General features: G+C 59.9%; 54 protein-coding genes (1 of these 54 running past the window's edge). 24 read left to right on the top strand and 30 right to left on the bottom strand.

The genetic code is table 11. From position 1 onward, the window contains the following. The 3 genes from cysN to R6W86_RS05300 form a co-directional block, all read right to left on the bottom strand. Positions 1–843: the 5' portion of a sulfate adenylyltransferase subunit CysN gene (cysN, locus tag R6W86_RS05310; protein ID WP_410328335.1), read on the bottom strand. Its footprint begins 816 nt before the window's first position; the window shows 843 of its 1,659 coding nt (coding positions 1–843); its start codon is at positions 841–843; its stop codon lies off the left edge, out of view. Next, positions 843–1,793, bottom strand: a complete 951-nt coding sequence (gene cysD / locus R6W86_RS05305; protein WP_410328334.1) for a sulfate adenylyltransferase subunit CysD — start codon at positions 1,791–1,793, stop codon at positions 843–845. The genes cysN and cysD overlap by 1 nt, the downstream gene beginning before the upstream one ends. Before the next feature lie 102 nt (positions 1,794–1,895). Continuing rightward, a complete protein-coding gene (locus R6W86_RS05300; RefSeq protein WP_410328351.1) occupies positions 1,896–2,312 on the bottom strand; it encodes a PilZ domain-containing protein in 417 nt (138 codons plus the stop codon). 296 nt (positions 2,313–2,608) lie between these two features. On the opposite strand from R6W86_RS05300, the gene rimO reads away from it, so the two are divergent. Continuing rightward, the gene (gene rimO / locus R6W86_RS05295) at positions 2,609–3,949 is read left to right on the top strand and encodes a 30S ribosomal protein S12 methylthiotransferase RimO (protein WP_410328333.1); all 1,341 of its coding nucleotides are present in this window, start codon (positions 2,609–2,611) and stop codon (positions 3,947–3,949) included. A 384-nt stretch (positions 3,950–4,333) separates the two neighbouring features. On the opposite strand, the gene gatB is transcribed toward rimO, so the two are convergent. The 3 genes from gatB to gatC are packed head-to-tail and all read right to left on the bottom strand — an operon-like array spanning position 4,334 to position 7,611. Continuing rightward, positions 4,334–5,785: an Asp-tRNA(Asn)/Glu-tRNA(Gln) amidotransferase subunit GatB gene (gene gatB / locus R6W86_RS05290; protein ID WP_410328332.1), complete on the bottom strand. Its 1,452-nt coding sequence runs from the start codon at positions 5,783–5,785 to the stop codon at positions 4,334–4,336. 22 nt (positions 5,786–5,807) lie between these two features. Continuing rightward, entirely contained in the window at positions 5,808–7,265 is a 1,458-nt protein-coding gene (gene gatA, locus R6W86_RS05285; protein WP_410328331.1) for an Asp-tRNA(Asn)/Glu-tRNA(Gln) amidotransferase subunit GatA, read from the bottom strand. 58 nt (positions 7,266–7,323) lie between these two features. Further along, a complete protein-coding gene (gene gatC / locus R6W86_RS05280; RefSeq protein WP_410328330.1) occupies positions 7,324–7,611 on the bottom strand; it encodes an Asp-tRNA(Asn)/Glu-tRNA(Gln) amidotransferase subunit GatC in 288 nt (95 codons plus the stop codon). Between the two features lie 412 nt (positions 7,612–8,023). Between gatC and R6W86_RS05275 the strand changes: the two genes are divergently transcribed. From R6W86_RS05275 to R6W86_RS05245, 7 genes are read left to right on the top strand one after another with little or no spacing between them, the layout of a single operon-like run. Further along, the gene (locus R6W86_RS05275) at positions 8,024–9,064 is read left to right on the top strand and encodes a rod shape-determining protein (RefSeq protein ID WP_410328350.1); all 1,041 of its coding nucleotides are present in this window, start codon (positions 8,024–8,026) and stop codon (positions 9,062–9,064) included. A 29-nt stretch (positions 9,065–9,093) separates the two neighbouring features. Further along, the gene (gene mreC, locus R6W86_RS05270; protein ID WP_410328349.1) at positions 9,094–9,960 is read left to right on the top strand and encodes a rod shape-determining protein MreC; all 867 of its coding nucleotides are present in this window, start codon (positions 9,094–9,096) and stop codon (positions 9,958–9,960) included. Continuing rightward, on the top strand, positions 9,960–10,439 hold the full coding sequence (gene mreD, locus R6W86_RS05265; RefSeq protein WP_410328329.1) for a rod shape-determining protein MreD: 480 nt from the start codon (positions 9,960–9,962) through the stop codon (positions 10,437–10,439). Before mreC ends, mreD begins: the two co-directional genes overlap by 1 nt. A 1-nt stretch (position 10,440) precedes the next feature. Further along, on the top strand, positions 10,441–11,043 hold the full coding sequence (locus tag R6W86_RS05260; RefSeq protein WP_410328328.1) for a Maf family protein: 603 nt from the start codon (positions 10,441–10,443) through the stop codon (positions 11,041–11,043). Then, on the top strand, positions 11,040–12,521 hold the full coding sequence (gene rng, locus R6W86_RS05255; protein WP_410328327.1) for a ribonuclease G: 1,482 nt from the start codon (positions 11,040–11,042) through the stop codon (positions 12,519–12,521). The genes R6W86_RS05260 and rng overlap by 4 nt, the downstream gene beginning before the upstream one ends. A gap of 39 nt (positions 12,522–12,560) precedes the next feature. After that, positions 12,561–16,295, top strand: a complete 3,735-nt coding sequence (locus R6W86_RS05250; RefSeq protein WP_410328326.1) for a YhdP family protein — start codon at positions 12,561–12,563, stop codon at positions 16,293–16,295. A 20-nt stretch (positions 16,296–16,315) separates the two neighbouring features. Further along, positions 16,316–17,161 carry a carbon-nitrogen hydrolase family protein gene (locus R6W86_RS05245; RefSeq protein ID WP_410328325.1) on the top strand — a complete coding sequence of 282 codons (846 nt, stop codon included), beginning with the start codon at positions 16,316–16,318 and terminating at the stop codon, positions 17,159–17,161. A gap of 259 nt (positions 17,162–17,420) precedes the next feature. Here R6W86_RS05245 and yjgA read toward each other — a convergent pair whose 3' ends face one another. The 12 genes from yjgA to R6W86_RS05185 form a co-directional block, all read right to left on the bottom strand. After that, positions 17,421–17,942: a ribosome biogenesis factor YjgA gene (gene yjgA / locus R6W86_RS05240; RefSeq protein ID WP_410328324.1), complete on the bottom strand. Its 522-nt coding sequence runs from the start codon at positions 17,940–17,942 to the stop codon at positions 17,421–17,423. Positions 17,943–18,141: 199 nt separating this feature from the next. Then, positions 18,142–19,503: a magnesium transporter gene (gene mgtE / locus R6W86_RS05235; protein ID WP_410328323.1), complete on the bottom strand. Its 1,362-nt coding sequence runs from the start codon at positions 19,501–19,503 to the stop codon at positions 18,142–18,144. 190 nt (positions 19,504–19,693) lie between these two features. Beyond that, positions 19,694–19,963, bottom strand: a complete 270-nt coding sequence (locus tag R6W86_RS05230) for an HPr family phosphocarrier protein (RefSeq protein ID WP_410328322.1) — start codon at positions 19,961–19,963, stop codon at positions 19,694–19,696. 6 nt (positions 19,964–19,969) lie between these two features. Beyond that, positions 19,970–20,854 (bottom strand): RNase adapter RapZ, encoded by an 885-nt coding sequence (gene rapZ / locus R6W86_RS05225; RefSeq protein WP_410328321.1) that lies wholly within the window; start codon positions 20,852–20,854, stop codon positions 19,970–19,972. Between the two features lie 28 nt (positions 20,855–20,882). Beyond that, the gene (ptsN, locus tag R6W86_RS05220; protein WP_410328320.1) at positions 20,883–21,353 is read right to left on the bottom strand and encodes a PTS IIA-like nitrogen regulatory protein PtsN; all 471 of its coding nucleotides are present in this window, start codon (positions 21,351–21,353) and stop codon (positions 20,883–20,885) included. A gap of 83 nt (positions 21,354–21,436) precedes the next feature. Beyond that, entirely contained in the window at positions 21,437–21,748 is a 312-nt protein-coding gene (hpf, locus tag R6W86_RS05215; RefSeq protein ID WP_410328319.1) for a ribosome hibernation promoting factor, read from the bottom strand. Between the two features lie 15 nt (positions 21,749–21,763). Then, positions 21,764–23,275 carry an RNA polymerase factor sigma-54 gene (locus R6W86_RS05210; protein ID WP_410328348.1) on the bottom strand — a complete coding sequence of 504 codons (1,512 nt, stop codon included), beginning with the start codon at positions 23,273–23,275 and terminating at the stop codon, positions 21,764–21,766. 269 nt (positions 23,276–23,544) lie between these two features. Continuing rightward, entirely contained in the window at positions 23,545–24,270 is a 726-nt protein-coding gene (gene lptB / locus R6W86_RS05205) for an LPS export ABC transporter ATP-binding protein (protein ID WP_410328318.1), read from the bottom strand. Beyond that, entirely contained in the window at positions 24,248–24,799 is a 552-nt protein-coding gene (gene lptA / locus R6W86_RS05200) for a lipopolysaccharide transport periplasmic protein LptA (RefSeq protein ID WP_410328317.1), read from the bottom strand. The genes lptB and lptA overlap by 23 nt, the downstream gene beginning before the upstream one ends. Beyond that, positions 24,783–25,388, bottom strand: coding sequence for an LPS export ABC transporter periplasmic protein LptC (gene lptC / locus R6W86_RS05195; RefSeq protein ID WP_410328316.1), 606 nt, complete (start codon positions 25,386–25,388; stop codon positions 24,783–24,785). The genes lptA and lptC overlap by 17 nt, the downstream gene beginning before the upstream one ends. Further along, entirely contained in the window at positions 25,385–25,954 is a 570-nt protein-coding gene (gene kdsC / locus R6W86_RS05190) for a 3-deoxy-manno-octulosonate-8-phosphatase KdsC (protein WP_410328315.1), read from the bottom strand. Before kdsC ends, lptC begins: the two co-directional genes overlap by 4 nt. Beyond that, on the bottom strand, positions 25,954–26,934 hold the full coding sequence (locus tag R6W86_RS05185) for a KpsF/GutQ family sugar-phosphate isomerase (protein ID WP_410328314.1): 981 nt from the start codon (positions 26,932–26,934) through the stop codon (positions 25,954–25,956). The genes kdsC and R6W86_RS05185 overlap by 1 nt, the downstream gene beginning before the upstream one ends. A 170-nt stretch (positions 26,935–27,104) precedes the next feature. Here R6W86_RS05185 and R6W86_RS05180 point away from each other — a divergent pair, with 170 nt between their 5' ends. The 11 genes from R6W86_RS05180 to R6W86_RS05130 all read left to right on the top strand — a co-directional run bounded on the left by R6W86_RS05180 (position 27,105) and on the right by R6W86_RS05130 (position 35,994). Further along, positions 27,105–27,914 (top strand): ATP-binding cassette domain-containing protein, encoded by an 810-nt coding sequence (locus R6W86_RS05180; RefSeq protein WP_410328313.1) that lies wholly within the window; start codon positions 27,105–27,107, stop codon positions 27,912–27,914. Beyond that, positions 27,914–28,696, top strand: coding sequence for a lipid asymmetry maintenance ABC transporter permease subunit MlaE (mlaE, locus tag R6W86_RS05175; RefSeq protein WP_410328312.1), 783 nt, complete (start codon positions 27,914–27,916; stop codon positions 28,694–28,696). The genes R6W86_RS05180 and mlaE overlap by 1 nt, the downstream gene beginning before the upstream one ends. A gap of 22 nt (positions 28,697–28,718) precedes the next feature. Next, a complete protein-coding gene (mlaD, locus tag R6W86_RS05170; protein WP_410328311.1) occupies positions 28,719–29,168 on the top strand; it encodes an outer membrane lipid asymmetry maintenance protein MlaD in 450 nt (149 codons plus the stop codon). A gap of 41 nt (positions 29,169–29,209) precedes the next feature. Next, complete coding sequence (locus tag R6W86_RS05165) at positions 29,210–29,863, top strand: phospholipid-binding protein MlaC (protein ID WP_410328310.1); 654 nt, start codon at positions 29,210–29,212, stop codon at positions 29,861–29,863. Further along, a complete protein-coding gene (locus R6W86_RS05160; RefSeq protein ID WP_410328309.1) occupies positions 29,860–30,168 on the top strand; it encodes a lipid asymmetry maintenance protein MlaB in 309 nt (102 codons plus the stop codon). The genes R6W86_RS05165 and R6W86_RS05160 overlap by 4 nt, the downstream gene beginning before the upstream one ends. A gap of 49 nt (positions 30,169–30,217) precedes the next feature. Then, entirely contained in the window at positions 30,218–30,460 is a 243-nt protein-coding gene (locus tag R6W86_RS05155; RefSeq protein ID WP_372987573.1) for a BolA/IbaG family iron-sulfur metabolism protein, read from the top strand. Between the two features lie 28 nt (positions 30,461–30,488). Continuing rightward, positions 30,489–31,751, top strand: coding sequence for a UDP-N-acetylglucosamine 1-carboxyvinyltransferase (murA, locus tag R6W86_RS05150; RefSeq protein WP_410328308.1), 1,263 nt, complete (start codon positions 30,489–30,491; stop codon positions 31,749–31,751). Positions 31,752–31,779: 28 nt separating this feature from the next. Further along, entirely contained in the window at positions 31,780–32,427 is a 648-nt protein-coding gene (gene hisG, locus R6W86_RS05145; RefSeq protein ID WP_410328307.1) for an ATP phosphoribosyltransferase, read from the top strand. Between the two features lie 160 nt (positions 32,428–32,587). Continuing rightward, positions 32,588–33,895, top strand: coding sequence for a histidinol dehydrogenase (gene hisD / locus R6W86_RS05140; RefSeq protein WP_410328306.1), 1,308 nt, complete (start codon positions 32,588–32,590; stop codon positions 33,893–33,895). 229 nt (positions 33,896–34,124) lie between these two features. Continuing rightward, positions 34,125–35,177: a histidinol-phosphate transaminase gene (gene hisC / locus R6W86_RS05135; protein ID WP_410328305.1), complete on the top strand. Its 1,053-nt coding sequence runs from the start codon at positions 34,125–34,127 to the stop codon at positions 35,175–35,177. Positions 35,178–35,250: 73 nt separating this feature from the next. Then, on the top strand, positions 35,251–35,994 hold the full coding sequence (locus R6W86_RS05130) for a Nif3-like dinuclear metal center hexameric protein (protein ID WP_410328304.1): 744 nt from the start codon (positions 35,251–35,253) through the stop codon (positions 35,992–35,994). A 63-nt stretch (positions 35,995–36,057) separates the two neighbouring features. Here R6W86_RS05130 and R6W86_RS05125 read toward each other — a convergent pair whose 3' ends face one another. Continuing rightward, positions 36,058–36,504 (bottom strand): YhcB family protein, encoded by a 447-nt coding sequence (locus R6W86_RS05125; RefSeq protein ID WP_410328303.1) that lies wholly within the window; start codon positions 36,502–36,504, stop codon positions 36,058–36,060. Between the two features lie 231 nt (positions 36,505–36,735). Between R6W86_RS05125 and zapE the strand changes: the two genes are divergently transcribed. From zapE to R6W86_RS05100, 5 genes are all read left to right on the top strand, one after another. Beyond that, the gene (gene zapE, locus R6W86_RS05120; RefSeq protein WP_410328347.1) at positions 36,736–37,833 is read left to right on the top strand and encodes a cell division protein ZapE; all 1,098 of its coding nucleotides are present in this window, start codon (positions 36,736–36,738) and stop codon (positions 37,831–37,833) included. Between the two features lie 150 nt (positions 37,834–37,983). Beyond that, entirely contained in the window at positions 37,984–39,168 is a 1,185-nt protein-coding gene (locus R6W86_RS05115; RefSeq protein ID WP_410328302.1) for a thiolase family protein, read from the top strand. A 377-nt stretch (positions 39,169–39,545) separates the two neighbouring features. Beyond that, positions 39,546–41,378, top strand: coding sequence for a DUF1302 domain-containing protein (locus tag R6W86_RS05110; RefSeq protein ID WP_410328301.1), 1,833 nt, complete (start codon positions 39,546–39,548; stop codon positions 41,376–41,378). A 33-nt stretch (positions 41,379–41,411) separates the two neighbouring features. Next, entirely contained in the window at positions 41,412–42,773 is a 1,362-nt protein-coding gene (locus tag R6W86_RS05105) for a DUF1329 domain-containing protein (protein WP_410328300.1), read from the top strand. Between the two features lie 576 nt (positions 42,774–43,349). Beyond that, on the top strand, positions 43,350–46,040 hold the full coding sequence (locus R6W86_RS05100) for a LuxR C-terminal-related transcriptional regulator (RefSeq protein ID WP_410328299.1): 2,691 nt from the start codon (positions 43,350–43,352) through the stop codon (positions 46,038–46,040). A 159-nt stretch (positions 46,041–46,199) separates the two neighbouring features. Here R6W86_RS05100 and R6W86_RS05095 read toward each other — a convergent pair whose 3' ends face one another. The 11 genes from R6W86_RS05095 to R6W86_RS05045 form a co-directional block, all read right to left on the bottom strand. Then, positions 46,200–47,093: an acyltransferase gene (locus tag R6W86_RS05095; protein ID WP_410328298.1), complete on the bottom strand. Its 894-nt coding sequence runs from the start codon at positions 47,091–47,093 to the stop codon at positions 46,200–46,202. A 40-nt stretch (positions 47,094–47,133) separates the two neighbouring features. Next, positions 47,134–48,063 (bottom strand): glucosaminidase domain-containing protein, encoded by a 930-nt coding sequence (locus R6W86_RS05090; RefSeq protein WP_410328297.1) that lies wholly within the window; start codon positions 48,061–48,063, stop codon positions 47,134–47,136. Positions 48,064–48,152: 89 nt separating this feature from the next. Next, positions 48,153–50,330 carry a hypothetical protein gene (locus R6W86_RS05085; protein WP_410328296.1) on the bottom strand — a complete coding sequence of 726 codons (2,178 nt, stop codon included), beginning with the start codon at positions 50,328–50,330 and terminating at the stop codon, positions 48,153–48,155. A gap of 119 nt (positions 50,331–50,449) precedes the next feature. Continuing rightward, on the bottom strand, positions 50,450–51,010 hold the full coding sequence (locus R6W86_RS05080) for a YfaZ family outer membrane protein (RefSeq protein WP_410328295.1): 561 nt from the start codon (positions 51,008–51,010) through the stop codon (positions 50,450–50,452). Beyond that, positions 51,007–51,204 carry a DNA gyrase inhibitor YacG gene (yacG, locus tag R6W86_RS05075; RefSeq protein ID WP_410328294.1) on the bottom strand — a complete coding sequence of 66 codons (198 nt, stop codon included), beginning with the start codon at positions 51,202–51,204 and terminating at the stop codon, positions 51,007–51,009. Before yacG ends, R6W86_RS05080 begins: the two co-directional genes overlap by 4 nt. A gap of 44 nt (positions 51,205–51,248) precedes the next feature. Beyond that, the gene (locus tag R6W86_RS05070) at positions 51,249–53,486 is read right to left on the bottom strand and encodes a response regulator (protein WP_410328346.1); all 2,238 of its coding nucleotides are present in this window, start codon (positions 53,484–53,486) and stop codon (positions 51,249–51,251) included. A gap of 157 nt (positions 53,487–53,643) precedes the next feature. Next, positions 53,644–54,336: a tRNA (N6-threonylcarbamoyladenosine(37)-N6)-methyltransferase TrmO gene (gene tsaA / locus R6W86_RS05065; RefSeq protein ID WP_410328345.1), complete on the bottom strand. Its 693-nt coding sequence runs from the start codon at positions 54,334–54,336 to the stop codon at positions 53,644–53,646. Between the two features lie 281 nt (positions 54,337–54,617). Then, a complete protein-coding gene (locus R6W86_RS05060) occupies positions 54,618–55,394 on the bottom strand; it encodes a hypothetical protein (RefSeq protein ID WP_410328293.1) in 777 nt (258 codons plus the stop codon). Positions 55,395–55,695: 301 nt separating this feature from the next. Beyond that, positions 55,696–56,337 (bottom strand): dephospho-CoA kinase, encoded by a 642-nt coding sequence (coaE, locus tag R6W86_RS05055; protein WP_410328344.1) that lies wholly within the window; start codon positions 56,335–56,337, stop codon positions 55,696–55,698. Between the two features lie 170 nt (positions 56,338–56,507). Continuing rightward, positions 56,508–57,383 (bottom strand): prepilin peptidase, encoded by an 876-nt coding sequence (locus tag R6W86_RS05050; RefSeq protein ID WP_410328292.1) that lies wholly within the window; start codon positions 57,381–57,383, stop codon positions 56,508–56,510. Positions 57,384–57,480: 97 nt separating this feature from the next. After that, a partial coding sequence (locus R6W86_RS05045) for a type II secretion system F family protein (RefSeq protein ID WP_410328291.1) occupies positions 57,481–57,671 on the bottom strand: 191 nt, incomplete at its 5' end.

Raw genomic sequence — 57,671 nt, 5'->3', positions numbered from 1 at the left:
GCGCCTTGAGGGCAGGGCCATAACCTTGTCACCAGGGCGGATAACGCCGGAGGCAATCGTGCCGCAAAAGCCCCGGAAATCGAGATCCGGGCGGTTGACGTACTGCACCGGGAAGCGGAAATGCTCCAGGTTCTTGTCCCGGGAAACCTCGACGGTTTCCAGGATTTCCATCAGCGGCTGGCCGGTGAACCAGGGCGTGTTCTCGCTCTTGTTCACCACGTTGTCACCTTCCAGGGCGGATATCGGCACAAAGCGGATGTCTTTAAGGCCCAGTTTGGAGGCAAAGGCCAGGTAGTCGTCCTTGATTTCACTAAAGCGCTCTTCACTGAAATCCACCAGGTCCATCTTGTTCACCGCCACCACGATGTGGCGGATGCCTAACAGGGATGCGATGTAGGAATGCCGGCGGGTCTGGGTCAGCACGCCGTGACGGGCGTCGATCATCAGGATCGCCAGTTGCGCGGTGGACGCACCGGTCGCCATGTTGCGGGTGTATTGCTCATGGCCGGGGGTGTCGGCGATGATGAACTTGCGCTTGTCTGTGGAGAAATAGCGGTAGGCGACATCAATGGTGATGCCCTGTTCCCGCTCGGCCTGCAGGCCGTCCACCAGCAGGGCCAGGTCCAGCTTCTCGCCGGTGCTGCCCATCCTGGCGCTGTCACTCTTCAGGCTGGCCATGTGATCTTCATAGATCATCTTGGTGTCGTGCAGCAGGCGCCCGATCAGGGTGCTTTTGCCGTCGTCCACGCTGCCGCATGTCAGCAGTCGCAGCAGTTCCTTGTTTTCGTGCTGTTTCAGGTAGGCCTGGATGTCTTCGGCAATGAGATCCGAGGTGTGGGACATTAGAAATACCCCTCGCGCTTCTTCTGCTCCATCGACCCGGCGGAGTCATGGTCAATCACTCGGCCCTGGCGCTCGGAACTGGTGGCCAGCAGCATTTCCTGGATGATCTCCGGCAGGGTGTCCGCCTCGGATTCAATGGCGCCGGTCAGCGGATAGCAGCCGAGGGTGCGGAAGCGTACCGATTTCATCATCGGCTCTTCGCCTTCCTTCAGGGGCATGCGGTCGTCGTCCACCATGATCAGGGTACCATCGCGCTCGACCACCGGTCGCCTGGCGGCGTAATACAGGGGCACGATTTCGATATTTTCCAGGTAGATGTACTGCCAGATATCCAGCTCGGTCCAGTTGGAGAGCGGGAACACGCGGATGCTTTCGCCCTTGTTGATCTTGCCGTTGTAAATATCCCACAGCTCGGGACGCTGGTTCTTCGGATCCCAGCGGTGATGCTCATCCCGGAACGAATACACCCGCTCCTTGGCACGGGATTTTTCCTCGTCCCGACGGGCTCCGCCGAATGCGGCATCGAACTTGTACTTGTCCAGGGCCTGCTTCAGGGACTGGGTCTTCATCACGTCGGTGTGCTTGGCACTGCCGTGGGTGAATGGGCCGATGCCCTGCTTCACGCCTTCCTCATTGATGTGCACGATCAGGTCGAGGCCATATTCCTTCACCTTCCGGTCCCGGAAGGTGATCATGTCCCGGAATTTCCAGGTGGTGTCCACGTGCAACAGGGGGAAGGGCGGCTTGCCCGGGTAGAATGCCTTGCGGGCCAGATGCAGCATCACGGCGGAGTCTTTCCCGATGGAGTAGAGCATCACCGGGTTATCAAACTCGGCGGCCACTTCCCGGATAATGTGGATGCTTTCCGCTTCCAGCTGTTTCAGGTGCGTGAGGTTATATGTGGTCATGATCATCCATTGCTGGCGAGACTGTGCAGTTACGTTCTGCAACTATAACAGAGCCAGCAATGGCATAAGAAGGAGCCTGGGTAGAATTTCAGGCTATAAAAATATAGCGTTCGCCAGTCTTCAATGGGTTTGAGTGGTTGTGTCTCAGGCCCCGGCAGGCTTGCGAAGTTCGGCCAGGAGTTTCGAGACGTAACGGTCAACGTAGTCGTAGCCGTTGCCTTCGAATTCGGCGAACTGAATTCCCAGATGGAACTCGTCCCGGGCAATGCGGCGCATGTTGACGATGCTGCCTTCGGCGATGATCGATACCGGCTGAGTGGGCAAAACGGGAACGGAGAAGCGTGTTTTCACCGGAATCCAATGCCCGGGAGCCGGAGCTTTCCGATCCGGTATTAATTGTTTGACCTCTTTCTCGCTGCAGGAAATCATTACCCCGCTGCGCGAGAGGTTGGCAACAGAGCAGGTCAGGCATTCGCCGTCGGGTTTTTCAATGGTAATGTCCGCAGAGACATCGACGCGTTGTTGGTTTCGCAGGTTGAGTTTCGCCGTTGTTGTTTTCATTTGTACTCTTCTGGCGTGACTGGTCTGAAAAGAAGCTGCCTTTCCCATAAAATCCTTCCAGAAAAAACACTTAAGCGCTCATGATTCTATGTGTTTAAAATGTGAACAGCAAGATGCCTGACGCCTGATGTGGCAAATTTGTGACGTCTTTCCGGGCAGAGCGTCAAAGTTTTGGCTCCGAATCCGTATTTCCCGCCGACCTGGCCGGGCTGCAGTCCGGTACTGTGCTGGGGTAAACTATGCGCTTTCATTCATTGCAGGAGCGACATGCCGCTCCGGGAATTCCTGTAAACGCTATGACCGACAAAACTGAAACGGCCGCCACCGGCGGCAAAGTAGGCTTCATCAGCCTTGGTTGCCCGAAAGCCCTGGTGGACTCCGAACGCATCCTGACCCAGCTTCGCCTGGACGGCTACGATGTCGTGCCCACCTACAACGATGCCGATATCGTTGTCGTCAACACCTGCGGCTTCATCGACGCGGCCAAGCAGGAATCCCTGGATGCCATCGGCGAAGCCATCAACGAAAATGGCAAGGTAATCGTTACCGGCTGTATGGGCGTGGAAGCGGACAAGATCCGCGAAACCCACCCCGGCGTGCTGGCCGTCTCCGGCCCCCATGCCTACGAAGAAGTCGTCGGCGCCGTCCACCAGTACGTGCCCCCGAAAAAAGAGCACGATCCCTTCGTGGACCTGGTCCCACCCCAGGGCATCAAACTGACCCCGCGGCATTACGCCTATCTGAAAATTTCCGAGGGCTGTAACCACCGCTGCACCTTCTGCATCATTCCGTCCATGCGTGGCGACCTGGTCAGCCGCCCGATCGGCGACGTGATGGATGAGGCCAAGAGGCTGGTGGATGCCGGCGTGAAGGAGTTGCTGGTCATCTCCCAGGACACCTCCGCCTACGGCGTGGACATCAAATACCGCACAGGTTTCTGGCAGGGCCGGCCGCTGAAGACCAAGATGCAGGCCCTGTGCGAAGCCCTGGGTGAACTGGGCGTCTGGGTTCGTCTGCACTACGTCTACCCGTACCCTCATGTGGACGACATCATCCCGCTCATGGCCGAAGGCAAGATCCTGCCGTACCTGGACATCCCGTTCCAGCACGCCAGCCCGAAAGTCCTCAAGGCCATGAAACGTCCGGCACATGACAGCAAGACCCTGGAGCGCATCAAGAAGTGGCGGGAAATCTGTCCGGAACTGACTATCCGCTCCACCTTCATCGTCGGCTTCCCGGGTGAAACCGAGGAAGATTTCCAGTACCTGTTGGACTGGCTGGACGAAGCGCAGCTCGATCGCGTGGGCGCGTTCACCTACAGCCCGGTGGAAGGTGCCAGGGCCAACGAACTGGAAGGTGCCGTCCCCGAGGATGTAAAAGAAGAGCGCCTGGCTCGTTTCATGGCCAAACAAGCCGAGATTTCTGCGGCCCGTCTGCAAGCCAAAATCGGCAAGACCATCGACGTTCTCATCGACGAAGTCGACGAGGAAGGTGCCATCGGCCGCTCCAAGGCGGATGCGCCGGAGATCGACGGTATGGTTTATCTCAACGGTGAAACTAACCTCGTCCCTGGCCAAATCGTCCAGGCCGTTGTGGAGCATGCTGACGAGCACGATCTTTGGGCTCGGCTTGTTTGATTGGTTTTAACTTGGGCTCCTAGCCCTCCGGGCTGGGAGTTCACGCACGGGTGGGGACGGCTTTCCAAAACACGCTCCTTGCGGCACGTCCCTGTGACGCTTGAGCTCCGCCATCCATGGCTCCGCACAGTTTTGGAAAGCCGTCCCCACCCGCGCTGATCTGACCGACGGGCATAGTCAGGCCGGCAGTGTCAGAAATATTCGCGATTGTCCGGGGGCCTTGGCAGGAGGCTTCTCCCAAAAATGTTGAAGGCCAAGGATGGCCTGAAACAAGCGCACATGGACGTGCTCGTAGCGGTTTTTGGGAGAAGCCTCCTGCCAAGGCCTCCCCCGAGGTCGAAAGGCTAGGGCCGAAACAAAAAGCCACGACCCAGAGCCAACGGATTACCCCCCAAGCTTCTTAACCAGAATCTCGTTAAAGAGCTTCGGGTTCCCCTGACCTTTAGAGGCCTTCATCAGCGGCCCCATGAAGCCACCAAGCATCTTCTTGCGCTTCTTGGGATCTTCCTCATTCTGGTACTGAGCCACCTGATCCGGCATGTCTGCCAGAACCTGGTCCACCATGGCCTCCAGAGCACCGGTGTCAGACACCTGCTTCAGACCCTTGGCGTCAATGATGGCATCCACATTGTCATTCTCGCCGCTCCACAGCGCCTCGAACACCTTCTTGGCGCCGGCGGAAGAAACCGTGTTATCGGCAATGCGGATCACCAGCTGACCCAGTTGGGCACCGGTAATCGGCGACTCGGCGACCGTCTTCTCTTCCGCGTTCAGGCGGGCAGAGAACTCGCCCTGGATCCAGTTGGCGGCCAGTTTTGCATCCTTGCCGTGCTCAACCGTTTCCTCGAAGAACGCGGCCAGCTTGGCGTCACCGGACAGCAGGCCGGCGTCGTAGTCGTTCAGGCCATACTGTTCCTTGAAACGCGCCTTGCGGGCGTCCGGCAGCTCCGGCAGGCGGCTGCGGGCGTCTTCGATGAAGTCGTCATCGATCACCACCGGCAGCAGGTCCGGGCAGGGGAAGTAACGGTAGTCGTTGGCTTCTTCCTTGGTCCGCATCGACCGAGACTCGTCCCGGTCGCCGTTGTACAGGCGGGTTTCCTGGATGATGCGGCCGCCGTCTTCCAGGATGTCCATCTGGCGCTCTACCTCGTGGGCAATGGCCTGTTCCATGAACCGGAAGGAGTTCAGGTTCTTGGTCTCGGTGCGGGTGCCGAGCTGGTCGGAGCCCTTGGGCTTCAGGGAGATGTTGACGTCAAAGCGCATGGAGCCCTGGGACATATCGCCGTCGCAGATGCCCAGCGAGGTCACAAGGCCGTGCAGCTTTTTCGCAAATGCCACCGCTTCCTCGGCGCTGTTCATATCCGGCTCGGTGACCACCTCGATCAGCGGCGTGCCGGCCCGGTTCAGGTCGATGCCGGACATGCCGTGGTAGTCCTCGTGCAGGGACTTTCCGGCGTCCTCTTCCAGATGGGCGTGGTGGATGCGCACGCGCTTGGTCTCGCCGTTCGCCAGGTCAACGTCGACATAACCGGGGCCAACGATCGGCTGCTCCAGCTGGGTGGTCTGGTAACCCTTGGGCAGGTCCGGGTAGAAGTAGTTCTTCCGCTCGAACGTGGAGCGGCGGCCGATCTCCGCGTTCACGGCCAGGCCGAACATCACCGCATAGCGGAAGGCGTTCTCGTTCGGCACCGGCAGGGTGCCCGGCATGGCCAGGTCCACCGCGTTGGCCTGGGTGTTGGGCTCGGCACCGTAAGCGGTGCTGGAGCCGGAAAAGATCTTGGTTTTGGTGGCGAGCTGAACGTGAATTTCCAGCCCGATCACGATATCCCACTGCATGTGTTCGTCTCCTCTCTCGGGCTTATTTAGGTTCACGCTGGTGCCAGTCGGTCACCTGCTGGAACTGGTGGGCGGCATTCAGCAGCCGGGCTTCGGCAAAGTAATCACCGATGATCTGCAGGCCAACCGGCAGGCCGTCGACAAAACCGGCCGGAACAGACATGGCCGGCAGCCCCGCGAGGTTGATGGCGATGGTGAAGATGTCCTCCAGGTACATGGTGACCGGATCGTTGGTCTTCTCACCCTGGATAAACGCCGGAGACGGGGAGGTGGGGCTCATCAGCACGTCCACTTCCTTGAAGGCATTGGCGAAATCCTGCTGGATCAGGCGGCGCACCTTCTGGGCCTTGAGGTAATAGGCATCGTAGTAACCGTGGGAGAGGGCATAGGTGCCCACCAGGATCCGGCGCTTCACCTCGGCGCCGAAACCTTCGGCGCGGGTGCGCGTGTACATGTCCATCAGATCCTTTGGATCCTCGCAGCGATAGCCGTAACGCACACCATCGAACCGGGACAGGTTGGCGGAGGCCTCCGCCGGCGCGATCACATAGTACGCCGCAATCGCCAGCTTCGCGTTCGGCAGGGACACTTCCTTCACTGTCGCGCCCAGCTTCTCGTATTCCTTCACCGCATTACGAACCTGCTCCTCCATTGCCGGAGACAGCTGATCGGTGAAGTATTCTTTCGGCAGTCCGATCTTCAGGCCCTTCAGCGGCTCGTTCAGGGTCGCCGTGTAATCCGGCACCTCCCGGTCGATGGAGGTGGAATCCTTCGGATCAAACCCCGCCATCACGTTGAGCATCAGCGCATTATCTTCTGCGCTCCTGGCGATAGTGCCCCCCTGATCCAGGGACGAAGCAAAGGCAATCATGCCGTACCGGGATACCCGGCCATAAGTCGGCTTCAGTCCGGTCACCCCACACAGCGCCGCCGGCTGGCGGATCGAACCGCCGGTATCGGTCGCCGTCGCCGCCGGCACCAGGCGCGCTGCAACAGCCGCCGCCGAACCGCCGGACGAACCACCCGGCACCCGCTTCTCACCGGAAGACAGCCCCCACGGGTTGGTCACGGCACCAAAATAGCTGGACTCGTTGGAAGACCCCATGGCGAACTCGTCCATGTTGGTCTTGCCAAGACACACGGCGCCGGCTTGCCGGAACTTCTCCGTCACCGTCGCATCATACGGCGGCACGAAATTCTCCAGCATCTTCGAGCCGCAGGTGGTCCGAACGCCGTTGGTGCAGAAGATGTCCTTATGGGCAAAAGGCACCCCAGTCCAAGCCGTCGCCTTGCCGGCGGCTCGCATCTCGTCAGCGGCACTGGCCCCTGCCAGGGCCTCTTCTTCGGTGATGGTAATAAAGCTGTTGTACTTGCCGTCTTCCTGCTTCAGACGGTCCAGGAACTGCCGGGTCAGCTCCACACTGGAAATCTCGCCGCTCTCCAGCTTGCGGGAAAGCTCTGCTACAGACTTGTTATGCATGATGAATCCTGAAATCGCTGGTCGTCAGATGGTCCGATGATGGGTTCCCGTGCGGGAGTCATTCGATCACTTTGGGAACCAGATACAGACCGTCCTCGGTTGCCGGCGCGATGGCTTGGAACGCCTCCCGCTGATTGGTCTCGGTCACCTCGTCCGGCCGCAACCGCTGCACCGCATCCAATGGATGGGCCATCGGCTCCACCGCATCGGTATCCGCGGCACTCAGCTGATCCACCAGATCCAGAATGTTGCCCAGATCCTTTTCCAGTGCCGAAACCTGCTCGTCGTCCACCTTGATGCGGGCGAGCACGGCAACTTTTTCAATGTCCTCGCGGGAAATGCTCACGTGGCCTCCAGTCTGTGAAGATTATTTAATGAAAAATCGGGTCGGTGCCTGTGCTTCCTGATTGAGGCAACTCACAAGCCCGGGAATGGTTGGGGGACGGCTTTCCAAAACTGTGCGGAGCCATGGATGGCGGAGCCCAAGCGTCACAGGGACGTGCCGCAAGGAGCGTGTTTTGGAAAGCCGTCCCCCAACCATTCCTTCACCAGGCTCTGAGGGCTCCTTTCACCGAAGTCAGAATCAATCGACTATGGTAACAGATTCGAACAATCGCGGGAGGGCCTGAAACAATTCGGAAAATGTGACAATGGTAAGGTCGAGGGCCCCGATGGCGCCTTGCCTGAGTAGGTGCTCACTGCTAAAGTTGCCGCATTCTTTTCGCAACCGCAACTCTCAGGTTGAAACTACACGAATGTTGATCAAAAGACTCCGAGGCATTTTCTCCAGCGACCTGTCCATCGACCTGGGCACCGCCAACACCCTTATATATGTGCGAGAGCGGGGTATCGTCCTGAACGAACCATCCGTGGTTGCCATCCGCACCAACAACTCCCAGAAAATGGTCGCCGCCGTCGGTGCCGAAGCCAAGCGCATGCTCGGCCGCACCCCGGGCAACATCACCGCCATCCGTCCCATGAAAGATGGTGTGATTGCTGACTTCGTCGTCACCGAAAAAATGCTCCAGCACTTCATCCATAAAGTGCACGAGAACAGCTTCATCACCCCGAGCCCGCGCGTGCTCGTGTGTGTTCCCAGCAAATCCACCCAGGTGGAACGCAAGGCCATCCGCGAATCCGCACTCGGTGCCGGCGCCCGGGAAGTGTTCCTGATCGAAGAGCCCATGGCCGCCGCCATCGGTGCCGGCCTGCCAGTCGAGGAGGCCAGTGGTTCCATGATCGTTGATATCGGTGGCGGTACCACCGAGATCGCCATCATCTCCCTGAACGGCATCGTCTACGCCGAATCCGTGCGGGTCGGTGGTGACAAATTCGACGAAGCCATCGTTACCTACGTGCGCCGCAACTACGGCAGCCTGATCGGCGACTCCACCGCCGAGCGGATCAAGCACGAGATCGGCTGTGCCTACGAAGGCCTGGAAGTCCGCGAGATCGACGTGCGCGGGCGCAACCTGGCCGAAGGTGTACCCCGGGCCTTTACCCTGAACAGCGAAGAGATTCTCGATGCCCTGCAGGAATCCCTGGCCCAGATCGTCCAGACCGTCAAGAGCGCCCTGGAACAGTCGCCCCCCGAACTGGCCTCCGATATCGCTGAGCGCGGCATCGTGCTGACCGGCGGTGGAGCCCTGCTGCGTGGTCTGGACAAGCTCATCAGTGAAGAGACCGGTCTGCCGGTGATCATTGCCGAAGACCCTCTGACCTGTGTCGCCCGTGGTGGCGGCAAGGCACTGGAAGTCATTGATCGCGGTGGCATCGGAATGTTCTCCCAGGAGGGTTAAGCCCGTGGGGAGGACTGGCCATTAAAACCATCTTCGTCCAGGGCCCCGTCCCGGGGTTCAGACTCTTTCTGGTCATACTTGCGTCGGCAGCGTTAATCGTTGCCGACGCTCGTTTTGACAAGCTGTCACCGGTGCGGAGTACCATCGCCACCGGTCTTGCCCCCGTCTACTGGCTGGGCAACGCCCCCTACGAATTCAGTGACTGGTTTTCCGGTCTGTTCGTCTCGAAGGAAGACCTGCAGCAGGAAAACGAAGACCTCCGCGCCCGCCTGCTAATTCTAGAACGCCGCGCTCTCAAATATGCGGCACTTGCTTCCGAGAATAACGAGCTGCGCCGGTTGATGAACTCGTCGGAAGTGCTGGATGACCGAGTCATCGTCGGCGAGGTGGTAGGCGTGTCGCCCGATCCCTTTTCCCACGAAGTCATTATTAACAAGGGCCTGAGCGACGGCGTCAGCCCGGGCCAGGCCATCCTCGACGCCCACGGCCTGATGGGGCAGGTGGTGCAGGCCAGTCAGATTACCTCCAGGGTGTTGCTCGTCTCGGACAGCAGCCACGCCGTGCCAGTGGAAGCGGTCCGTAACGGCCTGCGGGCCGTTCTGCTGGGTACCGGCGACCCCGATGCGCTGGAACTGGTGCATGTGCCGGACACTGCCGATATCCGCGAGGGCGACCTACTGGTCAGTTCCGGCCTCGGTGGCCGCTTCCCCAGGGGTTACCCGGTGGCCGAGGTGTCCCGAATCATCAAGGAACCGGGCGAACCCTTCATTTCCATCCAGGCGACACCAAAAGCTGAGCTGAACCAGAGTCGCCTGGTCCTGGCGGTATTCCCGCCTGAACCTGTCGAACCGGAAGAAACCGCTGGTCAGGCGACAGAATCCGGGGAGGACGGCTGATGTTGTCGGTAATCAGTTATCCGGTCTTTGTGTTTTCGCTGCTGCTGGCACTGGTGTTGAGCATCTCCCTGTTCCCGGTCGGCTGGTTTGAATTCCGGCCCGAGTGGCTGGGCCTGGTGGTGTTCTACTGGACTTTCCGGGCACCGGCCCAGTTCGGCATTCTGCTGGCCTGGTTCCTCGGGTTGCTGCTGGATGTGCTGGAGGCAACGCCTCTGGGCGTGAATGCCATGGCTATGGGCCTGATTGCCTTCCTGGTGCTGACCATCCACCAACGCCTGCGTATGTATCCGATGCCGCAGCAATGCCTGATGGTGTTCCTGCTGCTGGGCATCAATCAGATGCTGGTCCATTTCATCAAACAGCTATTGGGGGCCGGGGGAGACACCGGGTTTGGCTACCTCTGGCCGGCAGCGACCAGTGCCGTGATCTGGCCAGTGGTCTGTGTAATCCTTGATAACATCAACCGGAAGCTGGGCTAGCATGTCGCACCTGATTCTCGCCTCCGCCTCACCGCGTCGGGCAGAGCTATTGAAGCAAATTGGACTGGCGTTCACCACACAGCCGGCCGATGTGGATGAAACCCCGGAACCGGCCGAGACCGCCGAAGCATACGTCGAACGCCTGGCCCGGAAGAAAGCCCTGGCGGTGGCTGCGGAGCATCCGGAGGCACTGGTCATCGGTTCCGATACATCCGTGGTCCTCGGTGGTGACATTCTGGGTAAGCCGGTAAACAGGACCGATGCCTGTGCCACCCTGGCGCTGCTCTCCGGCCAGGTCCATCAGGTGATGACCGCGGTGGCGCTGGCACATCGTGGTCAGTGCCGGTCCTGCCTGGTGGTGACCGATGTACAGTTCCGGGAACTTGGCGGCGATGAGATCAATGCCTATGTTGCCAGTGGGGAGTCCATGGACAAGGCCGGGAGTTATGGAATCCAGGGTCTTGGTGGTATTTTTGTGAAGGAACTCAGGGGAAGTTACAGCGCTGTGGTCGGACTGCCGTTGCAGCAGACCGCCAAACTTCTGGCCGAGGCCGGCTTCCCGGTATGGACGAACTGGCCAAGCAGTCTGGAGAGCCAAGAATGAGTGAAGAAATCCTGATCAACGTTACGCCGGTGGAAACCCGGGTCGCCCTGGTGGAAAACGGCATGTTGCAGGAGGCCTACATCGAGCGCACCAGCCGCAAGGGCATCGTGGGCAACATCTACAAGGGTAAAGTCGTCCGCGTGCTGCCGGGTATGGAGGCCGCGTTCGTCGATATTGGCCTGGAGCGCGCCGCCTTCATCCACGCCTCGGATGTAATCATCAGCCAGCCAGGGGCCGAGGACCTGACCGAAGGCCCCAAAACCGTACCGGACATCCGTACCCTGCTGCGGGAAGGCCAGTCCCTGGTGGTTCAGGTGACCAAGGATCCCATTGGCACCAAGGGCGCCCGCCTCACCACCCAATTGTCGATTCCGTCCCGGTACCTGGTGTTCATGCCCGGCGTCAGTCATATCGGCATCTCCCAGCGCATCGAGGACGACAACGAGCGGGAGCGCCTTAAGACCCTGCTCGAGGAGGCGTCCGCAGAAAGCACCGATGTGAAGGGCGGCTACATCATCCGGACTGCCGCCGAGGCAGCCCCGGCCGAGGACCTGATCGGTGACATGAGATACCTGCACCGGCTCAGTCAGTCCATCCAGGAGCGCATCGCCAAGGTGCAGGCGCCGGCGGTGGTGTACCAGGATCTGCCTCTGTTTATCCGCACCATCCGCGACCTGGTTCGGCCCCAGACCGAGAAGGTCCGGATTGATAGCCGGGAGAGCTACCAGCGGGTGATGGAGTTCGTCCAGGAATTCGTCACCGAGTTTGCGGACATGGTGGAGTACTATCCCGGTGAGCGGCCGATCTTCGATCTTTACTCGGTGGAGGATGAGATCCAGAAGGCCCTGAGCCGGAAGGTTCAGCTGAAGTCGGGCGGTTACGTCATCATTGACCAGACCGAAGCGATGACCACCATCGACATCAACACCGGTGCCTTCGTCGGCCACAGGAACCTGGAAGAAACCATCTTCAAGACCAACCTGGAAGCTGCCAGGGCCATCAGCCGTCAGCTCCGGCTGCGCAACCTTGGTGGCATTATCATCATCGACTTCATCGATATGGAGGATTCCGAGCACCAGCGCCAGGTTCACCGCATGCTGGAGAAAATGCTGGAACGGGACCACGCCAAGACCAAGATCACCGGCGTGTCCGAACTGGGTCTGGTGGAAATGACCCGCAAACGCACTACCGAGAGCCTGGGCCAGGTGCTTTGTGAACCCTGCCCGGTGTGCGACGGTCGGGGCTTCCTGAAAACTGCCGAGACCGTCTGTTATGAAATCTTCAGGGAAATCCTCCGGGTCAACCGGGCCTATGATTCCGAAAGTTACCTGGTGATGGCTTCCCAGAAAGTGGTGGACCGGTTGCTGGACGAAGAGTCCGACAACGTGGCCGATCTTGAGACCTTCATCGCGAAGACCATCCGTTTCCAGGTGGAGCCTTTCTACAGTCAGGAGCAGTACGATGTTGTGTTGCTCTGATGCCCGCGCTGGTTACCGGCGCGGGGAGTAACAGAATCCATGTCCTCAGCCGATCACGGGCCACCGCTGTCGGACCTGCCTCCCGAAAGCCGGCCGGTACGTCTCGCTGCACGGCTATCGAGCCTGGTGTGGTGGTCCCTTCTGGCGGTGCTTTTGTTGTTTGCGCTTTACGCGGGCATCGGCCGGCAACTGACCCAGAATATTGATAGCTTCCGGGATGACCTCGAACTCGAGCTTTCGGCGCGCACCGGCAAACAGGTGGAAATCGGTGGCCTCGATGCTCGCTGGAACTGGCTGGACCCGACTGTACTGGCCCGGGATATCGACCTCATCGAACCCGGGACCGGTGACTATGTGGTCCGCCTTCAACACCTTCGGATCCGCCTCGATTTCCTTGCTTCCCTGCTCCGGTTCCGGGTGGTTTTTGAAGCCTTCGAGGCCGATGGCCTGGAACTGACTCTCAACCAGACCCCTGATGGCGAGGTGGGTGTCGAGGGTGTGGAATTGCCTGCGCCCGCCCGGAGTGAGTTTCAGGAGTGGCTTGAGCTGGCGGGTCGCTGGTTGTCCGATCCTTACGTCAAACTCACCCGGGTCAATCTGGCGATTCGGGACAACCAGGGCCAGTTGCGTCATCTTGAGATTCCCCAGCTGGATCTGGTCTACCGCCGTGGCCTGTTTCGGGCCTCCGGGCGCGCCATGCAGCCTGGCACCACCCAGCAGCTGGCCAGTTTCAGCCTGGTCGGGCGGCACTTCTTCACTGGCGACTTTACTGGCCAGCTTTATCTGGACGTGGATTCGGGCCGGCTGTTCGATGGCCTGGTCGACGAATACCAGTGGCGCACGCTCCGTGTCGAAGGTTTTGATCTGGGAGGGCAGCTTTGGCTGACCTTCCGGGATGGCCTTCTTCAGCAGGCAAGCGGCTCGGTACAGACGCCGTATCTGCAACTGGGTGTGGGCGATGAATCCCTGGCGCCGATCGAGAACATCAGTGCCCGTTTTGGCTGGCGCCGGGCGGAGAACGCCGGTAACACTGTGGTTTCACGAGGAGAAATTCACCTGCAGGAACTGCAGTGGACCTGGAATGAGGTCACCGTCCCGCCGTTCAGTGCGCGGCTGATGCCTCGGGAGGGTGGGGATGTCGAAGTGGTGGCGGATGCTCTGCCCCTGGGGCCCCTGCGTCGCTTGCTTGTGGTCCTGCCCCTGCTGCCGGAGCAGGCGGATCGTGTGCTCCGGAACTATCGCCCCGCAGGCTATCTGGACCGGATGCATCTGAGGTTGCCCGCCCTTGATCTGGCGGAATTCGAGCTCACCGGCCTGTTGCGTGACGTCCGGTTTCAGGCTCACGGCGGCGCTCCGGGCGCCTCCGGTCTGAATGGCCGGATTACCCTGCGCCGCAATTCCGGCTCGGTGGAACTGGCGCCCGCCGGAGAGTCAGTCACCCTTCGCTTTCCCCGGCTGTTCCGCGACGCCTGGTCGCTTCGGGAAGTGCAGGGCACCGTCGCCTGGCTGCTGGATGGTCCCATCACCCGCATGTATTCCGATAACATCCGGATGCGCTATGGCGACACCACCAGCCTCACCGGCGCCTTTGATCTGCGCATGGATCGTGAGGGCGAGGACAACCTTGGTCTTCGCGTCGGTGTCGAGGATGGGCGAGTCGGGATGCTGGAAGATTTCCTGCCGGAAAAGGTTGTAAACCCCGGCCTGTATGAATGGCTGACGACAGCGATCACCGAGGCGCGGATCACCGAGGGGGTCTACTATGGCCATGGCCAGATCGGTCGCGATGCGCCCCGGGGTTCGTTCGTCTCGTCCATGTGGTACACCTTCGAGGACGCGACGGTCCGTTACGATGAACGCTGGCCGGAAGTGACGTCGGCGCGGGGCAGGGTCGATATTCACAACGGCAACACAGACGTTCAGCTGGAGTCTGGCCGGACCGGCGGCCTGGAGCTCGGTCCGAGCCGGGTGAAGGTGATCCCCGGCGACGGCACCCGGCTCTATGTGGATGCCGCTGCCCGCGTGCCCGGTGATGCCGTGCCCTTCTGGATGGACAACAGCCCGTTGGGCGAGATGGCCGGCTCCGAGGCCCGAAGTCTGGAATACGGGGGCGAGTATGCCCTGGACCTGGATCTTGAGCTGCCTCTGGGCGAAGGCGGGGAGCCGGTGATCCAGGCCCGGGTTCAGACCTCCAATGGCTCGGTACGTTATCCAGGCGCTAATCTGAGCTGGACCGGACTCTCCGGAGATCTGACCTATCATACCGCCGATGGCTTCTCTGGAGGGCCGATTCAGGCCCGATTTTTCGGTGATCCGGTGGCGGTCGGCCTCAGTGTGGGTGCGGACGGGCAGGGCCTCGCCATTCGTCAGGAAGGTCAGCTCACGGTACCTGGCGTCTTCCGCCAGGCCGGTCTGGAAAGTGACAGTGGGTTCGGGCTCAAGGGTGCCCTGGAGTATTCCGCCGTCTTGACGGTCGGAGCGGACACCACGTCCGGTATCCGGGTACGTTCCAATCTTGAGGGGCTTGCCGTGGACTGGCCTGAACCACTGGGCAAGAGCGCCGAAGAACAGGCGCCGCTGGAGGCCACCCTCGATCCCCGGGCCGACGGGGGGCTCCGGATCGCCGGTAGCTGGGAGAACCGGATGGGCTTCGATTTCCTCTGGCACGACACCGGTTTCGACCTGACCCTTGGCCACCTTTACTTGGGTTCCCATACCCTCAGAAATATCCAGATCAGTGCGCTGCAGCTGGAGGACCGCTGGGTCGTAAGTACCCGTTCCGAGCGGGCGGTAGGCCGGGTAGTATTGCCGGATGGTGACGAGCCGGTGAAGGCCGATTTTGAGGTGTTGAGATTGGTCCGGGACGATGAGCAACGGGAAGCCCAGCCGGAGTTACTGACCCTCGAAGAGCAACTGGAAGCTTTCCGGGCCCTGGATATGGGCAGTTGGCCGGACATTGATGTCAGCATTGCAGACCTTCAGCTCAACGACGAGAGCCTGGGAACCTGGACGTTCCTTCTGCGACCGGAACCGTTCCAGCTCAAGGTCAATGACATCGAGGGCCGCCTGAACTCCCTGACCCTGCTGGGGGAGATGACCTGGAGTATCGCCGCTGACCGGGAAGTCAGCCGCTTTGCCGGTTCGGTAACCGGTGGTTCCCTGACCGATCTGAACCGGCTGTTTGGCACAGAAATTCCGCTGGAAAACCGGCAGACCAATTTCGAACTTGACCTGGACTGGCCCGGGCGACCCGATGATTTCTCCGTACGGGAGGTTAGTGGAACGGTCAGTCTGCGTCTTGATGAGGGGATTATCCTGGAGCAGAACAACACCGCCCAATTGTTCCGGATCTTCAACCTGCTGAACGCTGATGCCCTTTGGCGGCGCCTGAAACTGGATTTTTCCGACCTCTATGAACGGGGTGTGGCTTTTGACGCCATCTCCGGCAAGGCACGGATCACCAGCGGTTTGCTGACCATGGATCCCGAGCTGCAGATTGTCGGTCCCTCGGGAGCGTTCAAACTCAGCGGCACCACGGACCTGTCCGAGGAAACCCTGGACATGCGGCTGGTAGTGGTCCTGCCGCTCACCCAGAACTTGCCTCTTGCGGCCCTGCTCATGGGGGCGGGGGCACCGATTGGCGGTGCCTTGTTCGTGCTGGACAAGGTTCTGGGCGACCCGTTGAGTAAACTGACCAGTGCCACCTATAGTGTTACCGGGGCCTGGGATAATCCCGAGGTTGATCTTCGCCGGGTCTTCGATACCGGCGAGTAGTGCGAACGGAGAAGGATTTTATGACCACACAGGAAAAACAGCGGGTAACTGCGATCCAGATGGTGAGCACCCGGGACATCGAGGCGAATCTGCAGGAAGCGGAGCGTTTGCTGGCCGAAGCAGCCCGCCAGGGCGCGAAGGTAGCGGTGCTGCCGGAGAACTTCGCCGTGCTGTCGACCCAGGACATGATTGACTGTGGCCGGACAGAGGCGGGCGACAGACCGGTAATCCGGGATTTCCTGTCAGTCCAGGCCCGAACGCTCGGGATCTGGATTGTAGGTGGCTCCCTGCCTTTGGCCCAGCGACCGGATGGTACCGATATTGAGGATCGGGTGCGGGCCACATGTCTGGTGTATGACGATCAGGGCCAGGAGGTCGGTCGTTACGACAAGATTCACTTGTTCGATGCCAAAGTAGAGGATGCCCATGGCCAATATCGGGAATCGGACACCTTCGAGCCCGGGGAGCGCGTGGTGACCGTGGATACGCCAGCGGGCAAACTGGGAATGGCCATCTGCTACGATCTGCGTTTCCCGGAGCTGTTCCGCGCGCTGAGGGAGCAGGGCGCCGAGTGGATCTGCCTGCCAAGCGCCTTCACCTGGCAAACCGGCGATGCCCACTGGCACGCCCTGATCCGCGCCCGGGCCATCGAGAACCAGGTCTGGGTCGTCGCCCCTGGCCAGGGCGGCCAGAACAGCGAACGCCGCCGCACCTACGGCCACACCCTGATCTGCGATCCCTGGGGCAAGATCACCGCCGAGCGCGAAGAAGACGGCCCCGGCGTGATTACCGCCGAGCTGGATCTGGAGCGGCTGAAGCAGGTGAGGGAGAACATGCCCGTTTGGGAGCACCGGCGGCTCGTTTAACTCAGAGGTCTAACTCAGGGGCCAGATGAACTAGTTCATCTGGCCCCATTCTGGCCTCTAACCCCGCCTCAGGGGTCTGATGAAAACCTTCATCTGACCCCATTCTGGCCTCTAACCCCGACTCAGGGGTCTGATGAAAACCTTCATCTGACCCCATGTTCAGGTCAGACTCCGGGATCGCATCTAAAAACGGGGTCAGAAGAAAGCGTTCTTCAGACCCCTGGGGGATGACCCCGTCTTCACCGGTCCCAGCTCCGCACTATTCAATTTCGTCAATACACTCCCGCAAATACCGAAACAGCTTCTTCGCCTGCCCGGTATTCTTCTCCTTCTCGGCATCCCGCTTCGCATTCCGCGCCAAGTTCCGCAGATGCTGGATATCCGCCGACGGGCAGTAATCAATAAACTCCCCCACCGCTGAATCTCCCTCGGTCACCATCCGGTCGCGCCAGCGTTCGGCCAAGTGGTGGCGGCGGGTATGCTCGGCGCTGCCGGCGTCGAAGGCGTCGAGACCGCGCTCGATGGCTTCCGGGTCTTCCTCGTTGCGCATGACCTTGCCGATGTAATGCAGGTGCCGCCGGCGCGCCTCATTCTTGCGGATTCGCCGGGACTCGACAATGGCCGCCTTCAGGGTATCGCTGATGGGCAAGCTGTTGAGCTGGTCGTCGCTCAGATCCAGCATACGCTTGCCCACTTCCTGCAGGGCGTGCATTTCCCGCTTGATCTGGGATTTGCTGGGACCGAGGTCTTCCTGGAATTCGTCGTCGTGGTGATCTGTCATAGTGGGTCCTAAAGCCGGAGCCGGATGAAAGCCTTCATCTGACCCCATGTTAACTTGTGTGCGAGGGCCAACTCGGGGGTTAGTCCAAAGTCGGGGCCAGATGAAAGCCTTCATCTGACCCCATTTTCAGGTGCAACTCAGGGGTCTGAAGAAAACCTTCTTCTGACCCCAAGTTTATATCAGACCCCATCTTTGCCGATCAGGCGTAAAAAATCGTCGCCAACCCTAGAAACGCCATAAACCCCACCACATCCGTCACCGTGGTCAGAATAACGCTTCCCGCCAGTGCTGGATCAATATTCCGGGATTTCAGGAACAGCGGCAACATGGTGCCCACAAAGGCGGCGGCGACGAGGTTGATGACCAGGGCGGCGGCAATGATGCCTCCGATCATCAGATCCTGGAACCAGACTGCGGCGGCCGTGGCCACTACCAGGGCCCAGAACAGGCCATTGAGCGCCCCCACAAAGAATTCCCGGTTCAACAGCCATCGCACGTTGGCGCCACTGATCTGGCCCACGGCCATGCCCCGGATGACCAGGGTAAGAGTCTGGCTGCCGGCAATGCCGCCCATACTGGCGACGATGGGCATCAGTATCGCCAGGGCAACCACCTTGCTGATGGTGTCCTCGAACAGCCCGATCACCGCCGAGGCAATGAAAGCGGTGACCAGGTTGATCCCCAGCCACACCGCCCGGCGGCGGGTGGTTTTCCAGACCGGGGCAAAGGTGTCTTCATCCTCGTCCAGACCGGCCATGCTCATCAGGGAGTGGTCGGCGTCTTCCCGGATAACGTCAACCACGTCATCGATGGTGATGCGCCCGAGCAACCGGCCTTCCTCGTTGACCACCGGCGCCGAGATCAGGTCGTAGCGCTCGAACAGGGTCGCGACCTTGGTGTCGGAAAGGGCCACGGGAATGGGTTCGACTTCGGTGTCCATGACCTCGCGCACGGTGGCTGCAGGGTTGGACACCAGGATCCGGGTAATGGGCAGCACGCCGATAAATTCATCCCGCCGGCTGACCACGATCAGGCTGTCGGTCATCGGAGGCAGGTTACGGTGCCGGCGCAGGTAACGGAGCACAACGTCGATATTGATGTCCGGGCGCACCGTGATGGTGTCCGTGTTCATCAGACCACCGGCGGTGTCCTCCGGATAGGACAGCACTTCCTCGACCCGCAGACGGTCCTGCTCGTCCATGGTGTCCAGAACCTCCTGGATCACCGTATCCGGTAGCTGCTGCAGCAAGTCGGCGAGATCGTCCGACTCGAAATCCTCAATGATGTCCGCCAGTTCCTGGGCGTTCAGCTGACTCAGGAAGTAGCTACGGATGTCATCGCTGAGGTACTGAAGGACTTCGCCCTCCAGATCCTTCTCCACCAGGTTCCAGAGCAGGGCACGCTGACGGGGAGGGGAGGATTCCAGCAGGTGGGCGATATCGCTGGGGCTCAGGCCGCCATTGAGGATGCGGGCAACCTGCTTGAGGGCACCACTATCCAGCGCCTCACTCAGAGAGCGCAAACGCTGCTTGGCCTGGCTTTTTTCCAGAATATCGGTCATGGATCACCTGCTTGCTGAAAACGCCTTTATTATAGCGGAGTTAGGCGTTACAGGTGAGTTAAAACGGAGACAAATCCCCAGGGGTCTGAAGAACACTTTCTTCTGACCCCATTTTCAAACCGGGCTCAGAACATGCGCCAAACTCGGGGTCAGAAGAGGGTGTTCTTCAGACCCCTGTGCATATTCACCGTCATTCCCCCTCACCGAAGTAGTTATCAATCAACGCCGCCAGCGCCTCAATGGCCCCTTCCTCATCCGGTCCCTCGGCAATCAGTTCCACCTCGGTACCCTGGCTGGCAGCAAGCATCATCACGTGCATGATGTTCTTGGCATCCACCTCGCGGCCGTTGCGGGCGATCCGGACCTGGCTGTCGAACTCGGAGGCGGTGGCCACCAGCTTGGCTGTGGCGCGGGCGTGCAGGCCGAGTTTGTTGATGATGGTGATGGGGCGGCGGATCATGACGGTTCAGGTCTCTTCCCGGGCTTGCAGGTGGGGCAGCTCGGTGTGGCGCACCTGCACGTTGTTGTAGTGTTTGCGGAAATGCTTGCCCAGCTGCTCGCAGATATACACGGAGCGATGCTGGCCGCCGGTGCAGCCGATGGAAATAGTCATGTAGCTGCGGTTGCTTTCGGCAAAGCCGGGCAGCCAGTTGTCCAGGAAGGCGATCAGGTCATCGACCATCTTGCGGCTGGCCGGCTCCCGCTCCAGGAAATCGATCACCGGCTGGTCGGTGCCCACATACTGGCGCAGGCTGGTGTCCCAGTAGGGGTTGGGCAGGCAGCGGACATCGAACACGTAATCGGAATCCAACGGAACCCCGTGCTTGAAGCCGAAGGACTGAAACAGCAGGGCCAGTTCCTGCTCCTTGCGGCCCACCACCCGTTGCTTCACCTGATCCCGCAGCTGGTACATCGACATGCCGGTGGTGTTGATATAAAGGTCCGCGAGTTTGGACAGCGGTTCCAGCAGCTTTTTTTCGCTGGTGATGGCTTCGCGCAGGGAAGTCCTGTCGTCGCTCAGTGGGTGCTTCCGGCGCGTGGCGTGGAAACGCTGGAGCAGCGACTGCTCGTCGGCATCCAGGAAGATGATCTCCACGGTAATGCCGGTTGCCTGGAGCTGGTTGTAGAGGTCCTCGAAGTTGGCGAGTTCTCCGGACAGGTTCCGTGCATCAATGCTGACCGCCATCTTGTTGAGGCGGCCGGGCTTCTCCTGGGTGGCCGCTTCCCGGGTCAGCGGGAACAGCAATCCGATGGGGAGGTTATCGATGCAGTAGAAGCCCAGGTCTTCCAGTACATGCAGTGCGGTACTCTTGCCTGAGCCTGACCTGCCACTCACGATGATCAACTTCATGCCCAGCATACCTCCGGTAAAGTCGGGTTCAGCCGTTAGCGGCTGTCATGCGCTCATACAACGTCCTTGCATCTTCGCACTCACGGAGCCTGTTGCAGAAGGACCGCTCATTGAATTTCTCGGCCAGTTGGCTAAGCAGCTCCAAATGCTCACTGGTCGCCTCCTTGGGCACGATCAGGGCAAACACCAGGTCCACGGGCTGGTTGTCGATAGCATCGAACTCGACGCTTTCCTCCAGCGTCACCAGTACACCGATCACCCGGTTCAGGCCTTCCAGCCGGCAGTGGGGGATGGCAATCCCCTGGCCGATTCCGGTACTTCCGAGCCGCTCGCGCGCGATCAGATTGTTGAAGATCTCGGTGTCGCTCAGGGCTTCATCTTGCTGGTGGATCTTTTCAGCGATGAACTCCAGAACCCGCTTCTTGCTTGATGCCGGCACCCGGCAGAGGGTCAGTTCCGGTACAAGGATGTTGTCTATGGTCAGGGATGTGTCGCTCATGGATCGACTGCATTTCCGTAAAAAAAAGGCTGCGACACCCGAAGTGCCGCAGCGCCATTGGATTACTGCACGGAGACGGACTGTTAACGTTGTCCGTTACCGTGCATCCGGTCTACGTTCTTTTCCTTGTGCTTGAGAACCTGGCGATCCAGCTTGTCGATCAGGGCATCGATGGCTGCGTACATGTCCTCATTCTCGGCCTTTGCATGAACTTCACCGCCACCCGCTACATGCAGAGTCCCCTCCGCAATCTGGCGCACTTTTTCGACCTCCAGGGTCACCTGACAGTTGGAGATGTGATCAAAATGGCGCTCCAGCTTGTCGAACTTCTCGGTAACATAGTCCTTGAGGGAGGGAGTCAGTTCTACGTGATGGCCTGAAATATTGAGTTGCATAGGCGTCTCCTGTTGTTACACCAGTCGTTTGCGTTCATTGGAAGGCGGAATATGCATCGCCTCCCGGTACTTGGCCACGGTGCGTCTTGCCACCTTGATGCCCTGTTCTCCTAGCATGGCTGCAATTTTACTGTCACTCAATGGCTTTTTGGGAGTTTCCGCGGCAATCAGTTTCCTGATCATCGCGCGAATGGCCGTTGAGGAACATTCACCCCCTTCATCCGTGCTGACATGGCTGGAGAAAAAGTACTTCAGCTCAAAGATGCCCCGGGGCGTGTGCATGTATTTCTGCGTGGTCACCCGGGAAATGGTGGACTCGTGCATGTCCACGGCCTGGGCAATATCGGACAGGATCAACGGCTTCATCGCCTCCTCACCCTGGTCCAGGAAGCCCTGTTGGTGCTCCACGATGCGGGTGGCCACCTTCAGCAGGGTTTCATTCCGGCTCTGCAGGCTCTTGATGAACCACTTTGCTTCCTGCAATTGATCGCGCAGGTAGGTGTTGTCTGCACTGCTGTCCGCACGCCTTATAAGAGAAGCATAGCTCGCATTCACGCGGATGCGGGGGGCAATTTCCGGATTCAGTTCCACCCGCCAGCGGCCGTTGTGTTTGCGAACGATGACATCGGGGATGACGTAATCCGGCTCGCCGTGGTCGATCACATCGCCCGGCCGGGGGTTGAGGCCGGTGATCAGCGCCAGGATTTCCCGCAACTGCTCTTCCTTCAGGCGGCTTCTGCGCAGCAGCTGGGCGTAGTCCCGGTTACCCAGGAGGTTGATGTAGTGGGTAATCACCAGCCGAGCCTGAGCCAGCCAGGGGGTATCCGGTGGCAGCTGGTTAAGCTGGATCAGCAGGCATTCCTGCAGATCCCGGGCAAATACGCCAGCCGGGTCCAGGTGCTGGAGCCGGTGCAGTACCGCTTCCACCTCGTCCAGTTCCAGGGGGTCCTCGTCGGCGTCGTCCTGCAGGCCGGCATGGATTTCCTCCAGCGGACTGGTCAGGTAGCCGTGATCGTCCACCGCATCGAGCAGGGCATGGGCGATGGCCCGGTCCCGCTCGCTCATGGGTGTGAGGTTGATCTGCCATTCCAGGTGATCGTGCAGGGTTTCGGTGGGCGAGTTGCGGGTCTCGAAATCCTGGTCGTTGTCGTCGTCATTGCGGGCCGACGAGGCCGGGGCGGACTGATAGATGTCGTCCCAGGCAGTGTCGACCGGCAGGTCGTCCGGGATGTTATCGGGAACCTCGTTCTCGCTGGTCCATTCCGGGCCGGCGTCGTCCCAGTCATCGCCGGTTTCGGCACTGGCAGTGGAACCCTGTTCGTCGTCGTCCCGGTTTTCGGTGTTGTCCGCCGGTGCTTCGGCGTGGTCGTCGTCCTCGGAGGTTTCCAGCATCGGGTTGGAATCGAGGGCCTGCTGGATTTCCTGTTGCAGATCGAGGGTGGAGAGCTGCAGAAGCCGGATCGCCTGTTGCAGCTGGGGCGTCATGGTCAGGCTCTGACCCAGCTTTAACTGTAATGAAGCTTTCATCACCATACGTTCAGGATCCGTTACTCGTCACGCTCTGTCACCTTGGTATCAGAGAAAAAATGCTTTGTATGCTAGCTAGTTGCCGTAGCAAGCAAGTTCTTTGCCGAGTTTACTGGAAACGGGGGTCAGATTGAACATGAAAGGTGGCGGGGAGGTGAAACTCAGGGGTCTGATGAAAACTTTCATCTGACCCCAACTTAGACCCTTGGCTCGTGCTTGAAGTTAACTCGGGGTCAGAAGAAGGATTTCTTCAGACCCCTGGGCGCCCCTCACAACCGGAACTCATCCCCCAGGTACACCTCTTTCACCTGCTGATTCGCCAGAATTTCCTCCGAACTCCCGGAGGCGATAATATGCCCCCCGGAGACGATGTAGGCGTTCTCGCAGATATCCAGCGTTTCCCGCACGTTGTGGTCGGTTATCAGCACTCCGATGCCCTTGTCCCGCAGGTGGCGGATGATGTGCTTGATATCGCTCACCGAGATCGGATCGACGCCGGCGAAGGGTTCGTCCAGCAGGATGAAGGCCGGCTCCATCGCCAGGGCGCGGGCGATTTCCACCCGCCGGCGCTCGCCGCCGGACAGAGCCATGCCGACGCTGTCGCGGATGTGGGTGATGTGGAACTCTTCCAGCAGCTCTTCGAGCTTGGCATCACGCTCGGCCCGGTCGAGGCCCTTGCGGGTTTCCAGGATCGCCATGATGTTGTCCCGCACGGTCAGTTTGCGGAATACCGAGGCCTCCTGAGGCAGGTAGCCGATCCCCTTGCGGGCCCGCCCGTGCATGGGCAGGGGCGTGATGTCCTGGCCATCAATGGTGATGCGGCCGCGATCGGCGGGCACCAGGCCCACAATCATGTAAAAGCAGGTGGTCTTGCCGGCGCCGTTGGGGCCGAGCAAACCGACGATTTCGCCACTCTGGATTTCCAGGGAAACGTCGATCACGACCTTTTTCTGTTTATAGCTCTTTGCCAGGTTACTGGCTCTCAGTACTGCCATCGGATCCCTGTCTGGTGCTGCGGGGCTGGATAACCATTTCAACCCGGCCAGTGCCGGATCCCGTGTCCTGGCCGCCCTTGGCGGTAACGACCCGGCGAACCGTATCGTAATGGATCAGGTCGCCGCGGAACAGGTTGCCATTCTGCTCAATCACCGCCTCCCGTTCAAAGGTCAGCTGCTGGTCATCGGCAGACCAGGTGATGTTCAGGGCGCGGGCATCGGTCTCGCCCTCACCGTCACGGCTCGGCTGGGTGTAGTGGGCCGGGGCGCCGGAAGCCTCGATACGGTTCAGGCCTTCCGTGTTGCGGTACAGCACGACCCGTTCGGCAGTCAGTCGGGTCTTGCCCTGGGTGAGGATCACGTCACCGGTATAGGTGGCCACGCCTTTGCTGTCGTCCAGCCGCGCGCTGTCGGCGCTGACGGTGATCGGCTGGTCGGAATCCAGGTCGAAGGCCAGGACCGGGCTGCTGAGGGCCAGCGCCAGCAGGGTGGCCAACACGCCGGACGGGTGTTTATTGAACGGTCTCATAACGTCCTTCCACGTCGGAGTTGAGCTCCAGAATTCGGTCGTTGATCCAGGCTTTCATGCCGGTGGCACGGGTCACGCCGATGCGATCGGTGATCTCCACCGGAGCGTCGGTATAGATGATGTTCTGATCGTTGTCCAGCGTCAGCTTTGACGTGGTCAGGGTCGCCTCACGGTCGCCAATCGGGCGAATGATACGCACGTTGTCGGTCAGGTACAGCAGATTCTCGTTCTGAAGCAGGCTGCCGTTGTCCGCCGAGATTGTCCAGGGGTTGGTGCCCGGTTCGCCGCGGATACGGGCGATGGGCGATACCATGGTGGCCATGTTGCCCTCCTCGAACTGCTCGATCCGCGGGCTGGAGAAGCGCACTTCCAGGTTGCCGTTCTCGTCATAGGCGGTGTAGGTCCCGTCCACCACAAAGCCATCCGGTTCGGCCGGACCGCGCAGGGCAGCAGCGTCGGGGGCCGGCGCTTGTGGCTCGTCACTGCGCCAGAGCAGGAGCATGGCGACCGCGACCAGGGCAATCACCGCGAGCGTCCGCGCCAGCGGGCGTTCGGTGACTTGCCGGAGCGACTCCAGGGGGCTGCTCATCCCTCGGGCTCCACGTAGGGTGCAAGCGCGGCGTCCAGTTTGTTCTGGGCAGTCAGGATCAGGTCACAGGCCTCCCGTACGGCGCCATTTCCACCGGCCACGCTGGTGCAGTAGTCCGCGTGCTGACGGACCAGCCAGTAGCTGTTAGGCACAGTGATGCCCAGACCGGCAAAGCGCAGTGCCGGCAGGTCGGGCAGGTCGTCGCCCATGTAGGCAATCTCTTCCGGGGCGATGTCCATGGTGCGGACCAGTTCCTGCAGGGCCACTTTCTTGTCCTCGCGACCCTGCATCAGGTGCGGGATGCCCAGGTCGTTCATGCGCTTTTCGGTCAAGGGCGAGCGCCGACCGGTGATCACGGCCACGGTGATGCCGGCGGCCATAAGCTGTTTCAGACCAAGGCCGTCGAGGATGTTGAAACCCTTGAGTTCGTCGCCATTGGCGCTGAAATAGAGCTTGCCGTCGCTCATGATGCCGTCCACGTCCAGCGCGATCAGCCGGATGCGGGCGGCCCTGGCGATCAGCTCTTCAGGCCATTGCGAAGCCAGCGGGCTGGTCAGGTCGGCCATCAGATCACTCCCGCCCGGAGTAGGTCGTGCATGTTGATGGCGCCGACCAGGGCGCCTTTATCGTCGGTGACCGGCAGGGCGTTGATCTTCATCTCTTCCATGATGTTCAGGGCCTCGGCCGCCAGGTGGTCGGCGGCGATGGTTTTGCCGTGGCGGGTCATCACTTCCTCGATGGCGGTGTTGTGGATGTCCACGGATCGGTCCAGGGTGCGGCGCAGGTCACCGTCGGTAAAGACGCCGGTGAGGTTGCCATTGGCGTCCAACACCGTGGTCATGCCCAGGCCCTTGCGGGACATCTCCAGCAGGGCACCGCTGAGGGTGGTGCCTTCGGTGACCGCGGGAATCTGCTCGCCGGCGTGCATGATGTCGGACACCTTGAGCAGCAGGCGCCGGCCCAGGCTGCCCCCGGGGTGGGAGAAGGCGAAATCCTCGGCGCTGAAGCCGCGGGCTTCCAGTAAGGCCACCGCCAGTGCATCTCCCATGACCAGGGTTGCCGTCGTACTGGAAGTGGGGGCGAGGCCCAGCGGGCAGGCTTCTGCGTCCACCCGGACATCCAGGTTGGCTACTGCTTCCCTTGCCAGTACCGAGTCCGGGTTGCCGGTCATGCTGATCAGCGGGGCACCCATGCGTTTGATCAGCGGCAGGATGGTGACCACCTCACTGGTGTTGCCGCTGTTGGAGATGGCAATGACGACATCCTGACTGGTGATCATGCCCAGATCGCCATGGCTGGCTTCTCCGGGGTGGACAAAGAAAGAAGGCGTGCCGGTGCTGGCCAGGGTAGCCGCGATCTTGTTGCCGATGTGGCCGGACTTGCCCATGCCGGTCACCACGACTCGGCCCTTGCAGGCCATGATGGTCTCGCAGGCGCGGAGGAAGTGGTCGTCGATGCGGCCTTCGAGGGCCTCGATGGCATCGCGCTCGATGCGAATGGCGCGTAGGGCGGATGTCCGGAAATCGTGGCTGGTCTGTTCAGTCATCGGGCTCTGGCCTGGCTTGTATCGGGGGATTTCGGCAAAAAGCGTTGAAAGTGGCGCAAGTATATCATTTTCAGTAATTTCGGTGATGACCATCACGACATTTTACCTCCCAGACATTGAGGTTAGGCGCCGCATCGCATAATGTAGCCCCTCCTCGAAAGGGACAGATTATGGGTTCGACTGCATACATATCTCTGAAGGACGTTGTCTTCTCCCGTTCCGGCCGGCGGATCTTCGATGGCATCACCCTGGATATCCCCAGGGGCAGGATCACCGCGATCATGGGCCCCAGTGGGACAGGAAAGACCACACTGCTGCGGCTGATCGGGGGGCAACTGCGCCCGGACAGCGGCAGCGTCCAGGTCGATGGCCACGAGGTGCCGCGCCTCAAGCGCAAGGCCCTGTACGCGCTGCGCGAGAAAATGGGGATGCTGTTCCAGAGTGGCGCCCTGTTCACCGACCTGAGTGTCTTTGAAAACGTGGCTTTCCCGCTGCGGGTGCACACAAAGCTGCCTGAAGACATGATCCACGACATCGTGCTGATGAAGCTTGAAGCCGTCGGCCTGCGGGGCGCGCGCCACCTGATGCCCTCGGAGCTCTCCGGCGGCATGACCCGCCGGGTTGCCCTGGCTCGCAGCATTGCCCTGGATCCGGAGCTGATCATGTACGACGAGCCCTTCGCCGGCCAGGATCCCATCGCCATGGGCGTGCTGGTCAAGCTGATCCGGGATCTGAACAGCTCCATGGGATTGACCAGCGTGCTGGTGTCCCATGACGTGCCCGAGTCCCTGAGTATCTGCCATTACGCCTGTATCATTGCCGACGGCAAGGTCATTGGCGAAGGCACGCCGGAGGAGCTGAAAGCGCACCCATCGGACCAGGTCCAGCAGTTCCTGCAGGGACAGCCGGACGGACCGGTGCCTTTCCATTATCCCGCGGATGATGCCGGCAAGGACTTCGGTCTGGGAGGAGGCGTCTGATGCTGAACCGTATCGCTTCCCTGGGCCGGCTGGGCCTCGATGTTGTCGCTTCCCTCGGCCGCTCCGGGCGTTTTCTGGCCGGGGTGCTGAGTGGCGTGCCGCGCCCGGTGACCGGCTTCCCGCTGCTGGTCAAACAGATTTATGCGGTCGGGGTGTTGTCTCTGGCCATTGTCGTGGTGTCCGGCCTGTTCATCGGCATGGTGCTGGGGCTGCAGGGTTACACCATACTCTCCGATTACGGTTCCGAGGCTGCCATTGGCCAGATGATTGCGCTGACCCTGGTGCGGGAGCTCGGGCCGGTGGTCACCGCCTTGCTGTTCGCCGGGCGGGCTGGCTCGGCCCTGACCGCGGAGATCGGCCTGATGAAGGCCACCGAGCAGCTGTCCAGCATGGAAATGATGGGGGTGGACCCCTTACGGCGGGTGATCGCACCACGCCTGTGGGCCGGCTTTATCGCCATGCCGATACTGGCGGTCATCTTCTCCGTGGTCGGTATCTGGGGCGGCATGCTGGTCGGTGTGGAATGGCTGGGCGTGTTCGAAGGTTCCTTCTGGGGCAACATGCAGTCTTCCGTGGACTTTGTGGACGACGTGATGAACGGCTTCATCAAGAGTGTCGTGTTCGGATTCGTTTGCGCCTGGATCGCGGTGTTCCAGGGCTATGACTGTGTGCCCACGTCTGCCGGAATCAGTTCCGCCACCACCAAGACCGTGGTTTACTCGTCCCTGGCCGTATTGGGGCTGGATTTTGTGCTAACCGCCGTAATGTTCGGCGATTTCTGAGATTGATCAACGGGAGCCGGTAATGGCACAGAGAACCACTGAAATCATTGTTGGTCTGTTCATGGTTGCGGGGCTGGCGGCTTTGCTGGTGCTGGCGCTTCAGGTCAGCGGGTTGTCGCCCAAGGCCGCCGAGAGCACCTACACCCTGTACGCCAATTTCAACGATACCGGCGGCCTGACACCCCGGGGTAAGGTGTCCATGGCCGGGGTGACGGTCGGCACCATCGAGTCCATTTCCCTCGACAAGGAAACCTTCCAGGCCCGGGTGAAAATGTCGATTCATGCAGAGGTGGACAACATTCCGGCGGACAGTTCCGCAGTTATACGTACATCCGGTCTGCTCGGTGAGCAGTACATTGACATATCCATCGGTGGGGACATGGAATCGCTACAAGCCGGCGATACCTTCTATTCCACCCAGTCCGCCATGAACCTTGAGCGGCTGATCAGTAACTTTGCTTCCGGCAAATGAGCGCCGGAGCACTGACCGAACAGAGATAGCGGGAGATCCTGATGGTTGCTTTGACCCAACGACTTTTCCTGGTCCTGGCCCTGGTGGTCGCGACAGCTGCCCAGGCGCAGGCGGGGCAGGCCGAAGAGTTGCGTGAATACGTGGACGTGAACACCCAGAAACTGGTGAAGAAGCTCAATGAAGAGCGTGGTTTGTATGAGGAGGATCCCGAGGCCTTCTACCAAAGCATGGATGAAACCCTGACCGATTTCGTGGATTTCCGGCGCATCGCCGCCCGCGTAATGGGGCGCTATGCCCGCCAGACCACGCCCGAGCAGCGTGACGAGTTTGTTGAGACGTTCAAACGCAGCCTGTTCGACAGCTACGCCAAGGCCCTGGTCGACGCCGAGGATTTCGAGATCAACGTTCAGGAAGCGACTATCCTGCCCAGGGATGAGAATCGTGCCACGGTGGACCTGCAGGTGATCAGCTCCTCCGGAAATCGCTACCCGGTGGTCTATTCCATGTACCGGAACGAAGAGGGTCGGTGGCTGATGGAAAACGTGATCGTAGAGGGCGTGAACATCGGCCTCGCCTTCCGGGACCGGTTCGGCCAGGAAATGGAAGCGAATCGGGGCCAGATCCAGGTCGTGATTGACGGCTGGAGCGATGCCGCCAAGGCCATTGATCTGGACGGGGACGCAGACAACTCATGAGTCCTTCCGCCCCGCGCGCCGAGCTCCGGGATGGCGAGATGACCGTGACCGGCGAGGTGGATGCCTCGTCGGTCATTGCGCTTCGCCAGCAGGGGGAGCAGCTGATTGCCGGCGTCAACGACGGCCTCGTGGTTGATGTCTCCGGTCTTGAAACCGCCCACAGTGTGGTGCTCTCCATGATGCTGTGCTGGGAGCGGCTTGCCAGGAAACAGGGCATCGACCTGAGTTTTCGCGGTATCAATGGCCGCCTTGCCTCGCTGGCATCACTGAGTAATCTGAGTGGCCAGCTGACCCGCGCCGACTAATTGGTTACAATCTCGCCCCTGATTTTTCCAAAACACCCGAGGATAGTTTATGGACGCCGCCGAAGTCACCAAACTGGTCGAAGAAGCCTTGCCCGGTTGCGAGGTTCAGGTCCAGGTTGATGGTACCCATTACATGGTCGTCGTGGTGGGTGAGGTATTCGAAGGCCTGCCGACCATCAAGCGGCAGCAAATGATCAACAAGGCGCTGTTCCAGCACATTATGGACGGCACCATCCACGCCCTGCATCCGCGTGCCTTCACTCCCGCAGAATGGGCCGAGCGCCAGGGCTGATACGCCCGCCTGACACAGGAATTCTATTTTGGACAAACTTCTGATTCGCGGGCGCAGACCCCTCGATGGCGAAATCCGTATTTCAGGTGCCAAGAACGCGGCACTGCCGATCCTCGCTGCCACCCTGCTGGCGGACGAGCCGGTCACCGTGGGCAACCTGCCGCACCTGCACGACATCACCACCATGATCGAGCTGCTGGGCCGCATGGGTGTTGAGGTGATCATTGACGAGAAGATGAGCGTGGAGATCCACGCCAACACCATCAAGCACTTCCACGCGCCCTATGAACTGGTCAAGACCATGCGCGCGTCGATCCTGGTGCTGGGCCCGCTGGTGGCTCATTTCGGCGAGGCCGAGGTGTCTCTGCCTGGTGGTTGTGCCATCGGCAGCCGGCCGGTGAACCTGCACATCCACGGCCTGGAGCTGATGGGTGCGGATATCAAGGTCGAGAACGGTTACATCAAGGCCAAGACCAACGGCCGCCTGAAGGGTGCCCACATTTTCCTGGACACCGTGACCGTAACCGGCACCGAGAACCTGATGATGGCCGCGGCCCTGGCTGACGGCAAGACCATCCTTGAGAACGCAGCCCGTGAGCCGGAAGTGGTGGACCTGGCCGAGTGCCTGATCGCCATGGGCGCGGACATCAAGGGCCACGGCACTGCGACCATCGAAATCAACGGTGTCGAGCGCCTGCACGGTTGCCACTACAACGTGCTGCCGGACCGCATCGAGACCGGTACCTTCCTGGTAGCCGCCGCCGCCACCGGTGGCCGGGTGAAGCTGAAGGACACCCGTGAGGATCTTCTTGAAGCGGTCCTCCTGAAGCTGGAAGAAGCGGGCGCCCACATCGAGACCGGTCCGGACTGGATCGAGCTGGACATGAAGGGCAAACGGCCGAAAGCGGTGAGTCTGCGCACGGCACCGTACCCGGCGTTCCCCACAGACATGCAGGCTCAGTTCGCCGCCATGAACGCGGTGGCGGAAGGAACCGGCACCATCGTGGAGACCGTGTTCGAGAACCGCTTCATGCACTTGCAGGAACTTGGCCGCATGGGTGCGGACATCTCCCTGGAAGGCAACGCCGCCATCATCAAGGGCGTCGCGCATCTGACCGGTGCACCGGTGATGGCCACAGACCTGCGGGCCTCGGCCAGCCTGGTGATTGCCGGCCTGGTGGCCGATGGCGACACCATCGTGGACCGCATCTACCACATCGATCGCGGCTACGAGTGTATTGAAGAGAAACTGCAGCTGCTGGGCGCGAGTATCCGCCGCCTGCCGGCCTAACAGACACGACGGGAAACCGGAAGGACGCATGACAGATTCCATTACCATCGCCTTGTCGAAGGGACGAATCCTCGAAGAAACCCTGCCGCTGCTGGCGGAAGCCGGCATCGAGCTGGTCGACGACGTGAAGAAATCCCGCAAGCTGGTGTTTCCGACCACCGACCCGGATGTTCGTGTACTGATCATCCGCGCCACCGACGTGCCGACCTATGTCCAGTACGGCGGCGCGGACCTCGGTGTCACCGGCAAGGACGTGCTGATGGAACACGGTGCGGAAGGCCTGTACGAGCCCCTGGACCTGAACATCTCCCGCTGCCGCCTGATGACGGCCGGCCCCAAGGGCCAGACGCCGCCGAACGGCCGCATCAAGGTAGCCACCAAGTTCGTCAACCTGGCTCGAAGGTACTATTCCGCTCAGGGCCGCCAGGCCGATATCATCAAGCTTTACGGCGCGATGGAGCTGGCCCCGATCCTCGGCCTCGCTGACGAGATCGTCGATATCGTCGATACCGGCAACACCCTGAAGGCCAACGGTCTCGAAGCCCGCGACCTGATCGAACACATCAGCAGCCGGTTGGTGGTCAATCGTGCGTCCATGAAGATGAAACATGGGCGGATTAACCCCATAATTGAAAAGATGGCCGCCGCCGTAGAGAAGCGTCGAGCAGAAAAGTAGGGGTCTGAAGAAAGCCTTCTTCTGACCCCGGTAATTTTGAGCTGTCCTTGAATTGATGTTGGGGTCAGATGAAAGCTTTCATCAGACCCCGAGGTATCGGCAGCAATCCAGCACCAACAGCAAGACCAAAGCAATGTCCTCCTGAAGCAGGAACAATGAAATGACCGACGTAACCATCAAACGACTGAACGCCTCCCAAAGCGACTTCGACAGCGCACTGGCCAAACTGCTGGCCTGGGACGACAGTGTTGATCATCAGGTGAGCGAGTCGGTGCGTCACATCCTGCACGAAGTCAAAACCCGCGGTGACCAGGCCGTCCTGGAATTCACCGAAAAGTTCGACCGCCTGGCGGTTGGCTCCGTGGCTGAGCTGGAAATGGGCAAGGATCGGCTCCAGAAAAGCCTGGACGCCATCCCCCGGGATCAGCGTGAGGCTCTGGAAAAGGCGGCCGAGCGTATCCGCGACTACCACGAGCGCCAGGACCAGAAATCCTGGCAGTACCAGGATCAGGACGGTACGATCCTGGGCCAGAAGGTAACCCCACTGGATCGCGCCGGGCTGTACGTGCCGGGTGGCAAGGCGGCCTATCCGTCCTCTGTACTGATGAACGCCATCCCGGCGAAAGTGGCCGGCGTCAGTGAAGTGATCATGGTCGTTCCCACGCCGGACGGTGTCGTGAACGACATGGTCCTGGCCGCCGCCGCCATTGCCGGTGTCGACCGGGTATTCACCGTCGGCGGCGCCCAGGCAGTTGGCGCCTTGGCCTACGGCACGGAATCCATCCCTTCCGTGGACAAGATCGTAGGGCCCGGCAACATCTTCGTGGCCGCGGCCAAGCGCGAGGTGTTCGGCGTGGTCGGCATCGATATGATCGCCGGTCCTTCCGAAATCCTGGTGATCTCCGACGGCAAGACCGACCCGGACTGGATCGCCATGGACCTGTTCTCCCAAGCCGAGCATGACGAGCAGGCCCAGAGCATCCTGATCAGCCCGGACGCGGAATTCCTGGATGCCGTGGAAGTCAGCATCAAGAAACTGCTGCCGACCATGGAGCGGGCCGACATCATCCGCACCTCCATGACCGACCGCGCAGCCCTGATTCAGGTCGCGGACCTCAAGGAAGCGGCCGAAGTCTCCAACCGGATCGCCCCCGAACACCTGGAGCTCTCCGTGGAAGATCCGCAAGCCATGCTGGACGACATCCGCCACGCCGGTGCCATCTTCATGGGCCGCTACACCGCCGAGGCCCTGGGTGACTACTGCGCCGGCCCGAACCACGTACTGCCCACCAGTGGCACCGCGAGGTTCTCTTCGCCACTGGGCGTCTACGACTTCCAGAAGCGCTCGTCCATCATTGGCTTCAGCGCCAACGGCGCCGACCGCATGGGCCGCGTCGCCTCCGTCCTGGCCAGAGGCGAGGGCCTCACCGCCCACGCCCGCTCGGCGGAGTACCGGATCAAAGATTAAGTGGGGACTTGAAGGCGGGGTCAGATGAAAGCTTTCATCTGACCCCATTTTCACCTCGAATTCCCCTCTGGGGTCTGATGAAAACCTTCATCTGACCCCATCTTAAAACCAAACTCCGGGGTCAGAAGAGCGCTTTCTTCTGACCCCTTGCTAACGCGGTATGCAGGCAGGTGGGCGGCACGTCTCCCGGGAGACGTGCCGCCCACCTGCCGTCGACTCGGAGTCAAAAATGAGCAAATTCTGGAGCCCCCTGGTAAACGACCTGGTCCCTTACGTCCCGGGCGAACAGCCGAAAATGGCAAACCTGGTCAAGCTCAACACCAACGAAAACCCCTTCGGCCCGTCGCCCAAGGTCATCGAAGCTATCCAGGCCGAACTGAACGACAACCTCCGCCTCTACCCGGACCCGGAAGGCGAGGCCCTGCGCCAGACCATCGCTGGCTACCACAAGGTCCAGCCGGATCAGGTATTCCTCGGCAACGGCTCCGACGAAGTCCTGGCCCACATCTTCTACGCCCTGTTCCAGCACGGCGAGCCGATCCTGTTCCCGGACGTGACCTACAGCTTCTACCCGGTCTACTGCGGCCTGTACAACATCGAAGGCAAGAAGGTACCGCTGTCCGACAGCTTCGAGATCAACCCGGAGGATTACCAGCAGCCCAACGGGGGCATCATCTTTCCGAACCCGAACGCCCCGACCGGCCGCTACCTGCCGCTGGAGCAAGTAGAAGCCATCGTCCAGGCCAACCGGGATCGCGTGGTGGTGGTTGATGAAGCCTACGTAGACTTCGGCGGTGAAAGCGCGATCTCCCTGGTAGACAACTATCCGAACCTGCTGGTCTGCCAGACCCTGTCGAAGGCGCGGTCCCTGGCAGGTCTGCGTGTCGGCTTCGCCGTAGGCCACAAGGATCTGGTTGAGGCCCTCAATCGCGTCAAGAACAGCTTCAACAGCTACCCGCTGGACCGCCTGGCACTGGCCGGCGCGAAAGCGGCATACGAGGACGAAGCCTGGTTCCAAAAGTGCTGCGATGGTGTCATCAGTGAGCGGGAGCGTGTTACCGAAGCATTGGAGGGTCTGGGTTTCGAAGTGTTGCCCTCCAAAGCCAATTTCGTATTCGCCCGCCACAAGCAACAATCCGGCGAAGCACTGGCCAAAGGCCTGAGAGAGCAGGGCATCATCGTCCGGCACTTCAATAAGCCCCGAATCAGTGACTTCCTGCGAATTACAATTGGCACAGCTGAGCAGAATGATGCATTAATCAAGGGCCTTCAGTCTCTGTAAAACTGAATGGCTCGCGGAGGCCCTCCCCGCCTGCCGGCCACTCCCAACTCAGAAGGCAATCAGGAGGAGCTCTATGGCAGCTCGAAAGGATATCCTGAACACCATCAACGAATGGCTCCAACCCGAAAACTTCCAGGACTACAGCCCCAACGGCCTCCAGGTCGAGGGAAAGGGTGAGATCAACACCATCGTCACCGGCGTAACCGCATCGAAGGCATTGATCGAAGCCGCCATCGACGCCAACGCCGACATGATCCTCGTCCACCACGGCTACTTCTGGAAAGGCGAAGACCAGCGCATCCGGGGCATGAAGCGTGAACGGCTGAAACAGTTGCTCGACCACGACATCAACCTCGTCGCTTACCACCTCCCGCTGGACGATCACCCGGACTACGGCAACAACCGCCAACTCGCCGACGTCCTCGGCATCAAAAACCCGCGCCCGCTGGGCGGCCTGGTCTGGGAAGGGGAACTGCAGGAACCGATGACCCCGGAAAAATTTGGCCTGCACATCGCCAGAAAACTCCACCGCGAGCCTCTCTGGGTCGGTGAGGGAAAGCACGAGATCAAGCGGGTAGGCTGGTGCACCGGCGCTGCGCAAGGCTTCATCAACACCGCCCTGGATGCTGGCCTGGATGCGTATATCAGCGGGGAAATTTCAGAACCGACGACTCACACGGCACGGGAATGTGGCATCCACTATTTTGCAGCGGGCCACCACGCCACCGAGCGTTACGGTGTGCAGGCACTTGGGAAGGCGTTGGAAAAGGAATTCGGGATCACGCACAAGTTTATCGATTGTGATAACCCGGTGTGATTTGAGCGTGGAGTCATGAAAATGGGGTCAGAAGAAGGCTTTCTTCAGACCCCAACTTCGAACTCAAGCCTCAGAAGAAGCCTTCCGCTCCTTATCCAGCCCGAAGTCTTCGGCCAACGTCCCCTTCGCCTCAGGATCCTTCTTCGGCGCATAATCCCGGGGCGGCTCGGCCGAGGCGTCCTCGCGGACCTCCTCAAGGCGCTTCTTGGACGTCTCCTGCTGAAGCTCTTCCATCCAGTCCTCGTCATTGCACAGGCGATTCGCGCCACGGGCCATGTGCTGATTCACATCCCGGTAGGCATCATTGAACCGCCGCAGCAAATGGGCTGACTCCATAAAGTGCTCATTCACCTGAGCCTGGTAACGGGTAAACTCGCTCCGCAGCTCATCAATCTGCTGTTCTGCACGGCGCTGCCGAAGAGTCTGTCCCTGACCGGAGCGGCCAACCAATACCCCGATGACAATGCCAACAACCAATGCGGCAATCGCTGCCAGAATCAGGTTCGTCATATGCTGTGTCGTCCTTTTAGCTAAAAATGAGCCAAGCCCTCAACGCAGTATAACGTGCCGGGGCGCTCCCCGCCCACGGTTACCGTCTGCAACAATCGTCGTATTGCCCCTGCGGCCGCCCCGAATGGCGAAAATTCGCTAAATAAGCGACAATACCGCGCCCAAATTTAATGTCCAACTTCCGGGAATACCTTGATGACAGCAGCGATGTCCTCCGAAACCAGTGCGAGCCTGACGCCTTGGCAGCGGTACCTGAAGGATCTTGAGCGCCCGGGTTTTCACAAGGACCCGGCCCAGGAAGATGCGGTAAAGCGCCTGCAGGCACTTTACGACAAACTGGTCGAAGCTGAAAGTGACCGTAACAAAGCCATGGCCAAGCTTCGCCGAAAACTCAAGAAGGGCAGGGAAGAGCCGGTCAAGGGTCTGTACTTCTGGGGCGGTGTCGGTCGCGGCAAGACCTATCTGATGGATACCTTCTACGAGTCCCTGCCGTTCGATCGCAAGATGCGGGTGCACTTCCACCGTTTTATGCAGCGGGTTCACAACGAACTCAAGGCCCTCAAGGGTGAGAAGAATCCGTTGGAGATGGTCTCCCAAAAGTTTGCCGACGAAGCCCGCGTCATTTGTTTCGACGAATTCTTTGTGTCCGACATCGGTGATGCGATGATCCTCGCTACCCTCATGGATGGCCTGTTCAGCCGGGGTGTGTCCCTGGTGTGTACCTCCAACATCGTTCCAGACGGACTCTATAAAGATGGTCTGCAACGCCAGCGCTTCCTGCCGGCCATCGAGTTGGTCAAGAAACACACCGACGTCGTTAACGTCGATGGCGGCGTGGATTACCGCCTGCGCACCCTGGAACAGGCGGAACTTTACCACTGCCCGCTGGACGACGAGGCCGATGTGAGCCTGCGCGAAAGTTTCGAGCGCCTGGCCGTGGAAGCCGCGAAGCACAGCAAAACCATGGAAATCAACGGCCGCAAGATTCCGGCCCAGGCCCATGCCGACGACGTAGTGTGGTTCGATTTCAAGGACGTCTGTGACGGCCCCCGCTCCCAGAACGACTACATCGAGATGGCCCGCCAGTTCCACGCCATCATCGTCAGCAACGTGCCCGTTCTCGGAGGCGACAAAGACGACCAGGCCCGCCGGTTCATCAACATGATCGACGAGTTCTACGACCGCAACGTCAAAGTCATCATCTCCGCGGCAGCCCCCATCACCGAGCTCTATTCCGGCGGCCGCCTCAGCTTCGAATTCGAACGCACCGAATCCCGGTTGCTGGAAATGCAGTCCCACGAATATTTGGAGGCGCCACATAAACCCTGAGGTCGAGTGGCAGCGTCTAACTCAGGGGTCTGAAGAACTCGTTCTTCTGACCCCATGTTTGACCAACCCCCAAATCAAAAAACTAAAAAAGGGGTCAGGTGAAAGCGTTCATCAGACCCCAGCGCAAACAGATCGAGAGGTCCATCACCAATGAGCAACGGCAACGTAGTCATCGTAAGCGGCGTCCGCACCCCCATGGGCGGTTTCATGGGCAGCCTGGCGGACGTCTCCGCCCCCGAACTTGGCGCCCTCACCATCGCAGAGGTCGTCAAGCGTGCTGGCCTGCAGCTGGCGGACGTTCAGGAAGTCATCATGGGCAATGTCCTGCCCGCCGGCCTCAAGCAGGGCCCGGCCCGTCAGGCCATGCGTCTGGCGGGTCTGCCGGATAATGCCGGCGCCACTACCATCAACAAACTGTGCGGCTCCGGCATGAAAGCCGCGATGTTTGCCCATGACCTGATCAAGGCGGGCAGCAACGACATCATGGTCGCCGGTGGCATGGAGAGCATGTCTAACGCCCCCTACGTGCTCCTCGGTGCCCGCAAAGGCTACCGCATGGGCCCCGGCCAGGCGCCGCAGGACCACATGTTCCTGGACGGCCTGGAAGACGCCGAGACCGGTCGGCTGATGGGTGCCTTCGCCCAGGATATGGCAGACAGGAAAGGCTATACCCGCGAGGAGATGGATGAGTACGCCATCCAATCCCTTACCCGCGCGAAGAAAGCCATCGAAGACGGCCTGCTCAAAGAAGAAATCATCCCGGTGACCGTCAAAACCCGCAAAGGTGAGGTCGTTGTCGAGGATGACGAGCAGCCCCACAACGCCAACATCGAGAAAATTCCGAGCCTGCGCCCGGCGTTCAAGAAAGACGGCACCGTGACCGCGGCCAACTCCTCTTCCATTTCCGATGGCGCCTCCGCGCTGCTGCTGATGCGCGAATCCGAGGCGGAGAAACGCGGCCTGAAGCCGCTGGCCCGCATTGTTGGCCACAGCACCCAGTCCCAGCATCCATCCGAGTTCACCTGTGCACCAGTAGGCGCCATCGAAACGCTGTTCGCGAAGACCGGTTGGAGCAAGGAAGATGTCGACCTGTTCGAGATCAACGAAGCCTTCGCTATGGTCGCCATGATGCCGATCAAGGAGCTGGGCCTGGACCCGGAAAAGGTCAACATCCACGGTGGCGCCTGCGCCCAGGGTCATCCCGTCGGCTCCACCGGCTCCCGCCTGCTGGTCACCCTGATGCACTCCCTGAAGCACTACGGCAAGAAAAAAGGCATTGCCGCGTTGTGCATCGGTGGGGGTGAAGCGACTGCCATGGCGATTGAAATGCTCTGAGGCGAATTTCGGAGGGGAGCCCAAGTCGGGGTCAGATGAAGGTGTTCATCAGACCCCGGTGCCGAACTCAGGGGTCTGAAGAAAGCCTTCTTCCGACCCCATTTTCATTCCCACCCAAGTCAGGTATCCAAACCCCTTGTTTACTGACCGCTTTTTTATTGGTTGCAACCAGATTTCTTGTCTATAGTGATTCATATTGCGAAGTAACCGGGCGGCCGGCGAGGTATGATAGCAAAATCATACTTTTGACTGATCAAAGCCCCGAACTGCGTTAGCTATAGTGCCAACATCACGAGCACTGTGCATGAAGCCTCCAATACATCGTGAACACCAATAATCAGAGCAGCGACTCAGAACAACAATGGAGTAGCCTTCCAATGACAAGAAAAACCTATCAATGGCAGCGTTGGACCAAACTACCGCTGGCCGTGGCGATTGCCGCCGGTACAGCCGGCCAGGCGTCCGCCTATTCGTTTTACATGGGAGATGTGGAAGCCCAGTTCAATACGACGCTGTCAGCTGGTGTAGGTTGGCGGGTCGAGGATCAGGACAGCCGACTGATTGGTCAGGGTAACCTGGGGCCAGAATATGCCTATTCTGACGTGGGCGCCTCAACCAACAACTACGATGACGGCAACCTGAACTTCGACAAGGGTGACACCTACTCCAAGATCGTTAAGGGCAACAGTGATCTCTTCGTGGATTATGCGGTGGACAGTCAAACACTGACCCGTGTTGGTGGGCTTGTCCGTGGTCGTTATTGGTATGATTTCGAACTGAAGGACGAGAGCCGCGCCGTCGATGATGTCGGCCAGCAGCGTGAGCTCAATCCGGAAGCAAAGGATAACGCCTCAGGCGGTGAATTCCTGGACGCCTATATATTCTCCGACTGGTATTTCGGCAATGTGCCTGTCAGCCTGCGTTACGGCAACCAGGTGGTTAGTTGGGGGGAGAGCACGTTCATCCAGGGTGGTATCAATGTCATCAATCCGGTTGACGTGCAGGCTTTTCGCGCGCCAGGTTCCGAATTGAAGGATGCCCTGCTACCGGTTGAGATGTTTTACGCCTCTGCTGGTGTTAGCCAGAACATTACTCTCGAAGCGTTCGTTCAGGCCGATTGGGAAGCCACCCGGCCAGATGACTGCGGCACGTTCTTCTCAACCAACGATTTTGCGGCAGACGGCTGTGGCCCGGTACTGCTGGCAGGCCAGCTGCCAGACTCGGAAGCCTATGCTCAGGGCTTCATTGCTCCGCGAGAAGGAGACCGTGAAGCAGACGAAAAAGATCAGTTTGGTGTGGCTATGCGATGGTATGTTCCAGCCCTTAACGATGCCGAACTGGGCTTTTATTATATCAAGTACAACAGCCGCCTGCCGTACGTGAGCGGTGTGGTCAATGATCCGGAAGCGGATGTAACTTTCCCGTCCTATTACATCGAATACCCGGAAAATCTTGACCTTTATGGTATCAGTATAAACACTACCGTCCCTGGTGGGTGGTCCCTGGGTGCGGAGTACAGTTTCCACAAGGACCTGCCGCTGCAATGGAACGCGTTTGAGTTGATTTACGGTGGTTTGCAGTTGACCAATCCGGTAACCGGCGAGAATGCCAGTCTTTTGCAGGATCAGCGTGAAGCTGAGGCCGGCGGTGCCAGCCTTTCCGGTTCAGATGTTCGCGGCTGGGATGAATATGATGTTTCCCAGTTCCAGTTCACTCTGATCAAGTTCTTTGACCAGGTGATGGGTGCCAGTCGCCTGTCCTTCGTTACGGAATTTGGTGCCACCTACGTGCACGATCTGCCAGAGGAAGATGAAGCGCTGTACGGCCGTTCTGGTACCTTTGGTATAGGGACCCGCCCCGGTGGTGGTTGTGAAGCCCTGAACCTGAACGATACGTACTGTACAACAGATGGCTTCACCACTGACTTCTCCTGGGGTTACCGTGCCCGGTTTGTGTGGGATTACCCCAACGTGATCGCAGGTGTCAACCTGTCTCCGCAGCTGGCCTGGAGCCACGATGTTAAAGGATACAGTCCTGAGCCGGGTGGCGCCTTCCATGAAGGTAGCAAAGCGGTCGGTCTATCACTGCAGGCTGTTTACCAAAACAAAATCTCCGGGAATATCGGTTACACGAACTATTTCGGTGGCGAGCCGTATAACGAGTTGACTGACCGAGATTTCGTGAGTGCGAGCGTTTCGTACTCCTTCTGAACCGGAAACAATTCGTCTGACGAGGAAACCTAAATGAGACTGAACAAGAAACTACTGACCACGGGTGTCCTGGCTGCCAGTCTGTGTGCCGGCCAAGCCTGGGGTGCGGTTTCTGCGGCGGAGGCGGCCAAGCTGGGTGACTCCCTGACGCCGATGGGCGCCGAGAAAGCCGGCAATGGTGGTGTCATTCCGCCCTGGACGGGCGGCCTGACCACTCCTCCGGCGGGCTACAAGGGAGACGGTATTTACGTGAACCCGTTTCCCAATGAGAAGCCCAAGTTTGTTATTGATCAGAGCAATGTGGACCAGTACGCCGACAATCTGTCGCCTGGCCAGGTCGCGATGATCAAGAAGTACGATAACTACTTCATGCCCGTGTACGAGACTCACCGCACCGCGGCCTATCCGGATCACGTCATGGAGCAGACTGTCGAGAACGCCACCACGACCGAGCTGATCAAGGATGGCAATGGGCTGGGTAACTACCAGAGCGCCACGCCGTTCCCGTTGCCCCAGAACGGCCTGGAAGTGATCTGGAACCACATCACCCGGTACCGGGGTGGTTCGGTCCAGCGTAACGTCGGTCAGGTTACTCCGACTGCCAGTGGTGACTTCTCCGTCGTGCGTTTCGAGGACGAGCTGACCTGGAAAACCTACCTGGAGGACTACGAGCCGGGCGAGGACGAGAACGTACTCTTCTACTTCCGTCAAGCCATCACCGCACCCGCGCGCTTGGCCGGTAACGTGCTGCTGGTCCATGAAACCATCGACCAGGTCGCCGAGCCCCGTCGTGCGTGGATCTACAACGCCGGTCAGCGTCGGGTTCGCCGTGCACCGCAGGTGGCCTATGATGGTCCGGGTACCGCTGCTGACGGTATGCGTACCTCGGACAACTTTGACATGTTCAACGGCGCCCCGGACAAGTACAACTGGGAGCTGGTGGGCAAGAAGGAAATGTACATTCCGTACAACTCCTACAAGCTCATGGACCCGAGCCTGACCTATGACCAGATCATCAAGGCCGGTCATATCAACCAGGACTATACCCGCTACGAGCTGCACCGCGTCTGGCACGTGCGCGCAACCCTGAAATCGGGCGAGCGCCACATCTACGCCCAGCGTGACTTCTTCATCGATGAAGACAGCTGGCAGGCGTCCGTCATCGACCACTTCGACGGTCGTGGCGAACTATGGCGTGTGGCCGAAGCGCATGCGGTCCAGTTCTACGACCAGACCGTACCCTGGTACGCCATCGAAACCCTGTACGACCTCCTCTCCGGTCGCTACCTGGCCCTCGGCCTGACCAATGAGGAAACAAACCCGTACACCTTCGGCATCGAACGCCGCTCCCGCGACTACACCCCAGCCGCCCTGCGCCGCGCGGGTACCCGGTAACGAGTGGTGAAGATGGGGTCAGAAGAACAAGTTCTTCAGACCCCTGTGCCAGGCGCCAACCCCGGCGTCATGTACACCCCAGGGGTCTGATGAAAACCTTCATCTGACCCCATATTCGATTCCAACTCGGGATCAGGTACACCCCAGGGGTCTGATGAAAGCCTTCATCTGACCCCATATTCGATTCCAACTCGGGATCAGGTGCACCCCAGGGGTCTGATGAAAGCCTTCATCTGACCCCATATTCGATTCCAACTCGGGATCAGGTGCACCCCAGGGGTCTGATGAAAACCTTCATCTGACCCCATATTCGATTCCAACTCGGGATCAGGTACACCCCAGGGGTCTGATGAAAACCTTCATCTGACCCCATTTTCACTCTAACTCGGGGTCAGAAGAATAAGTTCTTCAGACCTCTGTGCCACTCAAACCTTTGCAGCCCAACCCCCCTTTGGTTTAACCTTCCTCTCATACTAAAGGCGCACCCACAGCAGGTCGTCACTCAAAAGTCATTGGATTCTTCCAGTAGCGGCGCAGGACGTTTCGCCGTCCGGCCGGTTGTTAGCGGGGCAGTGTGTGAAACCATTCAGTGACGGCAAGGCCGCCAACGACGAATTTCAGTCTGCCAATAACGGCCTTCAGCGCGGGGAACTGGTGCGCGATCTTCTTCGCCAGCGCGTCCGGGTACCATCGTTACCGAGCGATACGCTCGCCCGACCCGTTGTTGACGACTGGATAAATCAGGCCATATCACCCAGTCATGCGGTTCTTGTCGAAGCACCCAGCGGATACAGCAAATCCCATTCCGTCCTGAGCGCCCTGAGCAAACGCTATGTCAGTGACAACGAATTGCGCTGGATCTCGCTGACGCCCCAGGATAACGCACCCACCCGATTCCTGACCCTGCTTTCCATGGTCTTTGACATGCCCGAAGCGCTCGAAAGTGCCTTGCAGGGCGGCGCCGGATATTCCGATGCCCTGGCCATGATGCTTGTGGGCCACGCTCGGGAGTCGAATGGCGCAATGCAGGTTCTGGTGCTGGATAACCTGCATGGCCTGACCAATCCGGCGGTGACGCCCCTGCTGCAGCAACTGACCCTGGATTTGCCTGAAAACCTGTGTGTCGTGCTGATTACCCGCCGGGGCCTGCCGTTTGAAACCCACGCTCTTGAGCTGGAAAACCGGTTCACCCGTCTCGGCCCTTCGGTCTTCGAATTTTCCCGCCCGGAAACCTTCGACTTCTTCAGCCAGGAACTGGTGGCCAACAAACTCACCAGTGTCGCGGTCGATAACCTGTACGATCTCACCGAAGGCTGGGCCACGCCGCTGGCCCTGTACCGTCGTGAGGTGCAGTGCGAGCTGGAACGCAAACCAATCCAGGAAAGTCCGAGAGTGGAGCGTTTCCTGAAGGAGTCGGTCCTCGGCGGACTGACGCCGGGGCAGGTTCGCTCGGTTCGCGCCATCGCCGAACTCGAACTCTGTTCGGACGAACTACTCCTCGCGCTCCAGTCGGCGCTTCCAGAGATGGCCTTGTTGCCCTCCCAGGTATTCGAGCAGGGCTTGCCCATCCGGCCCATGCCGGGCCGTGGCCGCTGGTACCGCCTGAATCCCCTGATGCAGGAATGGCTTCGCACGTCCCCGATGACCGGATATGAAGCCCGAATGACCATTGCCAGTCGCTGGTTCGGCGAGCGCAAACAGTTTCCCGAAGCCTTGCGTTATGCACTGCTGGCGGGCAATGGCGACGAGGTCATCCGGATTGCCTCGGAGGGCTCCGAGGCCCTGTTGCTGGGCCAGGATACCGCCTCTCTGCTTCGGTTACGAAAAAGCTTGCCGGTGAGCTTGCTGGAACGCAGCGCCCGCCTGCGCATCGTGTACAGCTGGGTCCACGCCATCGGCGGTCAGTTCAAGCAGGCGAGGGCGCTGCTCGATGATCTCTCCGGGGAGGACCGGAAAGAGCATAATGCCCGCATCGCCGCGCTCCAGGCCTTTATTCTCCGTGGTGAGGGCAAGGTGCAGCCAGCACTGGAAATGGCAGATAAGGCCTTGAATGATGGCGATCTGTCGCCCCAGGGGCAGCTGGTCACCCAGATCGTGCGTTCCAGTGCTTTGTGTGCCGCCGGGCAGTTTGCCAAAGCCCGGGAAGCGAACCGGGCTGCCGCGCGCCTGGCCAGAGAAGCGGGGGATTCCGGCTCCGAAGCCCTCGCCGTGTATTCCCATGCCCGCATTGAGCTTGGGAAGGGGGCACTGCGGCATGCCGAGCAGCTGCTACGAACCGGACTGGATACCGCCATGCAGGAGCTGGCGCGGCCGGCCCGGATCGGTGAGACCCGCCTGCAACTGAACCTGGTGCTGGTTCTCTGGCACCAGGGCCGGATCGCCGAAGCGGATCGGCTGCTCGTACTCTGCGGTCGGCACGCGGAGCAGACCCGGGACCTGGGCCTCCTACTCGCTATGGCGATCCGGGTACTGATCTGCCGGTCCGACAACCGCCTCGAAGATGCCTTCGTGTGGATCGGTCGTGCCGAGCGCACCATGCACGCCTGGCAGGTGGACGAATCCTTGTTCGTGCCTGTGCTGGAAGCCCTGAAAGCCACCTGTTGGCTTGCTCAGAACCAGCTCGAAAGCGCCGTCCAGGCCATCCAGAAACTCCAGCCCTACCGGGACAGCGGCTGCGTGCCGGAGCTTTTCCCCATGATGCCCGGCCTGCTCGACTGCTTGCAGGTCCGCGTGGACCTGGCCCGCGGCGACAGCATCCGGGCCCGTGAAACCCTTGAAGGTATCCGTGACCGATACGGCAAGGCCATCCCCTGGGGCGTCGAACTGCACATCCGTCTGCTTGAGGCCTTATTGCTGAACGAAGAGAAGGGCCTGTCCCCGGCGCGCAAGGTGCTGGCAGAGGTGGTCGAAGAAGCCGCCACCGAACACTTCATCAGCCCCTTCAACGAACTGCGGGCAGAGCTGCAGGAACTGATGGAGAAAAGCTACGGCCAACTGGAAGACAGCAAATTCAAGGACGCCCTTGGCAGCCTGTTTGACATCAAAGCCACCACGGCAGGCGCCGAAACCCTCGCCGAACCCATCAGCGACCGGGAACAGGCGGTGCTGGAACTCATCGCCAAGGGCCTCTCCAACCAGGAGATCGCCGACAAGTTGCACATCTCCCTGCACACGGTGAAAACCCATGCCAGGCGGATCAATGCCAAGCTGCAGGTGAAGTCCAGGACCCAGGCGATTGTGAGGGCAAGGGAGCTGGGGCTGCTGTGAGAGGTGAGCCAGCCCCAGGGGTCTGAAGAAGTCTCTTCTTCTGACCCCGAGTTCGATGTCCAAGATGGGGTCAGATGAACAAGTTCATCAGACCCCTGAGTTCACCCCCGGGGGTCTGAAGAAAACCTTCTTCTGACCCCACCTTGGCGTCAATCACCTTCACCCAACCTTCAACTCCTCAATCCGGCGATCCTTCTCCCCCCAAATCTCACCAACCCACCGCTGAAACGCCACCCGTGTCTCCTGGTCATTCTCATAATCCATGCCCAAAAACGCCTCCGGCACTTCCCGAACCCGCACATCGATCACAATGCGCCGGATCCGCCCGCACAGGTAATCCCAGAACCCCTTCCGCCCATCGGGATACACAATGGTCACATCCAGCATGGTATGAATCATCTCCCCCATAGCCCCAAACACAAACGCCGTCCCCCCGGCGCGAGGCTTGAGCAAATGTTTGTAAGGTGAGTTCTGGCACTTGTGCTTCTCCAGGGTAAAGCGCGTACCTTCCATAAAGTTAAAAATGGTCACCGGGGTATAGCGAAACTTCTCACAGGCAGCCTGGGTGGCGGCGATGTCCTTGCCCTTGAGCTCCGGGCGCTTGGCGATCTGTTCCTTGGTATGGCGGTGCATGAACGGGAAGTCCAGGGCCCACCAGGCGATGCCGAGCAGGGGTACCCAGATCAGCTGTTTTTTCAGGAAGAACTTGAGCAGGGGAATGCGGCTGTTGAGCACGTATTGGATGGCGGGAATATCCGCCCAGCTTTGGTGGTTGCAAGTCACGAAATACCAGTGCTCACGGCTGAGATTCTCCACCCCGCGCACGTCCCACTCCACCTTGTGAAGGATATCCATCAGCAGATTGTTGAACCCGATCCACACCCAGGCGATGTTATTGAGTACCACGGTGCAGGCCTTGCGCACCGGTGTCACCGGAATGATCAGTTTGATGAGCGCGAACAGCAGCAGGAAGGGGAACAGGATGAGGGTATTCAACAAAATCGACAGGGCCGCCAAAGTCCCCTTCAGCGGTGCGGGCAGAAAATCAAGCATTCCGTGTGTTCTCTGGTTTGTTGCGGGTTAGCGGTGTCTGTCAGCCTTCGGCAGCGTTTCCGGTGTCAGCGGTCCGGCCCGGGAGTAACCGGCTTTCAGAATCGCTGGAGGCCAGCTGCTTCAGGTCGGATGGGGCCCGATCCGTTACTGAATCCCGGAAGTCTTCGTCGTAGAAGCCCAGGTTGTTGTAATGGATGATCGATCGGATCTCTTTTACGTATTCTTCGCCGCGTTCGGAATAGCCGAGCAGGCCTTCCGCCATCTCCAGGCCGGACAGGGGATTGTCGGCGCGACGATCCTGCATCCGGACATCCCGCAGGGTCTGGTAGGTTTTATGCCGGTTCAGGTTCTGGATATAGGCCCTTACCGAGCGATAGGGTGAGGCAAACTTTGCCACCTCGTGACTGGCGCCTTCCACCCGGCTCTTCGGCACCAGGCCGCAGCCCTTTGAAAAGCACCACTGACCGAACAGGTTGTTACCCTGCCGGGCAAAACGGGACGTCCCCCAGGCGGACTCGTTGGCGGCCTGGGCCAGCACCAGCGAGGGTGGAATCACATCCAGGCGTTTTTTCAGCAGAGCGAACTGTTCGGCACTGCTGGCGGGTGCCTCGATTCTCAGGCGCTCGGCGTGCTGATTCAGCCACCGCTTCTCAGAGGAAGTCAGCTCGGCTTTCTCCTCCAGTCGCAGCAGGTAGCTCCGCTCCAGCAAAATCCTGGAGTTGGCCAAAACAATACGCGGGTAAAGGAATGAGAAGAACGCCGCCTTTTTCTCGGTGGTGTCCCGGTAGGACGAGAAGTCCGGCAGCGGGGCGTCGGCCCAGTCGGGAAGGGCAGGCAGTTCCCGGAGCACCACTTCAGAGCCGTCATAGTTTCTGTCACCGTAGCTTCCTGGTGGAATATAGAAACCACCACCAATTGCAAAAGCAATCAATGGAAAAAAAAAGAACAGCGTCCGGTGACCAGCAGGCATAAAACCTCTCGTGATAACAGATATGCCAATAATTATAACAGGTTGTACGTGGAGGGCTCTTGCCGGGTTTACCGAAATCGTCGGTCGCCTCAGGGGATTCGGGTCGCCAGCAGCAGCCCGACGGCCTGCGAGCCAGTACCCGAGCGGTTCAGCCTGAGGTACATCTGGGAGTGATCGTCCGTGTAGAAGCCGTCCAGCGCCAGGTTGCTACTGGTGAGGGAGATGGTGCCGGGGGCGGACTGGGCGTAGGTCAAGGTGGTATCGATCACGGTTTCCGAAGGCGTGGTTACTTGGTTGCCGTTTACGGTGTTGATCACCGAGATCGCCTCACCGCTCAGGGTGGCGGTACCGCCGTTGATTACCAGCTCGGCATTATCAAAGTGGCGAAGTTCGTTGGTGCCCCCCGAGAGTCCCATGGATACTCCCTGGACCCGGTACCGGCCACTCCCCGGCGCCGCGGAGATGGCCTGTCCGGCAGCCACCAGCAAACCATCCCCAAACGGACTGTCGTCCAGATTGAACGCCAGGAAAGCGCCATCAGGGGTACCCGCCCCCACGCCCACCTCGGGCCGCTCTTCATCCTCGGAAGCGGTCGAGATGTCCAGGTTCAGCCGGCCGATGTCCCGCTGACCGGTACTCAGTGTCGAGGTTCGGGGACTGACCAGCCAGTTGGTAGCAACCGCCGCGGTCGGCGCGCGGGTGACCGTTCCGGTGTTATCACGGCTCACGGTAGCCACATCCAGCGCCTGCGTCACATTGCCGTCACCATCAATTGCCCAGGTGCCCAGACCACTCTCAAGCGTCAGCGGTGTGGTGTCATCAGCAAACCGGGATGCCAGATACACCACGTTATAACGCCGGTTATCCAGCACATCGGCATCAAACTCCGCTTCCCCCGCCGGCCGCAGCAGGTTCAGCTCCAGCGCCGACAGGTATTGGCTCTCCAGCAGCTGTCCCCGGGTAAGCGCCTCGCCATCACTTTCCAGTTCAATCGCCTTGCCGGCCGTGAAATAGCCGCCCACCACCCGGTCCGGCCCCACCGTCTCATCGGCTGGCGGACTGGTATAGGCATCCAGGTAATGCGGGTTGCGGGTCCAACCAATGATCCGGGCGCTGTCACGGCCGGTGATGCTCTGGTACAGGGCCCGGCCGGCTAACAGGCGGGTATCGCCTAACAGGGTCGCCGCACCGGGGGAGGAGGAATGAGTGTTCTGTTCCCAGAACTCTGAGCCGCGCAGGAAGAAGTCATTGCCCTCGGAATGCAGCAGCACCTCCCGCTCATAGGGAATGTCCGTAGCCAGAGAGGTTACCTTGATATTGAAGGCATCTAAGCTGGTGAGCGTCAGGGCCGGGTACACGTAGCCAACCCCGTTGCGGTCCTCCAGGCGTTCCTCATAAGCCGTTCGCATGCCCCAGAGCCCGGTGCCACTGATACTGGGTTCAGCAAAGCTCTGACCCAGCTCGACCCCCAGGAACACCGAGTTGTAATCGGCGGAGCTGGCGCTGATCTTGCCCGAAGAACTGTCATCCAGCAGGGCATAGTCGCCCATGGCAGCGACATAGCGGGCAAAATCCGCCCGGCCTTCCAGCAGGGACAGCGCGCCGGTCACATCCAGGTTGCCGGGGATATCGATCTCGAAATCGTGAACCTGATCGGCGAGGGTGGACCAGACATACTTGTTCAGGCACAACCCACCACCGGCATCATTCACGCAGTCCCTGATGGTCTCAAGCTGCCCCGGGGTGTAACTGGCCAGGGTATTGCGCACCAGGTATTCCGAGAAGGGATTGATCTTTACGTCCTGGTCCGAGTCCGTCGCGAGGGCGCGCATCCGGGCATTGCCGTAGGTGGCCTCGATAACCACATCGGGTGCCAGGGGCTGGCCGTCCGGAAAGGCGATAATGGTAAAACCCTCGGAATCCTCCCGGGTGGTAACCTCCACACTGCCCAGGTTCTGCAGGGAGGTATTGGTGGTGTACACGCTGAGGGTTTCCGGCTCAACAAGCCGCAGATTGCGCCGGGTTATCTCCGCATCCGGCGCCACCGAACCGGGCACCTCAAGGGTGATCCGCACCTCGTTTGGCTCCAGGTCGCCGGCATTGCTGGAATCGCCGGTGCTTCCGGAGCTGAAATCGTCCAACGGGTTTTTCGCGGCAGCGAAGTCGTTGGTCTGGGTGCGGGCGCCGTCGATGGCGTCCTCACCACTGCTACAGCCGGCCAGCAACAGGGCAGAAAGGGAAATCCAGAGTCCGTGCTTGAAAGGCATGTCTGACAATCCGTGCAGAAGATTCAGGTCGTCAGTCTAGCAGCGGTACGGAAGGGAAATCGTGAGGAAAGGCACGAAACAGGCGCCCGGAGACCGGGCGCCTGAGAGGGTCCGGAGGATCAGTAGTAGATCTTGATACCGGCCATCACACCTTCATCCAGGTCCACGTCGCCACGGAAGGGCGCGTCCAGATCGGTGTTCAGGTAACGGTAACCGGCGAAAACCTCGGCGTTGCGAATTACCCGGTAGCTGCCGCGCAGCTCGACGCTGGTCATGTCCTCGGAATCACCGAAGGCCAGAATGTCCGGGGCGTAGTGCAGGCCGCCGGTGAAGGACAGGCCCGGAACCCGGGGCACGTTCACGGTAGCAAAGCCGCCGATGCCGATGGCGCCGCCGTCCAGGCCGTCGTCATCCCAGCCGATGCCGCGCACGCCGATACCGGCGGTGGTCGGCAGGTTTCCCAGCGCGGTGCGACCCTGGGCGTGGAAGTCCACGTTCATGATGTGGCGGCTGCCTTCGTGGTAGGTATAGCCAGCGCCCAGCTGGGTATCGTTATTGACACCAAAGAAGTTCACCTGGCCCTTCACGGAATCGCTGGTCAGGCTCAGGTCCACATCGCCTGCGAAGGCCGGTGCTGCGGCCAGGGTCAGTGCCATCAGGGAAACTCTTGAGATTCTCATTCTTCTACCTTCTTGCTGTCGGTTAAATGGTACGCATCCGATAAAGAATCTTCATCTTCAGCCGGCACCCGGTATTCCTCGTTGGCCCAGGCGCCCAGGTCAATCAGTTTGCAGCGCTCCGAGCAGAATGGCCGGTACCGGTTATCTTCAGACCATTCTACGGATTGCTTGCAGGTAGGGCATTGCACAAACATGGCGATTTTTTCAGATTGGTGACGAAATTGCGACGCGCCAGTCCTCAGGTGGCCGCCGATGCGGTGCAGTATTGTTCCAGTACTGCCCGCAGCATTTCAATATTGACAGGCTTGGCGACAAAAGAATCCATGCCGGCGCGGCGGCAGCGTTCTTCGTCTTCCTCCATGGCACTGGCGGTGAGGGCAACGACCGGCACGTGGGGGCGGTTGTGGGCTTTTTCCCATTCCCGCAGGCGGCGGGTGGCCTCGAAACCATCTACCCGGGGCATCACGCAATCCATGAATACCAGGTCGAACGGGTGCCACTGCCAGAGGCTGGCGGCGGCTTCGCCATCGTTCGCCGTCATTACATCGCAGCCGAGCTTTTCCAGCAGCCGACGGGTGAGGGTCCGGTTGACCGGGTTGTCCTCCACCAGCAGTACCTTCATGCGGCCGCAGGGCAGTTCCCGGCGCTTGCTGATGTCGGTAACCGCCTGTAGGGAGAACCGGGTGAGGAACCGGCGTTCGTTCTTCTCCGCATCCGTGAACAAATGGTTCAGGATGGCCATCAGGCAGGATTCCCGCAGGGATTTGCTCAGGAAGGCGTCTGCCCCGGCCTGACGGAAATGTTCGGCGTCGCCCCGTTGCGGATTGGACGACAGGATCAGCAAGCGCATATGGGCCCAGGTCGGGTTGCTGCGAATCTGCCGGCACAGCAGGTCACTGTCCATATCCGGTACAAAGCCATCGAGAATGATGGCATCGAACGGTTCTTGGCTGTCTGAGGCCTGCCGCAGGGACGTCAGCGCTTCGCCGGCGGATTTCACCGCCTCGATGTGCACCTCATAGCGGGACAGCATCTCCAGGGTGATCTTGCGGGACAGCTCGTAGGAGTCCACCACCAGGATATGCTTGCCCCGGACCTTGCGGGTGTCCGGCCGCACCCGGGGGGCATTCTCGGGCGCCACCGGCAGGGTCAGTTCCACCCAGAAGGTGGAGCCCTCGCCGGGCCGGCTCTCCAGGTCCAGGGAACCGTCCATCAGGGTCACCAGCTGGCGGCAGATGGTCAGGCCCAGACCGGCGCCGGGCAGTTGGCGCTGGAACTGCTGGCCGAGCTGAACGTACGGCTCGTACACCAGTGGAATGTCCTCCGGATTGATGCCCACGCCGGTATCCTCCACCGCCAGACGCAGCCGGGCCTTGCCATTCCGCCGGCCCAGCACCTCAATGCTGATGAGCACATGGCCGGAATCGGTAAACTTGATGGCGTTGGAGACCAGGTTAAGCAGGATCTGCCGGATACGTGCCGGGTCGCCTTTCAGGGACCAGGGCAGGTTTTCGTCAATGCGCAGCTCCAGCGCCAGCCCCTTCTCCCGGGCCCGGCTGCCAAGCATATGCACCAGATCGTTGAGGGTCTCCCGCAGATCGAACGGAATGTCCTCCAGCACCAGTTTGCCGGCCTCCATGCTGGAGATATCCAGCAGGTCATTGATGATGGCGGACAGGCTCTGGGAGGCGTTGAGCAGGGTATTGACGTATTCCCGCTGTTCCTGATCCAGCGGCGTATCCGTCAGCAGGTTGGCGTAACCCAGCACCGACTGGAGCGGAATGCGCAGTTCGTGGCTGACATTGGCGAGAAACCGGTTCTTGGCGTGATTGGCTCGAACAGCCTCGTCCCGCTCGCCCTGGGACTGGATGGTCGTCTGGCGGAGTGAGCGGGTGTCTTCCAGGATCTGCAGCCGCATCTTGTTCAGGGCCTGCTCCAGCTCCGACAGCTCATCCGGCGATTTAGGCGGCTTCCGGCGCAGCTGAAGCGGATCCACCAGGGCATCCAGATTCAGCTGGGCGGCATAATCGGCCATGGCCTCCAGGTGGCGGGAGAGGGTGGCCCGAACAATCAGCAGCAGGCCGAAGGTACCGAGCATGACCACGACGGTCACGGACAGCAGCGTCAGCAGACCGGTCTTCCAGAGTTCATCGTGGATCTGCTGAACCGACGACACCACCGTGAGACTACCGACCTCCTGGGGCGGCTGGAAACTGGAGCGGTCAAAGATCAGGGGGATGGTCTGAGAGATTACCCTGCCGTCGGGGTGGGTGCCGGTGGTGAATTCCTCACCCGTGGTGGTGGTCACGCGGGCAAACTGGATCGCTGGCACCGCCTTCATGTCATCCAGGCTGTTGGCCACCTCACTGAAATTCATCAGCCAGAGGTTGTTGCTCATGCTCCCGGAGACCAGCTCGGCGGCTTTCTGTTGGGTACTGATCAGGTCATTCTTGCGGCGCTCGAACTCGCCGATCATCTGAACGCCGGTGGCGGCGAGGGAAAGCACCAGGCTGAACAGCAGCACATACACCAGCAGACGCGCTGCCAGCGGCCGAACGCCAAATCGCTTGAAAAACCGGTATGGGTGCAAGATTTCGACTTCCCTGTGTCGACTACAAAACAATCACCGAAGTTTAACAGACGGTTAGAACTTCGACACGCTTCTCTCCGCCCTCTGTTACAAACCGGAACCTTACGTTCAGATCGTACAGGTGCGCCCCGTAAATCCGAGCCTCATCCCGGCCCCGCCGGAACGACGGCCGGGGATCATAACTCACCACATCCTCGATCAACGCCCGGAAATCCGGATAGTCCCCGGAGGGAAGGGCAGCCAGCTGCTGCTCCGCCTCAGCCAGAAACACCACTTCAAGCCTCTCGGTCGGCGGCGAATCCGCCCACCCCAGACTCGCCTCCGGCACCGAATCCGCAAACGGCAGGTAAGGCTTGATATCCAGAATCGGCGTGCCCTCGATCAGATCATGATTACTGATCCGCAGCACCAGCCGCCCATCCCGACGCGCCAGCCCCTCATTCCGAACCACCGACAACCCCAGACTGTTCGGCCGAAACGGCGACCGACTGGCAAACACCCCCATCTTCCTGTTACCCCCCAGCCGAGGCGGCCGCACCACCGGCTTCCACTCCGCCCGAACTGCCTCATGAAACTGGAAAATCACCCAAAGATGCGAAGCCGTCTCCAGCCCGCGGAAAGCATCTTCGCGGTCGTAGGGAGGCTGAATCACGAGTTCGGCGTGAGCGTGGCGGGTAAGCCCCGGCTGGCGGGGTACCCCGAACTTGTCCTGAAAACAGGACTTGGTGATAGCAATAGGGGTCACGGCAAGGCCGGGGTCTGAAGAACTTGTTCTTCCGACCCCATCTTCAGCGTTTTCCCCCGGGGTCTGATGAACTTGTTCATCTGACCCCTTTTTCACGTCTGCCCCCACACTCACTCCCCAGGGGTCTGAAGAAATCTTTTCTTCTTCTGACCCCGAGTTCAATTCCAAATTGGGGTCAGATGAACAAGTTCATCAGACCCCTGAGTTAACCAGACCCCACCCCTGGGGTCTGAAGAATTTATTCTTCTGACCCCAAGTTCACGTTCAACCCCCTACCGCCGATCAATAGTCCCAGCAAAAAACATCTCAACCCGCAAAACCACCGAAGCCCGATCCTTGAAACTATCCTCCCGCGGAAACGTCAACGCCGGAATCACCTCCCCGAACAACCAGTCACTATGCAATCGATACCGCCAGGTCAGGTCCACAAACGCCGACGTCGTCCGCCACCCGGGCTTGCTCTCACCCAACACCCCAACCCGCGGAACCAACGTCGAGCGATTATCCACCACCTTCCGCACACTGAAAATCTGCGCCACCAGAAACTTCTCGTCCGAGTGCACGTACTCCAGCTCAGAGGAAGACTGAAACCGCCAGTCATCCCCCACATACCGACTGGCCCCGAACCACGTCCGGGAACCCCAGCCCTCCTGATGGAAGTAATAAATCCGCTGCTGCAGACTCCCGGCCCAGTCCTCATCCAGCTGCCAGCCCTTGCCAGCCGTCACCCGCCAGAACGCATCCGGCGGAAACCGAAGCCGCCCACCGATATCCGTGGATAGATTGATCGCATCCCCGATCCGGGTCAGATACCGCAGCGCACCAGTGGTCTCCGTCTCCGTCCGCTCGGGCTCCGTCAACTGCCGGTCCCGCTGCCGCTCCTCCAGCGGAATCAGCTCTTCACTCTCACTCTCGATAACAATCCGCAGCTTGCGCTTGGCGGTGGGAATATCCAGCCGGAACCGGGCCTCCGGCTCGAATGATGCCAGGTTGCTGTACTCGGATTCGGTAGCAAACCCCAGGCGCAGGTAGCTTTCATTATTCGGCAATGCCTGAGTAGACCCCGAAAGCGTCCGATCCGCCCAGGCTCCCAAAGATTGAATCCTTGGCCCCTGAATGCGCTCTTGACGCAACACCCAGTTAGAGAAAGACAACCAGTAGGATTCCTCCGGCTCCGCCCAATACTCCTCCGGAGAAAACGTATAAAACGACGGCCTCAGTTGCTCAGGCGCCAGAATCTCGGAAATGGAACGCTGATGCACCTCAAACACCGGCTCCGCAGCGCGTCCGGGAAGAGAAACAAAAACCAGAAATGACAGAACCCCGGCCGGGGAGAAACGGCGCAAACAATTAGTAGCCAAAATCCACCAGGAACTTCCCGTGCAATTCACGAACCTGACGCTCCACATCATCCAATGACCGGTCATTATCAATAATAGCGTCAGCACGCTCCAAGCGCTTCTCCCGAGGCATCTGAGCCGCAATAATCCGCTCCACCTGATCCCGCTCATTGGTATCCCGAGCCATCGTCCGCTCAATCTGCGTCTCCACCGGGACATCCACAACCACGACTCTGCTGACCAGATTATGCTGATCCGTCTCCAGCAACAATGGAGAAACCAGAAGCACATAGGGCAGGGCATACCCTTCAGGCTTCAACTGCCGAATCAACTCGTCCCGGATCATCGGATGAAGCAAACCCTCCAGCCAGGTCCGCTCATCAGGATTGGCAAACACAATCTGCCGCAGCTGGGCCCGATCCAGGGTGCCTTCGTCGGTGAGAATATCCTGACCGAAGTGCTCAGCAATTTGCGCGAGGCCAGGGGTACCAGGTTCAACCACCTCCCGGGCGACATCATCAGCATCCACCCAGTGAACCCCAAGCTCACCAAACATGCGAACGACGGTAGATTTCCCGGAGCCAATCCCCCCCGTAAGCCCGACAATGGCCGGGGTCTGATGAAAAGCCTTTGGCTTTCCATCCGACCCCACCTCCACCTCAGGAGTCTGGCCCGCCCCAGGGGTCTGGCCCACCCCAGGAGTCTGGCCCGCCCCAGGGGTCTGATGAACAAGTTCATCTGACCCCATGTTGATTTTCTTACCCATGCTCAAACCCTAAAAAGGGGTCAGAAGAAAGCTTTCTTCAGACCCCCAATCTCAACTCAAACCCCAAGATAAGCAAACCAAGCCGCCTGAATAGCATCCCCAAACCACAAACAAAGCACCCCAGCCGCCGCCAAATAAGGCCCAAACGGAATCGGCACCTCCCGCCCATGCTTCCGGAACACCATCAAACTAATCCCGACAACCGCCCCGACGACGGAGGACAACAAAATCACCGCCGGCAACAACTGCCACCCAAGCCACGCCCCAAGCGCCGCAAGCAGCTTGAAATCCCCATGCCCCATGCCTTCCTTACCCGTCACGATCTTGAACAACCAGTAAACCGACCAGAGCGACAGATAACCAACCACCGCCCCCCAGAACGCACTGGTAAAGTCGGTTAAAACCCCAAAAAAGTTCAACACCAACCCAAGCCAAAGCAACGGCAACGTCATGCTATCCGGCAACAACTGCGTATCAAAATCGATCACCGTCAACGCCACCAGCGACCAGACCAGCAACAACGCCCAAAGCGCCGCCTCAGTCGGCCCAAGCAGGTAAACCGTCAACACCGAAAACAGCGCCGTCACCGCCTCGATGATCGGGTACCTTGGCGAAATCCGCGTCTTGCACGAAGCACACTTGCCCCCCAATACCAGATAACTGACCACCGGAATATTCTCCCAGGCCCGGATCTTGTGACCACAGGAAGGGCAGGTAGAAGCTGGTTTGGACAGCGTAACCGGCTCCTCCTTCTTCCGCGCCTTCTCCGGAACCTCCAGAAACTCCTCACACTGGCAACGCCACTCCTGATGCATCATCTTCGGCAAACGCAGGATGACCACGTTCAGAAAGCTGCCGATGCAGAGGGAAACGAGAGTGACGGAGAGGTAGAGGAGCCAGGGGGTGTTGAGGTAGACGTCGAGGAACTGCATTGAGAGCCTTGATTGATCTTAGGGGGAGAGGGAAGGGTTAAGTCGGGGTCAGATGAAAGCTTTCATCTGACCCCGTTTTCAGATCGGAAAGATGCAGTTAGCCAACAACCTGACCCATCTGGAAGATTGGCAGGTACATGGCAACGATCAAGCCGCCGACCAACACGCCCAAAACCCCCATAATCATCGGCTCCATCAGCGCTGTCAGGTTATCAACCATGTCATCCACAACACCCTCGTAATGCTCTGCGACTTTAGCGAGCATTTCATCCAGGTTCCCTGATTCCT

It is taken from the genome of Marinobacter sp., assembly GCF_046484525.1.
In the GTDB taxonomy this organism is placed as follows: Bacteria; Pseudomonadota; Gammaproteobacteria; order Pseudomonadales; family Oleiphilaceae; genus Marinobacter.
Note: the sequence above shows the minus strand (reverse complement) of the source record. Positions and strands in the feature narration are given on the sequence as shown.

Excerpts from the sequence above, each read along its gene's own strand:
- lptB (WP_410328318.1), bottom strand. The coding sequence starts at position 24,270 with ATGGCAGTACTGAGAGCCAGTAACCTGGCAAAGAGCTATAAACAGAAA.
- yacG (WP_410328294.1), bottom strand. The coding sequence starts at position 51,204 with ATGTTTGTGCAATGCCCTACCTGCAAGCAATCCGTAGAATGGTCTGAA.
- hisD (WP_410328306.1), top strand. The coding sequence starts at position 32,588 with ATGACCGACGTAACCATCAAACGACTGAACGCCTCCCAAAGCGACTTC.
- R6W86_RS05105 (WP_410328300.1), top strand. The coding sequence starts at position 41,412 with ATGAGACTGAACAAGAAACTACTGACCACGGGTGTCCTGGCTGCCAGT.
- rapZ (WP_410328321.1), bottom strand. The coding sequence starts at position 20,854 with ATGAAGTTGATCATCGTGAGTGGCAGGTCAGGCTCAGGCAAGAGTACC.
- hisG (WP_410328307.1), top strand. The coding sequence starts at position 31,780 with ATGACAGATTCCATTACCATCGCCTTGTCGAAGGGACGAATCCTCGAA.
- R6W86_RS05185 (WP_410328314.1), bottom strand. The coding sequence starts at position 26,934 with ATGACTGAACAGACCAGCCACGATTTCCGGACATCCGCCCTACGCGCC.
- R6W86_RS05050 (WP_410328292.1), bottom strand. The coding sequence starts at position 57,383 with ATGCAGTTCCTCGACGTCTACCTCAACACCCCCTGGCTCCTCTACCTC.
- R6W86_RS05110 (WP_410328301.1), top strand. The coding sequence starts at position 39,546 with ATGACAAGAAAAACCTATCAATGGCAGCGTTGGACCAAACTACCGCTG.
- R6W86_RS05070 (WP_410328346.1), bottom strand. The coding sequence starts at position 53,486 with ATGATCGGCGAGTTCGAGCGCCGCAAGAATGACCTGATCAGTACCCAA.
- kdsC (WP_410328315.1), bottom strand. The coding sequence starts at position 25,954 with ATGGCCGACCTGACCAGCCCGCTGGCTTCGCAATGGCCTGAAGAGCTG.
- R6W86_RS05300 (WP_410328351.1), bottom strand. The coding sequence starts at position 2,312 with ATGAAAACAACAACGGCGAAACTCAACCTGCGAAACCAACAACGCGTC.
- R6W86_RS05085 (WP_410328296.1), bottom strand. The coding sequence starts at position 50,330 with ATGCCTTTCAAGCACGGACTCTGGATTTCCCTTTCTGCCCTGTTGCTG.
- mgtE (WP_410328323.1), bottom strand. The coding sequence starts at position 19,503 with ATGACCGATATTCTGGAAAAAAGCCAGGCCAAGCAGCGTTTGCGCTCT.
- R6W86_RS05230 (WP_410328322.1), bottom strand. The coding sequence starts at position 19,963 with ATGATCCGCCGCCCCATCACCATCATCAACAAACTCGGCCTGCACGCC.
- hpf (WP_410328319.1), bottom strand. The coding sequence starts at position 21,748 with ATGCAACTCAATATTTCAGGCCATCACGTAGAACTGACTCCCTCCCTC.
- mreD (WP_410328329.1), top strand. The coding sequence starts at position 9,960 with ATGTTGTCGGTAATCAGTTATCCGGTCTTTGTGTTTTCGCTGCTGCTG.
- R6W86_RS05125 (WP_410328303.1), bottom strand. The coding sequence starts at position 36,504 with ATGACGAACCTGATTCTGGCAGCGATTGCCGCATTGGTTGTTGGCATT.
- lptC (WP_410328316.1), bottom strand. The coding sequence starts at position 25,388 with ATGAGCAGCCCCCTGGAGTCGCTCCGGCAAGTCACCGAACGCCCGCTG.
- R6W86_RS05210 (WP_410328348.1), bottom strand. The coding sequence starts at position 23,275 with ATGAAAGCTTCATTACAGTTAAAGCTGGGTCAGAGCCTGACCATGACG.
- R6W86_RS05250 (WP_410328326.1), top strand. The coding sequence starts at position 12,561 with ATGTCCTCAGCCGATCACGGGCCACCGCTGTCGGACCTGCCTCCCGAA.
- R6W86_RS05160 (WP_410328309.1), top strand. The coding sequence starts at position 29,860 with ATGAGTCCTTCCGCCCCGCGCGCCGAGCTCCGGGATGGCGAGATGACC.
- lptA (WP_410328317.1), bottom strand. The coding sequence starts at position 24,799 with ATGAGACCGTTCAATAAACACCCGTCCGGCGTGTTGGCCACCCTGCTG.
- R6W86_RS05165 (WP_410328310.1), top strand. The coding sequence starts at position 29,210 with ATGGTTGCTTTGACCCAACGACTTTTCCTGGTCCTGGCCCTGGTGGTC.
- R6W86_RS05260 (WP_410328328.1), top strand. The coding sequence starts at position 10,441 with ATGTCGCACCTGATTCTCGCCTCCGCCTCACCGCGTCGGGCAGAGCTA.
- R6W86_RS05180 (WP_410328313.1), top strand. The coding sequence starts at position 27,105 with ATGGGTTCGACTGCATACATATCTCTGAAGGACGTTGTCTTCTCCCGT.
- R6W86_RS05130 (WP_410328304.1), top strand. The coding sequence starts at position 35,251 with ATGGCAGCTCGAAAGGATATCCTGAACACCATCAACGAATGGCTCCAA.
- rng (WP_410328327.1), top strand. The coding sequence starts at position 11,040 with ATGAGTGAAGAAATCCTGATCAACGTTACGCCGGTGGAAACCCGGGTC.
- R6W86_RS05115 (WP_410328302.1), top strand. The coding sequence starts at position 37,984 with ATGAGCAACGGCAACGTAGTCATCGTAAGCGGCGTCCGCACCCCCATG.
- mlaD (WP_410328311.1), top strand. The coding sequence starts at position 28,719 with ATGGCACAGAGAACCACTGAAATCATTGTTGGTCTGTTCATGGTTGCG.
- R6W86_RS05245 (WP_410328325.1), top strand. The coding sequence starts at position 16,316 with ATGACCACACAGGAAAAACAGCGGGTAACTGCGATCCAGATGGTGAGC.
- R6W86_RS05095 (WP_410328298.1), bottom strand. The coding sequence starts at position 47,093 with ATGCTTGATTTTCTGCCCGCACCGCTGAAGGGGACTTTGGCGGCCCTG.
- ptsN (WP_410328320.1), bottom strand. The coding sequence starts at position 21,353 with ATGAGCGACACATCCCTGACCATAGACAACATCCTTGTACCGGAACTG.
- mlaE (WP_410328312.1), top strand. The coding sequence starts at position 27,914 with ATGCTGAACCGTATCGCTTCCCTGGGCCGGCTGGGCCTCGATGTTGTC.
- gatA (WP_410328331.1), bottom strand. The coding sequence starts at position 7,265 with ATGCATAACAAGTCTGTAGCAGAGCTTTCCCGCAAGCTGGAGAGCGGC.
- R6W86_RS05080 (WP_410328295.1), bottom strand. The coding sequence starts at position 51,010 with ATGAGAATCTCAAGAGTTTCCCTGATGGCACTGACCCTGGCCGCAGCA.
- R6W86_RS05090 (WP_410328297.1), bottom strand. The coding sequence starts at position 48,063 with ATGCCTGCTGGTCACCGGACGCTGTTCTTTTTTTTTCCATTGATTGCT.
- yjgA (WP_410328324.1), bottom strand. The coding sequence starts at position 17,942 with ATGACAGATCACCACGACGACGAATTCCAGGAAGACCTCGGTCCCAGC.
- R6W86_RS05155 (WP_372987573.1), top strand. The coding sequence starts at position 30,218 with ATGGACGCCGCCGAAGTCACCAAACTGGTCGAAGAAGCCTTGCCCGGT.
- gatB (WP_410328332.1), bottom strand. The coding sequence starts at position 5,785 with ATGCAGTGGGATATCGTGATCGGGCTGGAAATTCACGTTCAGCTCGCC.
- rimO (WP_410328333.1), top strand. The coding sequence starts at position 2,609 with ATGACCGACAAAACTGAAACGGCCGCCACCGGCGGCAAAGTAGGCTTC.
- hisC (WP_410328305.1), top strand. The coding sequence starts at position 34,125 with ATGAGCAAATTCTGGAGCCCCCTGGTAAACGACCTGGTCCCTTACGTC.